The 57671-nt window shown below is 55.8% G+C and carries 37 protein-coding genes and 2 pseudogenes (1 of these 39 running past the window's edge); 9 read left to right on the top strand and 30 right to left on the bottom strand.

What is annotated here, in order from left to right; all coding sequences use genetic code 11:
- The 11 genes from BLO51_RS09590 to BLO51_RS09540 all read right to left on the bottom strand — a co-directional run.
- Positions 1-2113, bottom strand: the 5' portion of a protein-coding gene (locus BLO51_RS09590; protein WP_090670324.1) for an AraC family transcriptional regulator. 209 nt of this gene lie to the left of the window's left edge; 2113 of the gene's 2322 nt are visible here — the first part of the coding sequence; it begins with the start codon at positions 2111-2113; its stop codon lies off the left edge, out of view.
- Between the two features lie 131 nt (positions 2114-2244).
- Entirely contained in the window at positions 2245-7314 is a 5070-nt protein-coding gene (locus BLO51_RS09585) for a polysaccharide lyase family 8 super-sandwich domain-containing protein (protein WP_167670152.1), read from the bottom strand.
- Positions 7315-7644: 330 nt separating this feature from the next.
- A complete protein-coding gene (locus tag BLO51_RS09580; RefSeq protein WP_167670151.1) occupies positions 7645-8166 on the bottom strand; it encodes an RNA polymerase sigma factor in 522 nt (173 codons plus the stop codon).
- 165 nt (positions 8167-8331) lie between these two features.
- Positions 8332-11067 carry an alpha-mannosidase gene (locus BLO51_RS09575; protein ID WP_090670317.1) on the bottom strand — a complete coding sequence of 912 codons (2736 nt, stop codon included), beginning with the start codon at positions 11065-11067 and terminating at the stop codon, positions 8332-8334.
- A 24-nt stretch (positions 11068-11091) separates the two neighbouring features.
- Complete coding sequence (locus BLO51_RS09570; protein WP_090670316.1) at positions 11092-14205, bottom strand: alpha-amylase family protein; 3114 nt, start codon at positions 14203-14205, stop codon at positions 11092-11094.
- A complete protein-coding gene (locus tag BLO51_RS09565; RefSeq protein ID WP_090670314.1) occupies positions 14202-15521 on the bottom strand; it encodes a glycoside hydrolase family 125 protein in 1320 nt (439 codons plus the stop codon). Before BLO51_RS09565 ends, BLO51_RS09570 begins: the two co-directional genes overlap by 4 nt.
- A gap of 243 nt (positions 15522-15764) precedes the next feature.
- Entirely contained in the window at positions 15765-16691 is a 927-nt protein-coding gene (locus BLO51_RS09560; RefSeq protein ID WP_174551220.1) for a carbohydrate ABC transporter permease, read from the bottom strand.
- Positions 16692-16713: 22 nt separating this feature from the next.
- The gene (locus tag BLO51_RS09555; RefSeq protein ID WP_090670310.1) at positions 16714-17649 is read right to left on the bottom strand and encodes an ABC transporter permease; all 936 of its coding nucleotides are present in this window, start codon (positions 17647-17649) and stop codon (positions 16714-16716) included.
- Positions 17650-17765: 116 nt separating this feature from the next.
- Entirely contained in the window at positions 17766-19244 is a 1479-nt protein-coding gene (locus BLO51_RS09550; RefSeq protein ID WP_090670308.1) for an ABC transporter substrate-binding protein, read from the bottom strand.
- Between the two features lie 149 nt (positions 19245-19393).
- Positions 19394-20917 (bottom strand): response regulator transcription factor, encoded by a 1524-nt coding sequence (locus tag BLO51_RS09545; protein WP_090670306.1) that lies wholly within the window; start codon positions 20915-20917, stop codon positions 19394-19396.
- The gene (locus BLO51_RS09540; RefSeq protein WP_090670304.1) at positions 20910-22718 is read right to left on the bottom strand and encodes a sensor histidine kinase; all 1809 of its coding nucleotides are present in this window, start codon (positions 22716-22718) and stop codon (positions 20910-20912) included. The genes BLO51_RS09545 and BLO51_RS09540 overlap by 8 nt, the downstream gene beginning before the upstream one ends.
- Positions 22719-22973: 255 nt before the next feature.
- Here BLO51_RS09540 and BLO51_RS09535 point away from each other — a divergent pair, with 255 nt between their 5' ends.
- The 4 genes from BLO51_RS09535 to cydC are packed head-to-tail and all read left to right on the top strand — an operon-like array spanning position 22974 to position 28917.
- Positions 22974-24383: a cytochrome ubiquinol oxidase subunit I gene (locus BLO51_RS09535; RefSeq protein ID WP_090670302.1), complete on the top strand. Its 1410-nt coding sequence runs from the start codon at positions 22974-22976 to the stop codon at positions 24381-24383.
- The gene (gene cydB / locus BLO51_RS09530) at positions 24367-25383 is read left to right on the top strand and encodes a cytochrome d ubiquinol oxidase subunit II (RefSeq protein WP_090670300.1); all 1017 of its coding nucleotides are present in this window, start codon (positions 24367-24369) and stop codon (positions 25381-25383) included. The genes BLO51_RS09535 and cydB overlap by 17 nt, the downstream gene beginning before the upstream one ends.
- A 1-nt stretch (position 25384) precedes the next feature.
- A complete protein-coding gene (gene cydD / locus BLO51_RS09525; protein ID WP_090670298.1) occupies positions 25385-27112 on the top strand; it encodes a thiol reductant ABC exporter subunit CydD in 1728 nt (575 codons plus the stop codon).
- Positions 27109-28917: a thiol reductant ABC exporter subunit CydC gene (gene cydC / locus BLO51_RS09520; protein ID WP_090670296.1), complete on the top strand. Its 1809-nt coding sequence runs from the start codon at positions 27109-27111 to the stop codon at positions 28915-28917. Before cydD ends, cydC begins: the two co-directional genes overlap by 4 nt.
- Positions 28918-29163: 246 nt before the next feature.
- On the opposite strand, the gene BLO51_RS09515 is transcribed toward cydC, so the two are convergent.
- Positions 29164-29394: a cold-shock protein gene (locus tag BLO51_RS09515; protein WP_090670294.1), complete on the bottom strand. Its 231-nt coding sequence runs from the start codon at positions 29392-29394 to the stop codon at positions 29164-29166.
- A gap of 88 nt (positions 29395-29482) precedes the next feature.
- A complete protein-coding gene (locus tag BLO51_RS09510) occupies positions 29483-29683 on the bottom strand; it encodes a cold-shock protein (protein WP_090670293.1) in 201 nt (66 codons plus the stop codon).
- 418 nt (positions 29684-30101) lie between these two features.
- Here BLO51_RS09510 and BLO51_RS09505 point away from each other — a divergent pair, with 418 nt between their 5' ends.
- Complete coding sequence (locus tag BLO51_RS09505; RefSeq protein WP_090670291.1) at positions 30102-31052, top strand: sugar-binding transcriptional regulator; 951 nt, start codon at positions 30102-30104, stop codon at positions 31050-31052.
- A gap of 143 nt (positions 31053-31195) precedes the next feature.
- Here the strand turns inward: BLO51_RS09505 and BLO51_RS09500 are convergent, their stop codons facing one another.
- From BLO51_RS09500 to BLO51_RS09470, 8 genes and pseudogenes are all read right to left on the bottom strand, one after another.
- Positions 31196-31957 (bottom strand): Cof-type HAD-IIB family hydrolase, encoded by a 762-nt coding sequence (locus tag BLO51_RS09500; RefSeq protein ID WP_090670289.1) that lies wholly within the window; start codon positions 31955-31957, stop codon positions 31196-31198.
- Between the two features lie 43 nt (positions 31958-32000).
- The gene (locus tag BLO51_RS09495) at positions 32001-33047 is read right to left on the bottom strand and encodes an ABC transporter ATP-binding protein (RefSeq protein WP_090670287.1); all 1047 of its coding nucleotides are present in this window, start codon (positions 33045-33047) and stop codon (positions 32001-32003) included.
- Positions 33044-34801 carry an ABC transporter permease gene (locus tag BLO51_RS09490; RefSeq protein ID WP_090670285.1) on the bottom strand — a complete coding sequence of 586 codons (1758 nt, stop codon included), beginning with the start codon at positions 34799-34801 and terminating at the stop codon, positions 33044-33046. The genes BLO51_RS09495 and BLO51_RS09490 overlap by 4 nt, the downstream gene beginning before the upstream one ends.
- Positions 34802-34820: 19 nt before the next feature.
- A pseudogene (locus BLO51_RS09485) lies at positions 34821-35886 on the bottom strand (ABC transporter substrate-binding protein).
- 117 nt (positions 35887-36003) lie between these two features.
- Positions 36004-36861 carry a Cof-type HAD-IIB family hydrolase gene (locus BLO51_RS09480; RefSeq protein ID WP_090670283.1) on the bottom strand — a complete coding sequence of 286 codons (858 nt, stop codon included), beginning with the start codon at positions 36859-36861 and terminating at the stop codon, positions 36004-36006.
- 27 nt (positions 36862-36888) lie between these two features.
- Positions 36889-37143 (bottom strand): MBL fold metallo-hydrolase, encoded by a 255-nt coding sequence (locus tag BLO51_RS30775; RefSeq protein WP_281180337.1) that lies wholly within the window; start codon positions 37141-37143, stop codon positions 36889-36891.
- On the bottom strand, positions 37140-37631 hold the full coding sequence (locus BLO51_RS30770) for an MBL fold metallo-hydrolase (RefSeq protein ID WP_281180336.1): 492 nt from the start codon (positions 37629-37631) through the stop codon (positions 37140-37142). Before BLO51_RS30770 ends, BLO51_RS30775 begins: the two co-directional genes overlap by 4 nt.
- A 217-nt stretch (positions 37632-37848) precedes the next feature.
- Positions 37849-38328 (bottom strand): NUDIX domain-containing protein, encoded by a 480-nt coding sequence (locus BLO51_RS09470; RefSeq protein WP_167670150.1) that lies wholly within the window; start codon positions 38326-38328, stop codon positions 37849-37851.
- Between the two features lie 187 nt (positions 38329-38515).
- On the opposite strand from BLO51_RS09470, the pseudogene BLO51_RS09465 reads away from it, so the two are divergent.
- From BLO51_RS09465 to BLO51_RS09455, 3 genes and pseudogenes are all read left to right on the top strand, one after another.
- A pseudogene (locus BLO51_RS09465) lies at positions 38516-38797 on the top strand (PD-(D/E)XK nuclease family transposase); the annotation flags it as partial.
- Between the two features lie 227 nt (positions 38798-39024).
- Positions 39025-41586: a YhgE/Pip domain-containing protein gene (locus tag BLO51_RS09460; protein WP_217266710.1), complete on the top strand. Its 2562-nt coding sequence runs from the start codon at positions 39025-39027 to the stop codon at positions 41584-41586.
- Between the two features lie 75 nt (positions 41587-41661).
- Complete coding sequence (locus BLO51_RS09455) at positions 41662-43197, top strand: hypothetical protein (protein WP_174551224.1); 1536 nt, start codon at positions 41662-41664, stop codon at positions 43195-43197.
- Between the two features lie 78 nt (positions 43198-43275).
- Here BLO51_RS09455 and BLO51_RS09450 read toward each other — a convergent pair whose 3' ends face one another.
- From BLO51_RS09450 to BLO51_RS09420, 7 genes are all read right to left on the bottom strand, one after another.
- A complete protein-coding gene (locus BLO51_RS09450; RefSeq protein ID WP_090670277.1) occupies positions 43276-45186 on the bottom strand; it encodes a beta-N-acetylhexosaminidase in 1911 nt (636 codons plus the stop codon).
- 73 nt (positions 45187-45259) lie between these two features.
- Entirely contained in the window at positions 45260-46120 is an 861-nt protein-coding gene (locus BLO51_RS09445; RefSeq protein WP_090670275.1) for a 3-hydroxybutyryl-CoA dehydrogenase, read from the bottom strand.
- 68 nt (positions 46121-46188) lie between these two features.
- Positions 46189-49446 (bottom strand): fused isobutyryl-CoA mutase/GTPase IcmF, encoded by a 3258-nt coding sequence (gene icmF / locus BLO51_RS09440; RefSeq protein WP_090670273.1) that lies wholly within the window; start codon positions 49444-49446, stop codon positions 46189-46191.
- 54 nt (positions 49447-49500) lie between these two features.
- Complete coding sequence (locus tag BLO51_RS09435) at positions 49501-50631, bottom strand: acyl-CoA dehydrogenase family protein (protein WP_090670271.1); 1131 nt, start codon at positions 50629-50631, stop codon at positions 49501-49503.
- A gap of 17 nt (positions 50632-50648) precedes the next feature.
- Positions 50649-51827 (bottom strand): acetyl-CoA C-acetyltransferase, encoded by a 1179-nt coding sequence (locus tag BLO51_RS09430; protein WP_090670269.1) that lies wholly within the window; start codon positions 51825-51827, stop codon positions 50649-50651.
- Positions 51828-51900: 73 nt separating this feature from the next.
- Positions 51901-53016: an acyl-CoA dehydrogenase family protein gene (locus BLO51_RS09425; protein ID WP_167670149.1), complete on the bottom strand. Its 1116-nt coding sequence runs from the start codon at positions 53014-53016 to the stop codon at positions 51901-51903.
- 634 nt (positions 53017-53650) lie between these two features.
- Positions 53651-54544 carry an AraC family transcriptional regulator gene (locus tag BLO51_RS09420; RefSeq protein ID WP_167670148.1) on the bottom strand — a complete coding sequence of 298 codons (894 nt, stop codon included), beginning with the start codon at positions 54542-54544 and terminating at the stop codon, positions 53651-53653.
- Positions 54545-54677: 133 nt separating this feature from the next.
- On the opposite strand from BLO51_RS09420, the gene BLO51_RS09415 reads away from it, so the two are divergent.
- Positions 54678-55442 carry a phytanoyl-CoA dioxygenase family protein gene (locus tag BLO51_RS09415; RefSeq protein WP_090670263.1) on the top strand — a complete coding sequence of 255 codons (765 nt, stop codon included), beginning with the start codon at positions 54678-54680 and terminating at the stop codon, positions 55440-55442.
- 684 nt (positions 55443-56126) lie between these two features.
- On the opposite strand, the gene BLO51_RS09400 is transcribed toward BLO51_RS09415, so the two are convergent.
- Both BLO51_RS09400 and BLO51_RS09395 read right to left on the bottom strand, forming a co-directional pair.
- Positions 56127-57149, bottom strand: coding sequence for a hypothetical protein (locus tag BLO51_RS09400; RefSeq protein ID WP_090670259.1), 1023 nt, complete (start codon positions 57147-57149; stop codon positions 56127-56129).
- 202 nt (positions 57150-57351) lie between these two features.
- Positions 57352-57671: RNA-guided endonuclease InsQ/TnpB family protein (locus BLO51_RS09395; protein WP_143006852.1), on the bottom strand; the 320-nt coding region annotated here is incomplete at its 5' end.

Below are 57671 nucleotides of genomic sequence, written 5' to 3'. Positions count from 1 at the left end.
TGCTGAAATAAGGCGGGCTGAGTCCGCAGCGCTCGGCGACTTGATCCAGCGACAAATCGATATGATGATTCGCCTCGATGTAAGCGACGGCGGTCTCAAACGTCCGCTCGTATTCCTGATGATGCCTTTGCTGCACCTTCCGGGCAATCGGACGGATCAGCCGCTCCCGGAACCAGTCGTTCAGCTCTTGGATCGAATGCACATTCTTGATCTGCACGTACAGGTCGGTTTCGTAGCCGGTCCCGTCACTGCCTTCCTTAAGCGACAGGTTGAGCAGGAAGACGACCCGCAGCGCGGCCGTGAGAAGCTGGTAATAGGCCGTCCGAATGCGTTCCGTCTCCCGCAGCGTCTCCTGCGCATAGGCGGCGAACTGCTCAAGCTGCAGCTCCGCTTCCGCGGCATCGCCGTTGCGCAGCGCCTGCTCCAGCCCCGCTTCGAGCTCGAACGGGTACGGGTAGGACTTCGCTTCGCTGGCGTCTCCGTCCCCGCTGCGGATCACTTGACCGGTCCCGGCCCAGAACCGGGAGCGGATTGCCATCGCCGCCTGCGCGAACAGCCTTGGCAAGCCTCCCGGCTGCCCCGGCCCGTCCCCAAGCCCTGCCGTAACCGGCAGCTTCAAGTAGTCGGCCAGCACGGCGCGCAGTCCCGTGGCCAATTCCTGCACCTGCATGAACCATGCCGCAGGGTCCTCCGTATCTTCCCAGAGCCAGACGGCAATCTGATCGTTCAGCAGGTTCACGACCATGCCGCTTGCGCGCTGCTGCGCGAGTACGTCCTGCGCGATATTTTTCATCGTAAATACGATCAATTCCTTGTCACTTTCCCGGAACCGGCTGCTGCCGTCCAGCGACTGATCGTAAGCGAGCGCGAAGACGGCATGCATGTGTTGATAAGGCACGTCGTAGCGTTCGAACAGAACCGGGAGCTGCTCCGACGTATAATGCGCGTAATGTCCCTGCAGCCACTGCAGCGCGAACGCCTCGCGAATGGCCGGAAGCTGCCGGTTCAGCTGCGTCTGGAGACGCGTTGTCGCCTGGTTCAGCTCCGCCCACCGGTTTTGAACGTAGCCGATCTCGTCGGCCTGAAGCTCCTCGTCCCGGTTCCCGCGCACCTGCGAAACCAGATGCTCGATTGGCCGGTACAGCCGCTTCGTGCTCCAAGCCGTCGCCGCTGCGCCCAGCAGCAGAAACACCAGTACGATGGCAACGGTGATGACGGCGATGCCGCGGGATTTGGCGTTCAGCTCCTGCAAGGGCACCATATCGAGATACGTCCAGCCGTTGAACGAAGAATGAAGGGCGGTGACCAAATAATCCCGCCCTTCCCACGCGAAGGAGAAGGCGCGTCCGGGATGCTCTCCCACCTGCTCATACAATCCTTGAGGAGCAGGCTGCCCGGCCGACGAGACGACCTCCCGGCCCTCCTCGTTCAATACGAACGAGAGCTCGCCCGGATAAGCGGAAAATCGCGTCATATTTTCCTGAAGGAACGATGGATTCAGCTGCAGAAGCAGCAGCCCGATCGGCTCCGAGGCTTGGAACGGCACCTGGCACACGAGGGTCACGCCCGCCTCTCCCCCGGGGGCGTCCCCCATAAACCGGAACGTATCGTTGCTCCAGTACATCGCTTCACGGGAAGCAAGCAGGCCTTGCAGCTGCCGGCGGTCCTCCTCTCCGGCTACCTTATGACCGCCTTGATCCGGCGATACCAGATAATCGTCTTCGGCAATATACATGACAATGCGGCTAATCTCGGCGTTGCTATTTTGAAGCGAGGATAGATTTTTGAATAAATTGGAGTAAAAGCCGGCGTAGTTCGTCCATTTCTGCTCCGTCAGGTTGCCGTTGAAAAACGAACCGAGCAGCATCTGGAGCGCATTGCTGCGGACCCGCTGGAGCGCCGTATCGATGGAGTACGAAGCGTGCTTCAAGACGCGGGCATTGGCTTGGTCCACTTCCTTACGGATGGCGGACGACGAAAACCAATAGCTGGAGATCCCGACAAAAATGACGGGGAAGATCGAGGCAAAAAGCGATACGGCGAGCATGCGCCGCAGCATCGACTTGCGAAACAAAGCAAACGGGTTCCGTATGCGGAAATAGGTGCGTTTCATGGTGTGTGACTCCCCCTCGCTTTCTCCACTTTAGTCTACTGCGTCGTCCGGCCGTTTGGCAAGACCGCAGGCGCACCGGTCAAAGGACGGCGCGCCCGCGTAGATGCTTTCTATGGTTTGTCTGGCTAGCGCTACTTCCCCTGCGGGTCGGCTGCCGTGATCATGTGCAGCAGCACTTGAGCGACTTCGGCGCGTACCGCGTGGACCTGCGGAGCAAGCCGGTCTTCCGCCTGCCCCTGCAGGAAGCCGAGCTCAACCGCCTGCCGCACCGCATCCACCGCCCAAGCGGAGATTTGTCCGGCGTCACGGTAGGCCGCAAGCCGCTGCGCATCCGGCGCTGCCGCCTTGCCGCCCTGGAAAGCGTAAGCCCGCATCAGCATGACAGCCATTTGCTCCCGGGTGATCGGTTCGCCCGGGGCAAACGACGTGCCCGTCACCCCGTCGACTACCCCCGCTTTATGGACAGCCGCAATCGCGTCCGCATACCACGCCTTCGGATCCACGTCGCGGAAAGGCGTCTCCGACGGGCTTGCTTTCAGTCCAAGGACGCGAACAAGCATAGCGGCAAATTCCGCACGCGTCGTAGCTCCTTGGGGGTTGAATTCGCGTTCCGTCACGCCGCTGACGATATGCTTGGATGCCATCACCTTCAGCGTGCGGTGCGCCCAATGATCCTCTGGCACGTCCGCGAACGATTTGTCGTAATCCAGTACGGCGAACGTGCAGCAGGCCGTAACGGCCGCCGACATTGTACCCGCCGCTTTATCGATCTTCGCCCCGACAAAATCCCATGTCTTCGACGTTTCGTTATATGCGTAAATGCCCAGCCTGTCCGGGTCGGCGGTCCGGACGGCATCATAAGGCAGCTTCAGCACGACCGGCGCGGAGAACTTCTCCGGGCGGAAAACCGGTTTGTTTGGCGCGACGGCGCTGATTCCGAGCTCATACACCGTCCCCGCCAACCGCAGCTCGGACGACGGGTCCGGCTTGGCCGCATTCGGCGCGACCGCCTGTTCTGCCGCCGGGCGCAGGCGTACAACGATCCGCGCGTCCGCCGTATCCGAAGGCAGGCGGCCGCTCACTTGTTCCAGCACCGCGGCCGGAATCGTGAGCGCTGCCTTGCCGATTTCCACTTCCAGCGGATTATTCCGCAGCAAGGAGGCGGCTTGCGCAGGGAGTGCCAGTTCGGCTGCCGCTTCGTCCATGCGCAGCGTCACTTTACCATCCGCTACCCGCCGAAGCTCCTCTTCCTTGACGACGACCGTCCCGGACTTCTTCGACGGATCGTTCGATCCTGCCGCTGCAGAACCGGATGCTCCGGGCTGCGGAGCGGGACCCGGCGAAGCTCCGGATGTAGAGGAGCCCGAGTCCGAGCCGGAATCCGAATCGGAGCTCGAATCAGGCTTAGGCAAGGGGCTAGGACTTGGTCCAGGCTTCGGACCCGGGTCCGGGCCGGGACTCGGCTTCTCGGGCTCCATACCCGTCGTGGTCACCGTCACGCTCGGCCCCCCGGCGCTCCAATTGCCCGCGCCGTCCACCGCCTCGACGCGGAACGTATACGCCATGCTCGGGGCCAAGCCCCGGATCACGGTCGAATACACGCTGCCGGGCACAATAGCCGATTGACCGGCACCCCAGACGACGCGGTATCCGGCTACGCCGTTGTCATCAGCGGCTGGCGTCCAAGTGAGCGTGACTTCGCCGCGGTTCACTTCCGCCGCGGTTAGCGTACTGCCGGGCGGCCACGTAGGAGCGGCCGTATCCGGTCGCTCCGTACGCAAAGTCGTTACCGTGACGCTCGGACCGTCTGCGCTGACGCGTCCGCCCGCATCCGCCACCTGTACGGCGAACGTATAAGTCGTGCCCGGCGCCAATTGACGCACGTCATGCCCGTAGGTACTGCCGCTGACGCTGGCGATCGGGGCTCCATTCTGATAGATTCGGTACGTCGCATCGGTTACCGTGCTCGTCACCGCCCCGGACCAGGCGAGAGATACGCCGGTTTCCGAGACGCCAGCGGCCTGCAGCGCGCCGCTCTCCCAATGGGGTACGAGCGGATCGCGCAGCTTGATCGTGTGTGTCGCCCCTGCCGAACCGGCCACGTTGACCTGCACGACCAGCTTGGGCGACGTCTGAAGGATCTGCACCGTGCTATCCTGGCTTACCGGCGCCAGCGAGCCGCGGTTCAGCTCGACGGTCACCGACGATTGCTTCTGCGTCGGATCGGAGACGGAGAGCGTAATTACTCCATTCTGTTCCTTCGCCACCACGGATACCGGATTTCGCGCCGTCAGCCCATCGACCGTCCCCGCCTGCCAGAAATTCGCCGCCGTGATTCCGAGCGACGGCTTTCGCACCGCCTGCACCTGAGCATTGTTCGCGAGAATCGACACCGGCGGCTGCGCGCTGTAGCTTTGGATTGCCGCCGCATTCCGGTTCGGCAGCAGAACGTAAGCGTAATCCGCGTTCACCGGCTTGACGCCGTGAGCGAAAGCCAGACTTAAGTAATTGCGGGTGATCGGCGTCGCGCTGAACCCCGTATTGATGTCCTTCCATGCCCCGGTGCGCGCTTCCCGCTTCATGGCCACATTCGCGCCGTTCGGGAAATAATACCCGATATCCGTCCCCGGAACGTTCCCGGTCAGATGCGCCCATTGGACCGTCCGATTGAGATCCGTGGTCTCCTCCGGTACGACGGCGCCGTCGATTGTCAGAAGGTTGTCGTTCCCGTCCGTGAGCTTCCGGTTCTCGGCGATGGTCTCCACGGGATTGCTGCCCGTAGAGGTAATGCCGGCGCCGAGCGCGACGATTTCGTCATCGAGCAGGAACCAAGATTTTTTGCCCTGCAGGTCGCTGCCGGTGAGCTTCTTGAACGTAAAGTCCATGCCGACCGCGCTGTACAGGCCGTCCAGCGTAGAACCTCCCACCCACGTTTGGGTGTTGGGATAGCTCGCCCAATCGGTCGCCGTCAGCGTTTTGCCGGAGCCGTCCGTCGTCGTGCCCGGCAGCCGGAACGAATCCACCGTCGGCCAAAAATCGTTGCGGTACTGCGTCTGATCCTCATTGTACAAATACGTCATGCCGACGCCCGTATACCAGCCCTTCAGGTTTTCGCCGTTGCCCTTCTCGAACGAGGAAATCCGGTCGGAGAAGAGGCTGACGCCGAACAGGTAGCCGGGACGGAAATGAAACACTTTGTCCATGCCCGCCATGATCTGGCTCTTCACCAGCTCGCCCCGCGGCTGCACGCCGGGATCGTTCAACAATCCTTTTAACAGCTTGATTTCATAAATCGACGAGGACGCCTGATAATAATTCGTCGTGATTCGATCCTTTGTAATCCATTCCTTGACCATGCTGCGGTAAGCTGCCGCTTTATCCGCCGGTGCGCCGTCGGACATGCGCAGGATGGTCATCATCAGTCCCCGTGCGGAGCCAGCGGTTTGCCGGGAAATGCCCCGCCCGTTCGTCATATCGAGCGCAAGCCCGTTATGGATGATCGGTTCGAAGCTTTGCGTCACCCAATCGTATACGTTGTTCGTCCGCGAGTCCGTAATCGGCCAAGGCGAGCCGTTCAGCATGTAGCCCATATCCGCAGCGCCCTTCAGCCACACCCCGCCGTACCCTGCGGTATAAGCAATGTTCGTGTGCTGCACCAGCGAGCCGTCGCGGTACACCCCGTCGCCGTTCGTCGTATAGACGAACTCGCTGCCGATCGCATCGCGGCCCTGTACGATTTTCGCGCCGTTCTTGTCGAGCACGCCGCGAAGCGTGACGACCAGCGCTTTGTCCAGCAGGTTCGCGCCGTTCTGCTTCTTCCCTTTCACCCCGAGAACGGAGGAATAGAGCGGGTCCGGGCAAAACTTGTCGATCGCTCTTATGTACTGCTCCACCTGTGCCGGGCTCAGATCGTCATACAGCAGCACGAGAATATCGTTTACGGTTTGAGCCGCCCCGATCTCCCAATCCCACCAGTTGTCATACGGCGTTTTGTTCTCGTTGTACCGGTTCGCGTACATCCAGTCGAGTGCCTCGACAAGGTCCTTCTTCAGCACCGGATTGTTGTACAAGGCCGAGTAAGGCGTCTTATAAGCGACCGCCATCGTTCTTAAGCGGGAGAAGTTCGATGTCATCTGCGCAGAGACGGTCGTGCTGGCCAGATCGCTCCACAGATACGTGCGGCCCGCCGCCGTGTTCAGCTTGTTCCAAAATCCGGTTTGCTCCGCATTGCTGACGGAGGAAGCCAGATTGTCCAGAAAATAAGCGTAGTCGGCATCCGAGGGGTCATAACCGGTACCACCCGTCAGCTTGTCCAGCCACTTCAGCCGGATCGTATCGTAGGCCTGCATCATTTGGGCGCTTTCCACGCTAACGATCGATTGAGCCGAGAAACGGCCGTCATCGGTCCGGGCGGTAATGGTAGCGGTACCCGCCTGGTTGCCCGTAACCAAGCCCGAAGACGATACGGAAGCGACCGAAGCATCAGACGACGACCAGAGCACCGTCACGTCGGATGCCGCGCTGCTCGGCGTAATGACCGGAGTCAGCTGCGCGGTTTTCCCCACTTCGACGGATACGCCGGTTGGCTCCAAGGCAAGATCCGTCGCCCCGGTCCACTCCGTGAGCGTCACATCGTCCACCCAAGCGGCGCCGGAAGCAAAATCGAAGATCGGCTCCACCACGACTTTATTCACGTTCGACGGAATCGACAGATACAGATCGTACGGCCGCCAATCGTTGGTTCCTTTTAATTTCGGCGTAAGCGGACCGTCGCCGATTTTCGTACTGGAGTTAAGATACTGCGTCCGGACATACATGCCGCCGCTTCCGGCGTTCACATTGTCCGTCTTCATCCACAAAGACAGCTTGTAGCTTTTATTCGGTGTGACGAGCGGCGATTGTGTGACGGAAGCCCGATCCGACGTCGTGCTTCCGGACAGCTTCAGAGCCTTCGTACCGCCATGCGTTTGTACCGAGTCCACAGCGAAGGCGCCGCCGCCAACCTTGAATCCGCCTGTCCAGTTGGACGGCGCTTTCCCTCCCGTCCACTTTCCGGAGCTGTCAGTGACAACGGTTTCAAAATCGCCGTTCAACACCAAACTTCCCGAAGCGGCCATCCCGATCCCTCCTCCTGTCGGGACTAACCAGCCGGGCATCACTAATGCCAGGATCGTCAAAATTTTCACCATGTTCATTTTCATTCCGGTCCCTCCCAGCGGCTTTCGGCCAAACGTCCCCCAGTTCAAGCAGAACGCGCGGGACTCCGGCCGCTTTTGCATCTCTATACTTACAAAAACACCAACCGCTTGGCAAGGCTCAATTCTTGAATATCGGCCCGGGCAAAAAATGTTCCCGCTTTTTTCCCGCCGCAGGCAGCCATTTTCACACGAAAAAACCCGTCTTATGAAGCCCATAAGGACGGGTTAGATATCATTGTCGTTTTCCTTGGCGCCATCAATCCTATGAGGTAGCTTCCGCAAAAAAATAAATCCAAGACCTGTATGGAAGCTTCGCTCTCCCAAGATCTTGGATTAATGCATAACCACCCCAAGGCTCAAAGGGGAACGGGGCTCCTCCATCCATTTGCTTAACCGTTCCCTGCTGCACCAAACGCCTTTTTTTACACGCTCCGGGGACATCTCTAGAATTTCCCCTATCTCTTCATAGGATAGCTGACATTCGTACTTCAGCGATACGATCAGCTTCGCCTCATCCGGCAGCGCATCAACGGCTTCGAGGATGGTACGGGGTCCGAGTTTGACCTTATTCAGCCTGCGTTTGCCCGAAGCTTTAGCCATTTTGTACCGGTGAATAAGCACCCGGTAGGCAACTGTCCTCATAGAACCGGTCATTGACGCAAACCCTTCCTCCGCATGTCTGCGAAACACCTCGACGAACGTACGCTCTACCTCCTGCACCGCAAGCTCGCGGTCTTGGAGCAGCCGGTGCGCAAGCCGGTAGATCGGATCATGCAGCGATTCGATAAAGCTGTGGAATTGTTGAAGCTGTTCTTGGCCGTCTGCAGAAGCCTGCTGATATTGCTGTGGATTCATGCTTTTTGCCTCCGTTCTCATCGTCTATTTCATTATAAGTACCTGATGTGTACTTCAAGTGTCTTTTTGGGAAAAGTAGAAAAGCTTCTGCACTTTTTTTATTAGACACAAAAAAGCAGCCTAACCCCCGATTCTTGAGGTTTAGGCTGCCCTGCAGCAGTTATCTTATTTGTGCTTAATGCCCAGCGTGACAATCTCGTAAGGACCGACCGGCAAAGTCAAGCTCGGGCCCTCCGAAACGAGCGGCCCCGCTTCCTCCAAGACGTTGCTTTTGTAGACCGATTCCGCGCCGCGGGCCGAATGCAGCCCCAGCTCCGTTCCGGCCGCTTCCATGTTGAACCATCTCAGCATGAGATCGCCGGAAGCCTCGCTCACTTTCATGGACGAGAACGCAAGTGCGTCGCCCTCCCAGCGGTACGGAGCATAGCCCGAAGCGATCGAGCCGCCGTGCACGCCGGTTTGGCTAACCGTCCACGGAACCTGGAACAGGTACGCCTCGGCAAAAGCGCCCGAAGCCGAACCGTCGCCGCTATGCGGAATAATCTCCAGCCGAACCGTCTGCTCGCCGAGACATTGCGCCTCCGGCGTCGGGAACAAGCCCCAGTCGCCCAGCTCGCTGACGGACCTAAGCAGCGTGACGGCAATCGTATTCCGTCCGTCCCGCAGCACTTCGTACTCCTGAAGCCCGAGGTTGGCGACCGTGAGGCCCGCCCCTGCTCCGCTTACGTCGACGAACGCTTGCTGATGCTGCGCATTGCTCGGATTTTCCCACTCGGCCGCCGGCTCGTTGTCCCGCGTCGCAATCTCGAAGATCGAATCGGCGCGGTGTACCGCCGTCTCCACGTCGGTCGGGAAGAGCGCGCGCAGCCGGTGATCCTTCGCCTGATTGTTGAAGGACGCCTGCAGCTCGACGCCGCGGCCGCTGCGGCTCAGACTGACCTGCGTGCGGATCGTGAGCGGCACCATGTCCTTGACACGCTGCCCTTTGCGGTGCGGGAAATAGACCAGCTCTCGCTTCTCCTGCTCGAACACGGCATCGCCCGAGGCCGGAACCGACCATTCGTGCACGATTTCCACCGTCGCACGGTATGGCGTATCCTCGACGACGCGGATGTCCGCCTGCAGCCCTTTCGTCGTCAGCGTCGTCTCGCCGTTCGGCTGCTTATACATGTACTCGTTGCCGATATCGCCGGTATTCTCGTACACGCCCAAATCGCGGAACGTGCGGCCCGTTTGCTTGTCCGTCACGGTGAGGGAACCGTCCTCCGCGATCTCGACGCGAAGCAGGCCGTTCTCCATCACACGTTCGCCGTTCAGCAGCGAAGCGGCGTCGGCAGCCGGGGACGAAGCTGGTTGAGCCAACTTGAGCCACGCGTACGAGGCAACGCCAAGCGCAGGCACGTTCTGCGCCTCGAAGGTGAGGCTCACCCTGCGGCACATATACGGCTGACGGAACTTGTCGTCCGGCAGGTCATAGCCGAACTGCAGGCCCAGATCCTGCATCGTGAACGGCACGGCGCGGCCTTCCGCATCGACTAGCGTGCGCCCGGAGACGTCGAACGCCTGCATGCGGCTGCTCATCTCGTCCAGCGGGAAGCCGTCGCGGAAGTATAAGCGCTCGGCGTCCAGCTCCACAGTGACGACTCCGGTCCGATCCCATCCCGTCATATTGAAGACGACGAGCGGGCGCGCCTCCGCGCCCATGCGGGCGAAGACGGACGTATCGACCGCTTCCGCAATGACGCGCTTGCTGTCGTCAACGATCGTCTCGGTCACATGGCGGCTTTTGTCGAAGCGGGCCAACATCTCGCGGTGCACCTCGTCCACGCTGCAGCCGCAGATACTGTCGTGCGGGTGGTTTTGCATCAGCGTTTTCCAAGCGTACGTGAACAAGTGGTGCGGATACTCCTTGCCCAGCAAGTGCGCGAAGGACGCCAGCGGCTCGGCCACTTTCTCCAGCAGCGCTTGCCCCTGCTGGTTCATCTGCTTCAAGTAAATGCGGGCGGACGCGGTATTGACCAGCGTCGACCATCCGTCCGTGCGCTGGCTGCGCAGTTCGCCCTTCACCACGGACAGCTCCCGATCCACAGACCGGTTCACGGCTTGCAAGTAATCCGTCACGTTCGAGTGGACGAAGTCGGTGTCCGGGAACAGCTTCTGCGCCGTGCGGATCGCCTCGGACAAGTCCTGCTGGATCGGTTGGTGGTCGCAGCCGTTCATGAACAGCAGCTCGCCGGTGGAAGCGTATTTCTCGGCATCCGCCAGCTTACGCTCCCAATACTCCTTCGCTTCCTTCTCGTCCGTCGGAACTTCCATCCCGTTGCAATACCAGTTCGCAAACAAAATGCCAACCACCCGCGAGCCGTCCGGGCCTTCCCAGAGCAGCTCGGAGAACGACGATTCATAGTCCGAATCGGACACGGTATTGTTGAAGCCCGTCGGCTTGACGCCGCGGCCGAACATTGCGTTGTCGATGCCGGCCTGGCGCAAAATTTGCGGCGCCTGCCCCATGTTGCCGAACGTGTCGGGGAAATAGCCGACCTTGGTGATCGTCCCGTACCGCGCTGCGTCCTGATGCCCGATCAGCAGGTTGCGCAGGTTCGCTTCGCTGCTCGTCAGGAAAGCGTCCTGCAAAATATACCAAGGTCCGATATGAATGCGGCCTTCCCGGATGAACGCTTCAAGCTGCTCCTTCTTTTCCGGGCGAACCTGGAGATAGTCTTCCAAAATAATCGTCTGGCCGTCCAGATAAAAGCTCTTGAATTCCGGATCGCGCTCAAGCGTATGAAGCAGCGTGTCCATCAGCTGGATCAGCAGCATATGATGCTTTTCGTAGGGCAAATACCATTCCCGGTCCCAGTGCGTATGGGAAATGATATGCGCGGTTCTTTTTTTGCTCATGGCTTGTGACGCCTCCTCCCCGGACTACTCTCCGGTCACTTGGATATGAACTTCCTTCGGCCGGTACACGGACTTCAAGCGGCCTTCCCGGTCGACCGCGAAGAGCACCGAACGCTCTTTCTCCAGCACAAACGAATACCGGCGGCCCGTGGCCGGGTCCTTCACTTCCACATCGGTATCGAAGGCGAATTCGGACACAAAGACGAACAGTGCGCCGTCTTGGAAAGCGAGCTTCCGTCCGTACACGCCCGGGAATCCTCCGCCGCGAAGCCATTCCAGCTCCGCTTGGAAGCCCGCCACCGTCAACGCGTGCTGGTACAGCATCGCGAGCGGCTCGGCACGCTCGTTCAATTCGATCGGCAGCGGGCACCAGAGGAGCCGCCCCGAACCGAGCGGAACGTCGATCAGCTTGTCGGCTTTCGCCTCTGCGACTTCGTCCGTCCGGACTTCCTTCGCCACCTCGGCGATCCGGCGCTGTCCGAACGAAACGGGCAGCAAGCGGCCGTCGAGCTCCAGCATTTCTTCGCGCCGCACGTTGGCCGGACGGTAAGAACCGACCGCCTCCTTGAGACGCTCTGCCGGCTGCCAGTAGGCATCCAGCCCGAGAGGACCGGTGACGAGCAGCGTCGCTCCGGTAGCCTGTACGATGTCGATCAATTTCGCAAATGCTTCGCTATCGATATTATGTGCGCTCGGCAGGATGATCAGCTTCGCCGGCGCTTCTGCGAGTGAATCCAGATGGTATTCCCCGACTCCGCGGAAAGGAACTTTCAGCTCGTAGGACAGCATTCGCGTTAGACGGGTCGTCGCATCGAACGCCAATTTCCGGTTGGAAAAGTCGTTGGAATACGGGAAGACGACGGCGACCTCCTCCAGCTTGCGGCCTTGGAACAAATCCCGGCTCTCTTCCATAAAGCGGCCGAAGTCGTAGGAAACGTCCGCCTCCGGCTTCTCCGTTCCGTCCGCCCGCAGCGCCCCGATGTGCGACTCATTGGCGTTGTCCATATAGAAGTTGGTGTTCCAAATCCAATGAACCGCCCCCGCGCCGCCTGTCGAGAAAGCATAAGCGTATTTGCGCTCCAGGATGCCGCGCAGCTCCGTCTCCGATCGCTTCGCCCGTCCGTCCGGCGTCTCCACGTACATAATGCCGGTCTCCTGCACGAGATTCGGCTTATCCGACGTCTTCGCAAAGATGCCGTCCCAGACCAGATGATCGTTCAACCACCACGAGTGAACGGTCGTGTAATCCGACGCCTCTGCATAGAAGAACGGCGATGGCCGCTGCGCGCCCAAGGCTTCGTCCTGCCCGACGACGACCAGATGGTCCGGGCAGACGTCCTTGATCGTGTCGTAAAGCTGCTTCGCCCACCGGTTGTGCATCTCCATCGAGAACAGCGCGTAGTCGAGCCAGCGGGTGCCTTTTTTCCCTTGGTGCATATCCTGCACGTTGAAGTTGATCTCTTCCGGCTCCGGCGGTACGGCCGCTTCAAAGTCCGGAAGCTGCTCCGGCGACATGTTCCAGCGCTCCTGCAGCAGGCCGATCGATCCATGCCGCTGCTTCAGCCATTCGCGGTAAGCCGCCAGCTCGAACGGATCGCGGCACGACCGCGGGCCGTCGGAGAAAATCTGCGGCGGATCGAACATCGACGGCTCGTTGATCAGATCCCAGTCCACATGCTTCGTATTCCGATGCCGCGAGACGATCGAACGCACGAACCGTTTCTGCGCTTCCACGCTGCGCGGGTCGAGGTAAGGATTGAGACCCTCCCAAGGCTCCGGGGTAAACGAAAAGAACGTGAAGGTGATCTGCAAATCATTCTTTTTCGCCGTGAGCAGGAAGGCGTCGATCGAGCGCAGCACCTCTTCCGAAGCGTGCCCGTCAACCTGCATGATATTGCGGTACGCCGTCCAGATGCCGGTCCGAATCCAGTTGATCCCGGCCTTCCTCATCTGTGCCATGTCGCGGTCCCATACGGCCGCATTCGGCAGGAACAAAAACTTGCGCGCCACATCCGATGTCATGTACGTCATCCCGACAACCGGGAACGGACGTCCGTCCTTGACAAAATAATCCCGACCGCAGCTGATCGGAGCGCCTGCAGCAAGCAGGTTGGCGTCGAAGCCCCAGAAGCCTTGACGCAGGATGCGTGTCTCCCCGTCCGGCGCTTGCGCCTGACAGATGATATGGTAAAAGCCGCTCTGAATATCAAGCGGGACGGAAATGCGGTGAATATTCAGCTCCTCCGTGACATCCGCCTCAAAGCGGTGCTTCCAGGAGACTTGCCCTGCCTCGTGCTCCAGGGAAACCGAGAATTTCCAAGCCCCGTCGCCCGACCCGGTCCCGCGCCCGATCCGCTGCGTTTGCAGCGTAAGCATCGCCCGCTCGCCCGGCTCGTACGAAGCGTAATTCGGCTTGATCCACAGCTCGGTCACGCCTTTGGCGCAAAACGCGACCCACTCCTTCAGCGCTTCGGCCCCGCCCTCGTTCCAGAATGCCGCAGTCAGCGGCAAATGGACGAACAGCCAGCGGCTTCCGGTGAAGGGGCCCTTCGTTTGTTCCCAGAGCACGACCGGCGCGGCCACCTCGCGACCTTCGGCCGAGATGCCTTTCAGCAGCGGATAAATATGTGTGTCCATCGGTCCGGCAGAGCCCATCTGATGCGGCAAATCGCTGCTCTTCGTCACATGCGGCACCAGGTTCCACGTATCCGCTATCGTGAGCAGCGCTTCCTTGCCGGCCAGCAGCGGAATGTCGGCTGTGGCTGCCAGCTTCTCCACCGGAGCCGCATCGACCCGGAGCGCTTCATGAATATGAAGCTGCTGATGGTAGGCGGTTTGCTCGGCTTCCACATGCCAGCTTCCGTTCTCCGCCCGGACCGGGAACTTGAACGGCGCGCCTCCGACGCTAATGAGCCCGCCGCCCTGCCGGAGAAAGCCGAGAATCGCGGACCAAGCGGCTTTCGGAAAATACGGCGCATGCAGGTTGACGAAGCAGCCGCCCTCGGCGGAGCTCAGCGCCTCCGCCAAGCGGTCCGCCGGGACGACCTGCCCTACACCCCGCAGCAGTCCGGCATCGACCTGCATCCCTTCGCCGAGCGGAAAGCCCGGATCGTAGAACATGACGATCGGCTGTGTCATACAATCCCTTCCTTCATCGCTTCGTATACAAGCAGCGAGAACAAGCTGTTGGACCACGCAAACCACTTGCGTGTGAAGACGGTCGGGTCGTCCGCATGAAAGCCTTCATGCATGAAGCCGGTATCCGCGTCCGTCGCCTCCAGCATCGCGAGCATTTCCAGCTTCTCCTCTTTCGTTACCGCCGTCAGTCCTTGCATCGAAAGCGCCATGTGCCAAATATAATCCGGCGGCGTGTGCGGGCTGCCGATCCCTTTGGCGACTTTGCCCTCGTAATAGAACGGATTTTGTTTGCTCAAGGCAAACCGTCTCGTATTTTGATAAATCGGGTCGTCCGGCGTCGTATAGCCGATATACGGAATCGACATCAGTCCCGGCGTTCCGGCATCGTCCATCAGGCAGTAGTTGCCGAAGCCGTCCGTCTCGTAAGCGTAAATCGGGCCGAATTCCGGATGGCGGTAAATGCCGTACAGCTGAATGCCGTGATCGACATCAGCTTCCAGCTTCTTCAACTCGTCGACGAACGCCAGATCGCGGAACACCCATTCGGCCATCTCGCGCATCTGCCGCAGCGTCACGACCGCGAACATGTTCGACGGAATGCTGTAGTGGAAATCGCAGGCGTCGTCGCTCGGACGGAAGCCTGACCAGATCATTCCCGTATAGTTCACCGGCATGCCCAGCCCGTTGTTGCGCAGCGAATCCGTCGGCATGTCGTTATTGCGCGTGAAGCGGTACGGCGACAGCTCGAAGTGGCGCTGCTCCGTTTTCCACAGGTCGACCGTTTTGCGCATCGCGGACTTGAAGTTCGTGTCGAAAATGTCCGTCCGCTCGGTTTCCTTCCAGTACTTGTAAGCTAAGCGCATCGAGAAGCAGATCGAATCGAGCTCGAATTTGCGTTCCCACACCCACGGGGACATTTCGGTCTCGTCCGTCGTATTCCAGTGCCAGTCGTTCGCCGATTCGTTGAAGGCGTTGGCATACGGATCGATATGGATATATTGAATGTGCCGTTTAATCAGTCCGGCGATCAATTGCTGCAGATCCGGGTCGTTCTTCGCCAGCGGCACGTAATGAATCACTTGCTCGACGGAATCACGCAGCCACATCGCCGGAATATCGCCGGTAATCACGAACGTCGTTCCGTCTTCCATCCGTTTTGTCGTCGTCGCCAGCGTGTTCGGGAAGCAATTTTTAAACAATTGCAGCAGCTTGGGACGGTGAGCCAGCTTGACCTCCGCTTCCGCCAGCACGTCCTGCACCGCCCGCGGCAGCTCCATCGCAGGAATCGGAATTTTAGGTAATCTGAATTGTTCCATCTCGTCCGTCAACCTCCATTTTTTCTACTACTCACCGAATTTTTTTGAAAATCGGGGCTCGCGCGACGCAGTAGCACGCGGTGGGGTATCCACTGGAGGAGCGATAGCGTTCGCCTTGGTCCTCGGGAAATCTCCGCTATCCAGCGGCTTCCAATCCAAATTTCCCGAGGACCACAGCGACCGGAAGAGGATACCCTACCGCCACCGCCTCACGTCGCTGAATACCAGATTTTCAACAAACCACTATCCCTTCACCGCACCAACCGTCAACCCTTGAATGAAATACCGTTGGAAGAACGGGTATGCGAACACAATCGGCCCCGTCGCCAGAACGACCATCGCCATCCGCGACGTATCCTGCGGCAGCGATTGCAGCATGGCTACGCCCATCGACGGATTGCTCGTATTTTGCAAAATAAACTGCATGCTCGTCTCGATCCGCATCAGCATGGATTGCAGCGGCACCAAGCTCGGCTTGTCAATATAGAGCAGCGCGTTGAACCAGTCGTTCCAGTACCCGAGGGTGCTGAACAAGCCGATCGTCGCGAGCCCCGGAAGCGATAAGGGCAGAACCAGGCGGAAGAAAATCCCGAATTCGCCCGCACCGTCGATTTTTCCCGATTCGATAATGGCATCCGGTACGCTCGTAGAGAAGAACGTCCGCATAATCATGATGTAGAAGGCGTTCACGGCCAGCGGTAGAATGAGCCCCCAGATGGAGTCCTTCAGCCCAAGCAGCTGTGTGACGACAATATAGGTCGGGACAAGCCCGCCGTTGAACAGCATCGTAAAGAAAGCGAAAAACGAGAAGAAATTGCGGTATTTGAAGCTCTTGCGCGAGACCGCGTACGCGAACAGCGCAATCATAATCATGCTGAGCACCGTACCGATCACGGTAACGGCAATGGTGACACCGTAGGACTGCAGCAGCTGATCCCCGGCTTTAAACACATAGCGGTAAGCTTCCAGACTCCATTTCTCCGGAATGATCCGGTAACCGTTGCGCGCAAGCGTCCCTTCGTCCGTAAACGAAATGATCGTAACGAATACGAAAGGAAACACGCACGCAATAGCCAAAATGCCGGCAATCAGGTTGAAAATCACGTTCCAAGCCGGTGACAAATGATGAAAATCCCGGCTTCGTTTCATCGTTCGTGCAGACACGGTCATCCCCTCCTTTTTTCCATGTGGATTAATACAATGCGTTGTCTTTATTGAATCTGCGAACAATGGCATTGGAGGTAATGACGAGCACGAAACCGACGAACGACTGATACAGACCGGCCGCGCTGGTCATGCCGATTTCCCCGGTAAATTTCAAGCCGCGGTATACGTACGTATCGATGACGTTGGTAACCGAGAACAGCGTACCCGAATTGCGCGGTACTTGATAGAACAGCCCGAAATCCGCATAAAAAATACGTCCGATCGCAAGCAGCGTCAGAATGGTAATCAGAGGCGTCAGCATCGGCACCGTAATGTGGCGGATTTGCTGCCATTTGTTCGCTCCGTCGATCATGGCCGCCTCATACAGCGACTTGTCGATCCCCATGATGGCCGCCAAATAGACGACACTGTTGTAGCCGATCGTTTTCCACAAAAAGACGAGCGTCAAAATAAGCGGCCAATACGTCGGATCGTTATACCACTGCGTGGCGGTGAGCCCGAACGCTTTGGCGATTTGGTTGATCATGCCTTTGTCGAAGCTGAGGAAGCTGAATACGAAATACCCGACAATAACCCAAGACAAGAAATAAGGCAGGAACATCCCCGTCTGATACAGCTTGGCCAGCTTCTTGTTGGCGATCTCCGACAAGATGATCGCCAGCCCGACGGCCAACACCAGGCCGATTACGATGAATACGGTGTTATACAGCAGCGTATTCTTCGTAATGAGAAAAGCGTCCTTCGTGCTGAACAGAAATTCGAAATTTTTGAGCCCGACCCACTTGCTGTTTATAATGCTGGCCAGGAACCCGTCGCGGTGGTACCGGTATTCTTTAAAAGCGATAATCGTCCCAGCCATCGGCAGGTAAGAGAAGAAAAGAAACCAGATTGTGGCGGGAAGCACCATGATGAGCATGGCTTTGTTCCGGCTGATATCTTTAAGCACACCCTTCACATTCATCACCCCTCGCGTTCAAAGAGACGGGGCGAATGAATGCCATTCGCCCTGTGCCCCGTTCTTATCGTTCACCCGAGAAAGCTTCGGTCAAGAAGCTCTGTTGCTTTTAAGAAGCTTTATTATTTTTTGGTTGCTTTCCATGCGTCGATTTGACGCTGCGCTTCTTCCATGATTTTGTCAAGGCCGGCAGCTTTCAGCTTTTGGTTGGCCTGCGGAATAATTTGATCCGGATCGACCGTACCGGTCATCAGAGGCGCCCAGAATTCTTCTTTGACGTTCTGTACTGCTGCGATTTCGCTAGTCACTTTGGACGGGTCGAAGTTGAAGCCGAGCAGCGCGGCAGGTTTACCGGTGCTGTTGAATTTTTTGAAGCCTTCCCATTTGTCCTTCGGATCGGTCGGGTTCAGGTACGTGATCATCAGGTTACCCAGCGAGAACGTCGGCATATCGTAGTTTTTCGATGGTTCCGGCAGGTTCTCCATCACGTTTTCGCCAACTTTTTTGTAGTGCACGTTCTCGATCCCGGAGTCGACCATGTTGCGCAATACCGGATCGGTGTTCAGCAGGTTCAGGAACTCCATCGCTTTTTCCGGATTTTTGGAGTTCGCCGAGATCGCCTGCATCGAGCCCATAACGGACCAGTTGTAAATGTAAGCCGGGCTGGCCGGTGTGGATACGACCGGGTAACCGTAGCTGGCTGACCAAAGGTTGTCCGCGAACGGCTGCGTCGTTGCTTTGTCCGCGAACCATTTGCCGGTTTTTTGCACGTCCGTCGAGGAAACCATCGTTGCCGCTTCCGTAGGAATGTAGCCGGCTTTATAATATTTGTGCATCGTTTGGAGCGTTTGCTTCATCTCCGGCGTTTCCAGAACGTTGACGACCTTGTAGTCTTGGTTGTCTACTTTGACCGCCATCGGCATTTTCTCGATCACGTAGTCGTACGGTACGAATACGCCGTAGTTTTTGTCGACGGAGAATGGAATGACGCCCGGCTCTTTTTCTTTAATCGTTTTCAAGAGCGGCTCCAGGCTTTCCAGCGAGTTCACGTTCTTGATATCGAGGTTGTACTTGTCGAGCAGCTGCTTGTTGAAGCGCCATACCTCTTGCGCCGGCAGCTCTTTGTTGGCCGGAATGCCGTAGTTGTGGCCGTCGACTTTGGAACCGCTTAAGAAGGCGGGATCAAGCAGGTCCTTGATGCCTTTGCCTTGTTTCTCAAGCAGATCGTCGATCTTCATGAACGCGCCTTTTCTTGCGTTCTGAACGTAGTCGAACGCCCAGGAAGACGTGAACATGATGTCCATCGGCGTACCGGAAGCGGTCATGACCTGCAATTTTTGCGAGTAATCGCCAAAGTCGATCATGTTCATTTTGACGGTAACTCCGATTTTTTCTTTCGTATATTTGCTGACCTCTTCCATGACCCGGTCAACGTCCTTTTGAGGTGTGCCGATCGTATACCAAAGCAGCTCAACAGGTTTGCCCGCGGCGCCTCCTGCGTCCTGCGCGCTGTCCTTGCTGCCTCCGCATGCGGTCAAGACGACCGAAGCCGACAGCATGAGCGCGAGTCCGGCAAACAGGCTTCTTTTTTTCATTTTCATGTTCGCAGATACCTCCCTTTTTCTTTCAAGCAGCCGTTGAATCGTTTCAATGGCTACCTTTACATTAACTCAAGAAAGCATTTACAAATAGGCAAGAAACTAAAGGTATGCTGTACAAAATAAAGAAAGGGTCTGCCGGTGTTCACCCTTCACAGCAGCCCTTTGTAATCCGTCGGGGAAATCCCGACATATTTTTTGAATTGTTTGTAAAAATAACTGGTTTCCCAATACCCGACGGTTTTGGCGATTTCCTGAACTTTCAGATGCGTCTCCTTCAACATCGTCTTCGCCTTCTCGATGCGGTACTTGTTGATATATTCCGTAAAGTTCTCGCCCGTTTCCTTATGGAACAGGTGGCCGAGATACACCGGATGAATATTGAACTGCCCGCTGAGCGTCTTCAGCGACAGCTCTTCGGCGTAGCTGTCGTGAATCAGCTTCAGCACCTGCTGGATGACGGGGCTGCGGACGTCCTGGATTAACGAATCGACAGTTAAGCCGGCCACCGTCTTTACAGCGTCGGCCATCCGGTCCACCGTACCCGCATGCAGCAAGGTGCCGAAGGCTTCCTGATACAGTTCCGACGAATCCGTATGTTTGATCGCTTTCAGCTCCATCTTGAACCGGATCATCAGTTCGACGGAGATTTGCTGGAGCCGGGCTGGCGTCATTCCCTCCTGCGTCAGGAGCCATTCGTAATCCTGATCGATGCGGGCGAGCAAGCCATCTTTATCTTTGGCCAAAATAAGCTTGGAATATTCCGTCCATTCCAGAGGAAAATCGAGTCCGGCCGTCTCGCCGGAAACGGCGATTTCCTCGTAATCCAGAATATCGTTGTCGGGATAGAGCAGAAAGAACTCCTGCGCCTTCTTCGCATGGGCATAGCTTTGCGCCGCCTCGTAAGGCAGCCGCTCCACGCTGCCGAGCGATATGCGGCAAGACCGGGAAGCCGCGGCGAAATCGGCCTTCGTCCGGGCCAGCATCTCCAGCGCGGTGCGCTTGCCCTCCGTTGGCTCGTCCAGCGTAAAGACGACGACCAGTTCACCGTCCATATTGTGAAACGGAATGACCGACAAGCCCGGCAGCTTCTGTTCCGCTACATAGTCAGCTTCGCCCGCGTCCCCCTCAGGAAAACGAATGAGCGCCACTAGCACATAAGAACGGTTCAACTGCAATTGCAGCAGCTCGGCTCGTTCGTCGAATTCGTTCGGGGCAATCTGGCCGGTTAGCCACCGGTGCATAATGTGCTCCTTCAGAATGCGCATGTCCTGTTCGCCCAAGACGCGCTCGGCCTGCGCGGCGTTCAGCTTGTCCGTCGTCGTGGTCAGCGTGGAGCGAAGCTCCTGCACGTCGATCGGCTTGAGCAAATAGTTTTCGATCCCAAGCTGCATGCCTTCCTTCAAATAGTCGAACTCGTTGAAGCCGCTCAGGATGATGACCTTTAGACCCGGATTCCATTCACGGACGGCGCGGATAAGCTCCAGTCCCGTCATAACCGGCATCGAAATATCCGTAATCAGAATGTCGGCAGGCGTGCGCTTCAAGGCGTCCAGCGCCTTCTGCCCGTTCCCCGCGTGACCGACGATTTCGAGTCCCAACGCGGCCCAGTCGATAATATCGTACAGCCCTTCAATAATGAAAGGCTCGTCATCCGCCAAAAACACTCTATACATCGGATTCGCCTGCTCCTTCCTTTTCCGGGAACCACACGGTCACGGTCGTACCGACCCCGGGCTTGCTCTTCAGCTCCATCCCAGCCCTGCTTCCGTGCAGCAGCTTGAGCCGCTCGTAGACGACCCGCAGTCCGAACGAACCGCCAACCTCTTCGGGCGCTCCGAGCGCTTCCTTGATCTCCTTGAGCCGCTGCGGCTCGATCCCTCTGCCGTTGTCCTCCACTTGGACGCGAATCGTCCCGTTCTCCCAGGAGAACCGGATGACGGCGCGGTTATCGTCCCGGTCTGCCTCGATGCCGTGAACGATGTAGTTTTCGATGACCGGCTGGAGAAACATTTTGACGACGGGAATCCCATACAGCTCCCGATCACATTCGATGGCGTAAGTAAACCTGTCTTTATACCGAATACGGAACAGCTCCAAATACAGGCGGCAAGCCTCCAGCTCGTCCTTGAGCGTATAGACGGCCTTCTGCTGCACGACGTTGCGGAACAGCGCCGACAGGCTAAAGATCATCTCGCCTACGTCATGCGCGCCTTGGGAGATGGCCCGCATCCGGATCACTTCGAGCGTGTTATACAGAAAATGCGGATTGACCCTCGCCTGAAGCGCGACGAATTCCGTATGCTTTTGCCGAATTTCCGCTTTATACACCCGCTCGATATAGCGGTTCAGCTCGTCCAGCATATCGTTGAAGCTGCGGGAAATTTGGCCCAGCTCGTCTTCCTTCGGCTCGATGATGCGCGAGGTCAAGTCTCCGGTCTCGACCTTTTTCATAAACCGGATAATTTTGTTCGTCCGCTTGGCGAAATTGATTACGACGAGCGACGGAAACAGAATGGCGATCAGAATCCCCAGCACGCTGGCGATGAGGATCGTCCGTTTCCAGCCTTGGGACGCGTCCGCGATCTCTTGCTTCGGAATCGCGCCGACCACGACGTAGCCCGCCTGGTTTTGCGCCAGCGTCGCAATATACGATTCCTGCTCCAGCATGCCCGTCTCCTGTTGAATTTGATTCATGTAGGGATAAGGTTTGCCGTAATACGTCCCCGAGGAATCGAAAATGACCTGCCCGTCCGGGGTCAGCACGAGAATCGTCCCCTTGAGCGTCTCTTTGTAGCTGGCCAGCGACTTCCAAATGCCTTCGGAATCGAAATAAATCAAAAGCTGCCCGATATATTTCAGCGAGTTTTTGTCGTTCATGGCAGCCCGGACGGCAAACAGCCGGGGGTTCCATTGATCGATTTCTTTGCGGATCCACGGATTCGGCACGGAGACGTTCTTGTTGTCCAACGCCATCGCATCCGGAACATACGAGCGGACGGCATTAGTCAAATGAAGCTTCGCCGATTTTTTCCGGTTATACACATACAAGTACTGCTTCTCCGCGCTGTACAGCATCAGATTCCGAATATCCATATCGTCCTCAAGCCGGTTGGCAAAATAGGACAGGCCGTAAGGAGCGACATCTTCTTCATAATATCGGTTCAAACCATGCTCAATATAATCCCGAAAATCATGCTGCAGGAAATACGAGATGTCGGCAGCCAGCCTCGGTTCGCGATAGACACCCAGCACCATCGATTGCACCGACTCGTATTTTTCGCTCAAAAACGCGTTTACGCTCTCCATCGCCTTCTTCTGGTTGTCCATCTCCCGCTGTACGACAGATTGCGACATCACGTGAACCATCAGGTACGAGAGCGCGATGATGGTCAGAATGATGAAAAGGGCAAACGAAAGCAGCAGCTTCATAAATAAGTTGTTTTTGATATATCTCCGGTATACGCTTCCAATCATTTCGTCCCCCCCCTGCTGCCGTTCCTGCGCTTCGATCTCTAAATTATAGCATGCCAGAAAATGAATCGGGAAATGTTCCAAAATAGTTCAAAAGTTCGGATTTTCACAAACGAAATCCCGGGATTGCTGTGATCTAAGTCATATTTTCCGGGACAAGCTTTCCTCACAATAGAAATAGACCATGACAATCCTCACAACAATCCGTGACGGTTTGCCAAAACAACAGGTTCAGGAGAAAGGTGGAATAGGAATCCCATGGATGTAGTGATGCTCTCGCGCATACAGTTTTCCGCAACGACGATTTTTCACTTTATTTTCGTGCCCATCTCGATCGGATTAGCGCTGATGATTGCGATCATGGAGACGATGTACGTAGTCAAAGGCCAGGAAGAATATAAACGGATGGCCAAGTTCTGGGGCAAATTGTTTCTGATCAATTTCGCCGTCGGCGTGGTCACCGGGATTTTGCAGGAATTTCAGTTCGGTATGAACTGGTCGAGTTATTCGCGGTTTGTCGGGGACGTCTTCGGCGCTCCGCTGGCCATCGAGGCTTTGCTGGCGTTCTTCATGGAATCGACGTTCATCGGCTTATGGATCTTCGGATGGGAGCGGCTGTCGAAGAAGGTTCACCTGGCCTGTATCTGGCTGGTGTCCATCGGCACGATCTTGTCGGCGTTCTGGATTCTCGCGGCCAATTCCTTCATGCAGCGTCCGGTAGGCTTCACGCTCAATAACGGCAGAGCGGAAATGAACGACTTCCTCGCTCTGATCACGAACGGCCAGCTGTGGTGGGAATTCCCGCATACGGTGTTCGCCGCTTTTATGACCGGAGCCTTCTTGGTGGCCGGGATCAGCGCCTGGAAGCTGCTAAAGCGCCAAGACGTGCCATTCTTCAAACAATCGTTTCAACTCGCGATCGTGATCGGACTGATCTCGTCCGTCGCCGTCGCGCTGTTCGGCCACCAGCAGGCGCAGTATCTTGTCGCCACCCAGCCGATGAAAATGGCGGCCAGCGAAGGTCTCTGGGAAACGAGCAGCGATCCCGCGCCTTGGACGGTCACGGCGTTCATCGATCCGGTGAAACAGCAAAATACAATGGAAATCAAAGTGCCGTATCTGCTCAGCTATTTGTCGTACAGCAAATTTTCCGGCAGCGTGCCGGGGATGAAAGACCTTCAAGCGGAATACGAGCAAAAGTACGGTCCGGGCAACTACATTCCGCCGGTGCGCACGACGTTCTGGAGCTTCCGCATTATGGTAGCCGCCGGCTCGGTCATGATTTTGCTGGGCCTGTACGGATGCTATCTCGCGGCCCGCAACAAGCTGGAGCAAGCGGGCAAGTGGTTCCTGCACGCGATGGTGTGGGGCATCTCCATGCCGTTCATCGCCAACACCTCGGGCTGGATTATGACGGAGATCGGCCGTCAGCCATGGGCCGTATTCGGGCTTATGCGCACCGAGGACGGAGTATCCCCGAGCGTCAGCGCCGGGCAGGTGCTGTTCTCGCTGATCTCGTTCACCGGCGCCTATACGGTGCTCGCCATCGTCATGGCCTACTTATTCATCCGAGTGATCAAAAAAGGACCGAATGCCGTCGAGCATGCCGAAAACGCACATGCGGACGATCCATTCGACAGGGAGGGACAACATGCTTTCTCTAAATGAGCTTTGGTTTATTCTTGTGGCGGTTTTGTTCGTCGGCTTCTTCTTTCTGGAGGGCTTCGATTTCGGCGTGGGCATGTCAGCGTCGCTGCTGGGTAAAACCGACGGACAGCGCCGGGTACTTATTAATTCGATCGGTCCGTTCTGGGATGCGAACGAGGTCTGGCTGCTGACGGCGGGCGGCGCGATGTTCGCGGCTTTCCCCAACTGGTACGCCACGCTGTTCAGCGGCTTCAACACGCCGCTTGTCGTTCTTCTGCTAGCCTTGATCGGCCGGGGCGTCGCCTTCGAGTTTCGCGGTAAGGTCGACAGCCGGCGCTGGAAGCAGACCTGGGACGGCGTTATCTTCATGGGCAGTCTGCTGCCTCCGTTCCTGTTCGGGGTCGTCTTCGCCTGCCTGCTGAAAGGCTTGCCGATCGACGGGCAGATGGAAATGCGCGCCGGATTGTTCGACATCGTGAACGTCTACAGCGTCATCGGCGGAGTGACGGTCACGGTGCTGTGCCTCGTGCACGGCCTGATGTTTACGACGCTGCGGACGACGGGAGACTTGCAAGAGCGGGCGCGGGCGCTGGGCGGCCGGCTGCTGATCCCGCTCGCGGGGCTGCTGGCGGTATTCGGAGCGATGACTTACGCAATGACGGACGTATTCCAGGTTCGCGGCGGCATTTTGACGGTCATGGCCGTTGCCGGAGTAGCCGCCTTCATCCTCGCCGGAGCCTTTAACGCCAAGAAGAAGGACGGCTGGGCGTTCGGCATGACGGGAGCCGTGATCGCTCTGGCGATCGTATCCGTGTTCATCGGACTGTTTCCGAGGGTGATGATCAGCTCCATCGACAGCGCGTTCAACCTGACGATCCACAATGCCGCTTCCGGTCCTTATTCGCTTAAAGTGATGACCTATGCGGCTTTAAGCCTGCTTCCTTTCGTGCTCGGCTATCAAATCTGGAGCTACTTCGTCTTCCACAAACGCGTGCACGAAAAGCAGCACTTGGAGTACTAACATGGGAAAGGCGCTGCTCGGTTATCAAGGCATCAAACCGGTTCTCGTCATCATAACCTTGCTGACCTTGGTGCAGAGCGCCGCCATCTTAGGTCAGGCGGCATGGCTGGCGGAGGCCGTCTCCGCCCTGTTTGCCGGTAAGCCGCTGCAGGAGCTGACAGGGACCGCGCTGCGGTTTCTGCTCGCATTTCTGCTCCGTCAGGCGGCGGGACTCGTTCAACAAAAGATCGCCTATCGCTATGCCGAGAAGACGGGCGCGAGCTTGCGCAAGCAACTGATGGAGAAGCTGTTCGAGTTCGGGCCAAGGTTCGCCAAAACGGAGGGCACGGGCAATCTGGTTACGCTGGTGCTGGACGGCATCTCACGGTTCCGTACTTTTCTGGAGCTGACGATTCCCCGTATGCCTTCCGCAGGGGTTATCCCTGCGGTTGTGCTGGTGTACGTGTTCTGGCTCGATATCGTGTCGGGCGTCATTCTACTCGTAACGATGCCGATTCTCATCGCGTTCATGATCTTGATCGGACTCGCCGCGCGCAAGCAAATGCAGCAGCAGTGGCAGTCCTACCGCGTCTTGTCGAATCATTTTGTCGATTCGCTTCGCGGGCTGGAGACGCTGAAGGTGCTCGGCCGCAGCCGCTCGCACAGCGAGACGATCGGGCGGGTGAGCGACAAATACCGCTCGGCGACGATGCGTACCCTGCGCGTGGCGTTCTTGTCGTCGTTTGCGCTCGATTTCTTCACCATGCTGTCCGTCGCCTCGGTGGCTGTCAGCTTGGGGCTGCGGCTGGTGAGCGGCGACCTCATGTTGGTGACGGGGCTTACCGTACTCATTTTGGCGCCAGAGTATTTCCTCCCCATCCGCTTGGCGGGGGCCGATTACCATGCCACCTTGAACGGCAAAGAAGCCGGCGAGGCGATCCGGGCCATTCTGGATCGGCCATCCGGGACAAAAGCCGCGCCCGCACTTCCGGCCTCGTTCGTCTGGGGCAGCGACAGCGAGCTGACGCTTTCCCGGATTCAGGTGCGGCATGAGCCGGAAGGACCGCCATCGCTGCAGAACGTGTCCGTGCGAATCCAGGGCTTGCGCAAAATCGGCATCGTCGGCGAGAGCGGCGCAGGGAAGTCAACGCTGATCGACGTGCTGGGCGGGTTTCTGCATCCGACGTCCGGGAATATCGAGCTTGACGGGTTCAAGGCTAGCTCCATGCATGCGGAGGCCTGGCTTAGCCAAACGACGTATATTCCGCAGCATCCGTATTTGTTCCACGGCTCCTTGGCGGACAATGTCCGCTTCTACGCTCCGGAAGCGCCGCAGGAAGAAGTCGACCGCGCGATCGCCGCGGCCGGACTTGCCGGACTCGTCGCCGACCTGCCGGGCGGCAGCGGGGAAATCGTGGGCAATGGCGGGCGGCCGCTGAGCGGCGGTCAAGAGCAGCGCGTCGCCCTGGCTCGCGCTTTTCTAAGCCGTCGACCGGTCATGCTGCTCGATGAGCCGACCGCTCATCTGGACATCGAGACGGAGTACGAACTGAAAGAGACGATGCTTTCCTTGTTCGAGAATAAGCTGGTGTTTCTGGCGACGCACCGCTTGCATTGGATGCCGGATATGGACTGGATCATCGTTCTGGATCAAGGGCGTGTCGCGGAAACCGGCACGCACGAGGAGTTGCTGGCAAACAAAGGAATCTACTACGAATTGATCACATCACAGCGGGAGGGGATATCATGAAGCGGGAAGCTTGGCTGCGCCCGGAGTCGCGGGCATTTTACTGGCGGTTCGCGGCGATTGTGGTATTAGGGGCGTTAACGGCCGGGTGTGCCGCTTCCCTGATGTTCACTTCCGGTTATCTTATCTCCAAATCGGCGCTGCGGCCGGAAAACATCTTGATGGTCTATGTCCCGATCGTCTTGGTCCGAACCTTCGGAACGAGCCGGGCGGTCGTGCACTATGTCGAACGTCTCGTCGGACACGATACGATCCTGCGCATGATCTCGCACCTGCGCGTCCGGCTGTACCGGCTCCTCGAACCGCAGGCGCTGTTCATCCGCTCCCGCTTCCGCACGGGCGACATGCTCGGCGTGCTGGCCGATGATATCGAGCATCTGCAGAACGTTTATCTGCGCATCGTGTTTCCAGGCATGGCTGCTTTCATCGTGTTCGTGTTGTCGGTTGTGGCGCTGGGCTGCTTTGACGGAAGGTTCGCGCTGCTGACGGCCGTTTATTTGTTGATTCTCGGTCTCGTGCTGCCCGCCGTTTCCTTAGCGGTCACGCGGAAGAACCATACGCTGATCAAGCGCCAGCGCAGTGGCCTGTACCAGAAGCTGACCGATGCGGTGCTCGGAATGAACGACTGGGTCGTCAGCGGGAGAGCGTCGAGCTTTATTGAAAGCTACGAAACGGACGAAGCAGAGATGGCTAGACTGGAACGGCGAACGAGCAATTGGACCCGACGCAGAAACGCGATCGCCCAAGGGGTGGTCGGCCTCATGGTTGTCTCTATGATTTATTGGGCGGGCCAGCAAGCGGCCGACCAGCGAATCGCCGTGACCTTGATCGCCGCCTTCGTGCTCGTCGTGTTCCCGGTGGCGGATGTGTTTCTGCCCCTTTCGGAGGCTGCAGAGAAGCTGCCGCAGTACCGGGAATCGCTGAGCCGACTGACGGCCATTGGCGGGCAGGCCGACTCGCGCGTGGCAGCCCAAGGCGATGGCGACGGAGCTGCCCGTCGGGAGCTGTCCAACGGCAGCACCCCTGCCCCGGTGCGGGACGAGCGTGTGGCTGCGGCGGTCTGGACGACGGCGCATATTCAAGTCGATAATGCGTGCTATCAGTACGAGCCCGGAAGCCGCTGGGAGGTTGATCGCGTATCGCTGGATCTTCCACAGGGGAAGAAGATCGCGGTCATCGGCCGCAGCGGCGCAGGCAAATCGACGTTGCTGAAGCTCATTCAGGGGGCGCTCGTCCCCACGCAAGGCCACGTGGCCATGAACGGCATGGCAGCACATTCGCTTGGCGACGGCATCTCTGGAGTCATCTCGGTCTTGAACCAGAGCCCGCACCTGTTCGATACTTCGGTGGCGAACAATATCCGGCTCGGGAAGCCCGAAGCCTCGGACGAGGCCATCCGCCAGGCCACCAAGCTCGTCAAGCTGGACGCCCTGATCGAATCGCTGCCCGCAGGCTATCGGACGCCCATGCACGAAACGGGACAGCGCTTTTCGGGCGGCGAGCGTCAGCGGATTGCACTTGCGCGCATCCTGCTGCAGGACACCCCAGTCGTGCTGCTGGACGAGCCGACGGTCGGACTCGATCCCCGGACCGAACAGGAGCTGCTGGCCACGATGTTCGATACGCTGCGGGACAAATCCTTGATATGGGTTACGCACCATCTGGTCGGGGCCGAGCAGATGGACGAAATTATATTTATGGAAAACGGGCGCGTCGAGATGAGAGGCACGCACGCCGAATTAATGGAGCGCTATCCGCGCTATCGGAATTTGTACCGTCTGGACCGGCCAAACGAACCGGTTCTATAATTTCAGCTGGCCTTAAAGGGCGGTGAGTACCGCTGCTGACAGCCATTGTCAGCAGCTTTTTTGCATGCTGTCAACTTTCGGTTATACCGCTGTTCGTTCTTCCCAAAACAACCGCTAAAAGATGAGTGCAAAGGAAACAAGGACCACCTAAAAAAGGTCGTCCTTGCTCTTAAAACGATGGGAAGGGAACCGTGAGTGACCGTTCAGATCTTGAGGAACGCTTGTGCATGGATATACGGGCACGGGCTACGAGATTTGTATGCCTTTCTTGAGCGACTTCAGGTCGCCATTCGGATTGACCAGCAAGGGCAGCATCTTCACACTACGAACCATTGGGGAATGGCACTGCCGGCATACCGGCACATCCTCGAACGCAAAGTTGTCCCGCATCCACCCCTTACATCCTTCCTTGCTGCAAGACCAGATCGTCGTGTTTTCCTCAGGGATATCCTCTAACGATTTCTTTTGAAAATTCACAGTTAACCCCTCCCTTGATTTAAAAAACCCTTGATCCTAAAAAAAACTGCCCTCAACACAAGTTAAGGGCAGTTTGCTTGGACTTACATTACAGCTTTACAACATTTTCGGCTTGCGGTCCGCGGTTGCCTTGTACCACATTGAACTGGACACGCTGGCCTTCATCCAACGATTTGAAGCCGTCACCTGTGATCGCGCTGAAATGCACGAATACGTCGCCGCCGCCTTCCATTTCGATAAAGCCAAAACCCTTGTCAGCATTAAACCATTTTACTGTACCTGTTTGCATTGTATTACCTCCAAGATTTGATTTAACATGTCTTTTTTATCCATTAAAGAAATAAAAAATTCACATATTGGAAAAGGCTCCATCACACAAATGATAACCCTTTACAATATGTGAATTAACAGGTCAAATTTATGATTAACTTTAGTTTAGCATAATTAGATCCAAAAGACAAGTTTGTTACCGGAAATAAAGTTAGAAAAATAATAAAGGCCCAATAACGAAAAGCCAGTAGGATTCATCTCCACTGAATTTCCTCTTCGCATTCGCGTAGGGCAGTATCCTAAACAGTTCTTTTCAGACCTCGGGGCAGCCGAGTTGAGGGACGAAGTTTTACGGATTCTTAACTTGACCCTGCACGGTAATAACCTTATAGTTACTACAAATGTATGACGTGAGAACAAATGTTAGGCGGTCGTTCATGTTAAATTCCGAGGAAAAAAAGCTAATCGTGAAAATCGCGAAGCTATATTATTTTGAAGCTTGGACTCAGGAAAAAATTGCGGTGAAATTCGGCATTTCACGGCCCGCCGTCTCCAAGCTGCTCCAGAAGGGACGCGACGAAGGCGTCGTAGAAATTCTTATTCATGACGATACGCTGGAAACCGGCGAGCTGGAGAAGGAAATCGAAGCGGCCTTCGACCTCAAGCAAACGATCGTTGTGCCTACCCGCGACTTGAAGCAGGAACTGGTTTACAGCACGGTCGGCAAAGCGGCGGCCGGTTTTGTGCTTAAGGCTATGAAGCAGGCCGAGCGCATCGGCGTATCGTGGGGAACGACGCTGTACCACGTCGTGAAAGAGTTTCCTTTTGAAAAGAAAGAGAACCTCAAGATCGTCCCGCTTGTCGGCGGGATGGGCAATGACAAGGTCGAAATTCATTCCAACCAGATCGCGTACGAGCTGTCCAAAAAAATGGGCGTAAAATGCGAATCGCTGTATGCTCCTGCGGTGGTGGAAACCGAAGAGCTGCGGGATAAGATCGTCGAGCTGCCGAACATTTCTTCCGTTCTGGAGGAAGGCAAGCAAATCGATCTGGCACTGGTTGGCATCGGGAATCCGTTTGCCATGTCGACCATGGAACAAATCGGCTACTTGAACCAAGAAGTGCTGCAGCAATTGAAGGCCTTGAACGCGGTGGCCGATATCAATTCCCGCTTTATCGATCAGGATGGAGCCCTTTGCAACCACCCTATCAACAATAAAGTGATCGGCATGGAGCTGGAGCATCTGAAAGCCGTAAAGCTGGTAATCGCCATCGCAGTCGGACTGCACAAGGTGGATAGCATCCTTGCTGCGCTGAAAGGCAAGTACGTGCATGTGTTGATCACCGACGAGCCAACCGCATCCAGTCTCGCCGCGAAGTTAAAATAGAGCCTTGATCGCAGCCGAATGAACCGGCAACGGAGGGAGCATGAAAGAAACCCGGCTTGACACTTTTCTGTACTGCAACGATTGCAAGAAAGAACCTTCAACCCACGAAAGCGGATTGAAGGTTTCTTCTATATATATATTGCCTACAACAAGCCCACAAGCTCAAGCCCATACGCAATGCCGTCATGACCGACATCCTTTGTAATATAACGCGCCACTTTTTTCACGGATTCCGGTGAGTTCCCCATCGCCACGCTATGGCCGACATATTGGAGCATCTCCAGATCATTCAGGTTGTCCCCAAAGGCGTACACCTGCTCTCGCCGAAAGCCGAGCTTATCGATGAACCGCTCGATGCCCTGCGCTTTGGAGCCGCCGAAAGGAAGGACGTCCATGGACAGCCGGTGCCAACGGACAAAGTCCAGCTTCCGGAACCGCTCGATGTAGCCGGATTCGTCCTGTTCGGTGCAGAACAGCATCGTTTGGTAAATGTCCTGGTCTATGTAAAAATGCGGATCGTATTCGGGATGCGGATATTGCAGCGTTCCGATGCTTTCCTCGACGTAAGGATGACGCCTGCTGCTGCTTCTCATCCCCTCGTCGTCCAAATAAACGAGCGGATGACCTTGATGCAGCGCGTATTCGGATAACGAACGGATGACCTCCGTCGGAATCGGGTTGGTATAAATCAGCTTGCCGTGCAGCATCACATATTGGCCGTTGAAGCCGACGAAGGAGTCGATACTGAGCTCGCGCCGCAAAGGCTCAAGCATGAACGGAGAGCGGCCTGTCGCAAAAGCGATCTCATGCCCCGCCTCCTTCAGCGCCAGGATGGCTTCCTTCGCGGAAGCAGGCAGCCGCTTGTCATGATCCAGTAAGGTCCCGTCGATATCAAAAAAAATCATGCTTCGCGTTCGCGTCACATCAACACCTCGGTGTAGTAAAATTCTATAGCTGTTCTTCCGCCGGCAAGTGGAGAGAGACCTTATCGTGTAGTTGAAATGGCAGCGGCGAGCTGATCTCCCATTGACCGTCCTCGGACCGGACATGGTAATGGAATTCCTTTCCCTGAAACTGCACGTTCGTCACTTCCCCCGAAATCCCGGCTTGCTCCGGAGTACCGAGCTTGAACTGGTCGGGCCTGACCGGATACATGCCGCACGACTTGAAATGATCGGCGACGCGGCCGCCCTGCCATTGAACGGTACCGTCCGTGCCTATCGGCACAAAGCTGTCGCGGTTCCAGCGTCCGCGGATCAGGTTGGCCTTCGACACGAACTTCGCGACAAACTCGGTTTCCGGGCGAAGGTAAATGTCCTGCGGCGTCCCGATCTGCTCGATGCGCCCGTCCTTCATCACGACGATCCGGTCGGCCATGGCGAGCGCTTCGCCTTGATCATGCGTCACGTACACGATGGCCGTTCCGGTCTGGCGGTGAATCGCTTGAATCTCGCGGCGCATATCCATGCGCAGCATCGCATCCAAGCTGCTGAGCGGCTCGTCCATCAGCAGCAGCGACGGCTCCGCCGCAATCGCGCGGGCAATCGCCACCCGCTGCTTCTGCCCGCCGGACAGCTCATGCGGCATGCGGGTGCCGTGCTGCTCCAAGCCGACCATCTGGAGCACGCTCGCAATCCGCTCCTGCTCCCTCTCGCGAATATACGACGGAGTTTCCTTATGATGGCGGATCGGAAACCGGATGTGTTCCGTCACATTCATATGCGGCCAGAGGGCAAAAGCCTGAAACACCATGCCGATTCTCCGCTTCTCCGGCGGCAGGCTGAAGCCCGGCTTCGTTACCGTCGTCCGGTTCATGCGGATTTCCCCGGCGGTCGGCTGCTCGAAGCCCGCAAGCATGCGCAGCAGCGTCGTTTTGCCGCAGCCGGAAGGACCGAGAATAGCGACGAACTCGCCCTTCTCGATCGTTAAATTCAAAGGCTTCAGCGCCTGAAAGGCTCCGAACGTTTTGCTGACTTCCACTAATTGAATGCTCATGAAGACTGGACTCCTTTTTGGGCTGAGAACTTTCGAATCAAGTGCAGAAGCCCCATCCCCACCATAATCAAGAGAACGATCAGGCTGGACAATGCGGTAGAATACAGCGTATTGCCGGCTTGCTCGAAGCCGAATATCGTCACGCCGATCGTTTGCGATCCGGTCGACCATAATAACGCGGACACCGTAAGCTCCGTGAACGCCGTCAGGAAGACGAGGAATGCGCCGCTCAGCAGCCCCGGCAGCAGCAATGGAAGCAGGACGAAGGCCCACTTTTTCCAAAATCCCGCGCCGAAAATATGCGCCGCCTCCTCCATCGAAGGATCGATTTGCGTGAAAGCCGTAATGCCCGCCCGCACCTGCAAAATCATGAATCGGCATACATACGCGATAAACAAAATGCGGATTGAGCCGTAAATGCCGGGATTCCAACCGGGAATCGGCTGCATCCACGCGAAGATCATGGTCAGGCCGAACACGATCCCGGGCAGCGTGTAAGGCAGGGCCACCGCAAGCTCCGACGATTTGGTCAGCCACGACGGCTTGCGTACCCGCACATAGGCGAGCAAGGAGCCGAACACGAGACAAATAACCAGCGTCGTCGCCGATAGCGTCAGACTGTTTTGGATCGACTGCCACACTTTTTCATTTTCGAGCAAAATGTATTTATAGTTCGAAAGCGTCAAGTTTGCAGGTTGGAAAGGAAGCCCGTACGCCTTTTTCAAAGAAAGGGCAATCATGGACACGAGCGGCACGACCGTGATGACCGCGAGAAACGCCCATATGGCTGCGGTGACCCAAGTCCGATGCTTCCCCAGCGCAAAGCGCGGGCTGTTATCGACGATGACGGTATCGGCCGCTTTGATTTTGCGGACCGCGAGCCATTGCAGAAGCGTGCCGATGATGGCGATCACGCCCAGCATGACGGATAAAGCGGCGCCGCGGGAGAAGGCGGACGGGCCGAAGCCGATAATCTCTTCGTAAATGAGTGTGCTAAGCACGGAAATCTGCTTCGGTATGCCCAGGAACGCAGGGATTCCAAAGTTGTCGAGCGAGGCGAGGAACGCCAGCAGACCGCCGGCCGTCAAGCCGGGCAAAGCCAGAGGAAGGGTGACCAAACGGAACGTTTTCCATCTTCCAGCCCCGCTGGCCCTTGTCGCCCACTCCAGATCCCGCGGGATTTTTCTCAGCACATCCACGGTCAGCAAATACACCAGCGGAAAATGATGAATCCCCATGACGAAAATAATGCCGCCGTAGCTGTACATGCTCCACGGCTTGGCGTCCGGGTTCACCAGATGCAGCAGACCGGCCGCAAGCCCTTGGCTGCCCATAAAGGAAGACCAGGACAGCGTCAAGACATAAGACGGCAGTATAAAAGAAAGCAGCATCGCCATATGCAGCGTTTTCTTGTGCTTGATGTCGCTGTAGGCCATCAGCCAAGCGGCCAGCACGCCGAGCGCAATCGAGACGAGAGAGGAGCCGGCCACGATCACGAACGTATCGTTTAACGTCTTCCACAGGCGGCTCTGCTGCAGCATTTCCGAGTAGTGCGTAAGCGTCGGACCGGCGGTGTCCTGCATGCTTAAAACGATCAGCTTGCCGATCGGCAGGACGAAGAAGATGAGCAGAAGAATAAGGGCAACGCCTACAAGCACTCGTTTCAATAGAAAGGAAGGAAAGGACAAGGGGACAGGCTTGTCCCCTTTCCCCTCATGGGTCCGTTCAAGCCGAATCTGTTTGGAATCGATCATAGACTATTCGCTCCGCTTCTTATTGCCCGAAGACGGAGGTAAACTGTTTCTTGTCCGCTTCGCGCGCTTCCGCTAATTTGGAAATCTCCGAAGAAATGACTTTAAATTGATTGATGCTTTTCAGTCCTTTCGGGGCTTCTACACCTTCGCGGATCGGCGTGTACCCGATGCTGGAAGCGAGCTTTTGGCCGTCCTCGGATAGGACGAAGTCCACGAACGCTTGGGCCGCTTTTTCGTTGGCCGCATTTTTCAAAATGCCGATCGGCTCGGTAATGACCGGCACGCCCTCCGACGGATACACCAATTCAACCGGGGAGCCCTTCGCCTTCTCGCGGGCGACGAGATAATCGACGACCATGCCGTACGATTTCTCCCCGCTTGCGACAGCGTTCAGCACCGCGCCGTTTCCTTTGACGACCGCGACGTTGTTCGCTTTCAGGCTCTTGAAGAAGTCCCAGCCGAAGCCATCCGTACGGGAGAGAACGCCGACGTTATACGCCGCTGCACCGGAGTAAAGCGGGCTTGGCATGATGGCGGCATCCTTGCTCTCGGCCGTGGCGAGCGCCTTCCAGGAAGTCGGCGGCGTTTTTACCTTTTGGGTGTTGACCGCGAGCACGGTAGCCATCACTTTCGTACCGGAATAAGCGCCGTCCGGATCGACGAGATCTTTCGGGACTTTTGCCAGCTCAGGCGATTTATTAGGAAGCGAGCAGATTTTGCTTTTTCAAGCCTTCGAACGTCACGGCGTCGGCCAGCAGGAGAACGTCGGCTTGCACTTTCCCGGCTTGATTCTCCGCTTGCAGCTTCGCGGTGACTTCTTCGGTGCCGGAACGGAAGCTTTCCACCTTCACATCCGGGTATTTCTTATTGAAAGCCGAGACGAGCTTCGAGACATCGTCTTCCGGCTGGGACGTATAGAACGTAAGCTTGCCCGAGGGGGTGTTCGTTTCTTGCTTGGCAGGCTCCTGCTTCGAACCGGGCTGCGCTCCTTGGTTGGCCGCCGGTTGTCCGCTTGTGCCGCAACCGCTGAATACGAGTAATGCCGTCAAGCTCATCAGTAAAGAACCTTTTTTCAACAACCTCATTCTCTCCCTACGCGATGTATTTTGGTATGTGATATGTTCAGTATATAGAACATTTGTCAAACGGCTGTTAATTTGAATGTCAACCTTTATAAACATCTTATATATAGATCCGATAACTCAGGATAAAAAGTAGCGCCGCACCGCTGAGGCAACGCCGTCTTCCTCGTTGCTGTCCGTTACTGCGTCGGCGGTCTGCTTCACACGGTCGCTGCTATTCGCCATCGCAATACCGAGCCCTGCCCACCCAATCATGTCCACATCGTTGTCGTAATCGCCGATCGCGGCGACTTCGGCCGCATGCATCCCGTACATCCGGCACAGCGCTTCGAGCGCCGTCCGCTTGCTGACGCCGGCCGCATTGATATCGAAGCGCCGCTGGCCCGTTTTCGTCAAAGCCAATTCGTTCCACGACCGCAGCTCATCGTACAGCCTAACCAGCAATTCGGAGTCTTCGCTAATGACCGTCGCTTTGTATAGCGGCTCGGACGCCGCTTCGGCGAAGGCGGCCAGAGGCCCCGCCTGCTTCACTTGAATGCGGTCGGCTTGCTCCCGATAGTTCTCGTAGGTCAACGGCAGGTCCGGGTCGATGACGACGTTAGCCAGCGGCCAACTCGCGTTCATCTCATTCACTTGCTCTACAAACAGCGTCCGGTAGCCGTAAAAATGTACATATGCGCCTGCTTCAGCCGCCAGTTCCGCAATACGCTTGGCCGGATCGGGCCGGATCGGAAAGCCTTGCACCCGTTCGCCGCTTACCGCGTCCAGGATGACGGCGCCATTGAAGGCAATCAAGCAGCCGTCCATCCCAACATGACGGGCGTGGAGCCAGACCGATGCGGGGAAGCGCCCCGAAGCGATGGTGACGTTCACCCCCTTTCGAATCGCGGCTTGCAAAGTGTCGCGAACGGCAGGCGTGATGATTTTGCTGCGGTTCAGCAGCGTGCCGTCCATATCCAAGGCGAGTAGTCGATACATGGCTTCGCTCCGTTTCAAGAGTGTAGGTCAAACCGTGTACATGCTGGCCGAGTCGGGCAGAAACACCTGGCCGCCGAAGACGGCGCTTGCCGTTCGCTTCATCAGCTCGAAATTCCCGTCGCTGGGCAAATGCACGAGCACCAGCTTCTTCACGCGTGCTTTCTCGGCAATCGCGGCCGCTTGACCGGCATCCATATGTCCTTGTCCCGTCGTGTGGTAGCTGCCTTCGCAGATCGTCGCTTCACAGAGGAATATATCCGCGTCCCTGGCCAGCTCAATCAACGATTCGCAATACGAGGTATCGCCCGAATAGACGAGGACCTTGCCTTTGTACGTGATTTGACCGCAAAACAGGAAATCGTATGCTCGACAGGGACGAATTCGATGTCCGCGCCCGCGAGCCGGACTTTCAAATCCGGGCGGATCGGCGTGATGTCCGAATGCGGACCGTGCAGCTTGACGAGCATGTCCGACGGCTCCTCCGGCGCGAAGAGCTTGAGCCTCTCGCTCATCCGGTTCGTGCGGAGAGCTCCGACGGCGGCATACTGCAGTATCCCGATATCCGCCATATGATCGTGATGCAAGTGGGACAAAATGACGCCGGACAGCCGTTCGACACTCGTATGGTAAGGAAGCCGGCTCATTACCCCGCTTCCGCAATCCAGCAAAATCTGCCCCTCGTCCGTTGTGACCAAATATCCCGCAGTTGCTCCGCCGGCAGAGGGATACCCTCCCCAGTAGCCTAGAATCGTTACCTGCAACGTCCTCACCTCAAGTTGTCGTTTTCCATCGCTTTTAACTTTAACATTTGTTCTTGGCTTGTACATTTGTCATAAATATAGGTCTAAAGGGGTATAGGGTCAAGTTAAGATACTGTAAATGACCCGGACAAGCCTTGCGCAGGCAGGAGCGTTGAAGGAAGCGTATCTAAGGTTTGAAGCATGCAAAGAGCTCCATCATGAAGCTATGACGGAGCTTTTTTCGCCGCTACATATCTGTTTCGGACAATCGATAAACGGCCCTATTGGCCGTATTCAACTCAGACTTGACTTGCTGTTTCCGCAAGAGGACCTCCCCTTGATTGCGGGCGGCATCTTGTATCCTTTGCGCGGTAAACTTGGAGATGGGCGCAGGGAGCTTATCCACCAAGAAAAATCCGACTTCCGCGATTTCTTTCCCGTCTGGTACGGGCGTCCCCTCCCATTCCGTTACTTTAAAATCAAAAACATAGGCGTTGCGCCCGGATAAATAATAGATGCCCGACAACGTAAAATCGGCGGGATGCATCACCACCTGGATTTCTTCCTGGCATTCCCGGATGGCGGTTTCCCATGCCGCCTCTCCTTCCCTTTGCCGGCCTCCCGGCAGCCCCCACTTCCTTTTCCCATCCGCATGACGAACCAGAAGAACCTTGCCGGCATCGTCGAAAATGACAAGGCCTGCCCGAATGATCGTTTTTGCCGGCATACCCGCTCCACCTCCCATAGGAGTAGTGTATGCTGCCAAGGTCCAAAAAGAGCGAGGCCGACTTTTCCGTTCTCCTAAATCCTGTGTCTAACGAAATCGCAGCGTGGTATAATGTTAGTGATTGGAGATGATCAGGATGACGGAACTGCTGGACCCGCGGAACGACTTTGTGTTCAAACGAATTTTCGGCAGCGAGGAGAATAAAGATGTGCTGCTGGCCATGAACGAACCGACATTGAAGAAGGCGATGACGACGCTCGAATTCCTGAGTCAGGACGCCGAGGCCCGCAGGCTGTACGAAGCGAGGCAAAAATATTTGCACGACGAAGCTTCGATGATTGAAGGAGCGAAGACGGAAGGAAAAATTGAAGTCGCCAAAAACATGCTGTCGATGGGCCTCGATATTCAATTGATCGTTAAAGCAACCGGATTAACGGAAGAAGAGATTCACGCCTTGAAACCGATGTAATCCATCTTTGGATACGAACGCCAGCCTTTCGAGGTTGTCGTTTTTTTGCTTGAAGGACATAGTGGACTGGCACGGAGATTCTCCTTGAATTATATCGCTTCAAACGCGCCTGGAATGTTGTATAATACAATACTATACGTACCTATACGTAAAATCTAAGGAGCCTTGTTCTCCCGGCACAATGAAAGGTACTGAACGCGATGCGAAAAGTTTCTCTACGAACAGTTTTGCGCATATATACTCACGATATCCGGCGTATTGTTACGAATTGGGTCACCCTGACGGTGGTCTGCGGGCTTATTATGCTGCCATCGCTTTACGCTTGGATTAACATTTATGCATCCTGGGACCCCTACGCCAATACGAAGGGCATCAAGGTCGGGGTCGTCAATAACGACACCGGCGGCACGCTCAAAGGGATCACCTTTAACATCGGGGACGAAATCGTCCACTCGCTGAAGCAGAACGAGAAGCTCGGCTGGACCTTCTATAATACGAAAGACGAGGGCATAGCCAAGGCGGAAAATGGCGAGGTGTACGCCACCATTGTAATTCCCGACGATTTTTCGCTGAAAATGAGCACGATGCTTAGCGACCAGCCGGTCAAGCCCGATCTGGAATATTACGTTAATGAAAAAGAGAATGCCATCGCCTCGAAAATGACGGATGCTGGCGCCTCGACGATCCAGAGGGAGATCAGCACCACCTTTATCAAGACGGTGACGGAAAAAGTGTTCGAAACACTGAATCAAGCCGGCGCCGAGCTGGATCAGCGGTACCCGCAAATCGAAAAATACAAAAATTTGCTCTACGTCCTGAATGAAAATATGCCGAAGCTGAATCAAAATCTGGATGAGATGCTGAACCGGGCGGAGAACGGTTTTACCCAGCTGAATAAGACGGCGGATCATGTTCCTGCGGTTCAGGATACGCTCGGCAAACTCATTGAGCTGAACGATGGACTAAGCAAGGATATGTACACGGCCAGCGGCAACATTAAAGAAATCGCGCCGGATGTGAAAGAGAACCTGTATCTGCTCCAGACGATTTTCAACAAGTTAGCCGAGACGACCGAGGACCTGAACGAACAGCTGACGCTGTACAAACCGGAGGTGCTTACTCAGCTTGATAATGCCGTCACAGATCTCGATCAGTTGCAGCAGCGGGTGAAGGATTCTTCGGAACAGCTGGAAAAAGCGGGCGTAACCGTGCCCAACGAAACCCTCGAATTAGCGTCTGATATCGCAATGGAGCTGAACTTGTTCCGGGGGCTTCTGACGGATTTAAAAGCGAATATCAAGGATGTTGGTGCGGCTGAGAAGATTTTAAATAAGCTGCAGCCGGTCAATGATCGGATCTTGGATAAGATCACCAAATTTCAGACCGCCGTCAATGAGCTACTTGCTCCGATTGATGAAGCCTTGAATATCCGGACGTTTGCCCGTCTTCGCGACAATCTGGAAAACATACGGCAGCTGTCTTCCGGGATTAGCTCGTTTACGAGAAACTTAAGTACGACGCTGGCCTATAAAAAAGCCAATGTGGACGGCAAGCTGTCCAAAAGCATCGACTCGATTAGCAACATGATAAACCGACTTCTTAAAAATGCAAATTCGTTGGCTCAATCCTCCGCAAAAGGCTCGTTTCAGCTTAGCAAGGACTTGAAAAGCCTGGCTCAAAGGCTGGAGGAGTGGAAGGGCAAGACGGCCGATCTCCGGAAAAATATCGCGCAGAATCAAAACCTGGAAAAATTACTGCCGGATCTGGCCCGGATGAACTTTGCGATTGCGGGAAGTATCGGCAAACTGTCACTTGAGCTCGACCAAACCCTGTTTCCGAAAACGGAATCCTATCTGCAAAAAGGCTCGAATCTTCTCGCCGATGTGAACGTAATACTTGGCAACACGCAGGAGGATTTGGCTGCGGCGAAGGACTTGATGGCAGGCATGGCATCCGGGGGCAAAATAGCGGTGGACGATATCCGGAATTTCAAAGAGCGCGTGCCGGACCTTCAGCAGCGCCTGAGCGATCTGACGGCAGTCTTCCAAAAAATCGACAGCACGGTTGATGTCAAGGACATGATCCAGCTGCTGAAAAACCGGGGCATCGCAGACAACAACTTCCTTGCTCTTCCGGTGACGATGAGCACGCACCCGTTATTCCCGATCTCGAACTATGGAGCGGGTATGACTCCTTTCTATACGACGCTGAGCTTGTGGGTCGGTTGTCTGCTGCTCACGTCTCTGCTCACCGCCAAGTTCCAACCGGCGGATTTCAGCTTTACCTCGCATGAAGAGTACCTGGGCAAATATCTTTTGTTTGCTACCTTGTCCGTGCTGCAAGGGCTTATCGTAGCGCTTGGAGATATCTTTTTGCTGAAAATCGGCATTCAAGAGGCCGGATTGTTCATCGGGCTCACGGTGCTTTACTGTGTTGTATTTTCCATGATCATATACACGCTGGTCACGCTCTTTAACAATATCGGCAAATCGATCGGCGTTGTTCTGCTGGTGCTCCAGCTCGCCGGCTCGGGGGGTACGTTCCCGATTCAGGTGACACCGGCTTTCTTTCAAACGATTCATTCGATGCTGCCGTTTACCTATGCGATCAGCGGGCTGCGCGAAGCGCTCGCCGGGGTAAGCTACCCGACGCTGATGAGGGACGTCTGGACGTTGGTCGGATTTTTCGTCTCTTTTTTGGTCATAGGTTATATGTTCAAACCAGCACTCACATCGTTTCTGAGCAAGTACTCCAAGCAGTTGCATCATTCAGGAGTAATAGGGCACTGAGGAAAATACGCCAGCCTCCGGAGGTTGGCGATTTTTTCTTGTGCGCCGGAATGGCCGAACCCACAAATGGAAAGGATGATCGGATTGAAGCCGAATATCGGAGATATATATTGCGTATACGTCGAGCAGTTGCAGCGCTATGCCGCGTGTCAGGTCACCGGAATCAAGGAAAAGTGGGGTAAGCCGCTGGCCGCCGTGCTGGAGCTTGACTGGACCGGGGACAAGCTGCCTACGGAAGAAGAGCTCGATAAGATGAAACCGCTGTACTGCGACCACTTTTCGAACGACCAGCTTGAACATTCGTATGTCAACCCGCAGGTCCCCAAACATTACATTTTGGCAGGAAACCGGCCTCCGCTCGTCACCGAAGATACAAGCAGATACAGCGGTTGGCATACAGGCAGCAGTATGGTCTACCAATTGAAGTGGCGGGGCATTCCCGAAGACCGACGCCGTTCGTTCAAGGAAGCGGCAATGGACAATACGCCGGTTGTCGTGGGTGGCGTGCAGATGGCCCGCTCGACCAGCGAAATCCGTGACGCCACGCTCCAGCAGTTCTCCGACTTGTCCGAACTGAAACAGCTGCCCTGCCTGACGCGCATCGCCGCCGACCGTCCCTATGAGTCGCTGCTGTCGTATGTTAACGACAATCCGTTTATATACGAGCTTCGGTTGGAGAACCACGGCTATACGTCGATCGACCTCCGAAGCAGCAGCTTGGCGCGCCTGATCCTTCAGGCGGACGGATTGGAAGAGCTGTTTTTAAATAAAGGGTTAACCTTTCTATCGTTAACGGGTACCCCCTCGCCCAAGCTGAAAATCCATGCCGAAGACGGCGGACAATGTCTGACGGCCGCCTTTACGAATAACGTACCGCCGGTATGCGGTCTCGAACGTTTGTCGGGGCTGCACGTGAAACAGGTGAAAGACCTGGATCTTGGGCCGATCGTCCGAAGCTACCCTCAGTTGAAGGAGCTGGACCTAGAGGGCAAACCCGGCAACATCGTTAATCTTCAACAACTCGAACAATTAACGAACCTTAGATTATTCAGCACCTACGATATATTCGGCTTCTCCGGCGAAGCATTCCCCGGTCCGGATCGGCTGCCGAACCTTACTTGGCTGTGGATGGAAAGCCTGCCCGCCGACGCCGCCAAAGCGATTAAGGACAAGTACAAGAAAGAAGTTCCCAAAGGTCTGGACCTGTCGATCACCAAGCCGCGCAAGCCCGAATGGCTGGCCGAAAATTTCAATAATCCTTTCCGCGACTGGGACGGACGGGACAACATCACGGAGGCTCGGGCCAAGAAAGCAATGAATCTGTACAAAAAGACACTTGCGGCCATAACGACGTTAGCGGAACAAATTCGGGGCGGCGGCATGACGGCAGCCGAGGCGGAGTCTGCGCTGGACACATTAGTGTCCGATTACACCGAAGCGTTCAATAAAATGGACCGTAGAAGCGGCTTTATCGAAACGGTGGAGCGCGAGGAAATTTATACGGTGCTGGAGGATCTGCTCAACGGGGCACGGCAGCAGTTGTCTGCTGCGGGCGTCGAAGTGGACGTGGATAAGCTGTTCGACACGTTCGATAAGCTGCGCGATTTTTAACGCCGGTAACCTTTAACGCAATAAGTAAAAAAGGGAAGCCCCGCTATAGCAGCGAGCGCTTCCCTTGCTTCGTTCTGTTTAAAAAGGGTTCATCACATGGAAAAAGACGTTGGGCGACGCCATCCGGTAATAGTAGCTGCACCAGCCGACGCCGCGGTTGTTGAACCGATTGGACGAGCTGTACACGAGCCGCTCCTGCTCCAGCTCTTCGATCTGCCCGATCCGGCCCTCCACATAATCGAGCAGCCTTAACGAAGCCGTATCCAGCCGGTTGACGACTCCGCCGTAGCGGATATCGATGACCTCCCAGCCGAACGGCTTGAACATCCGCAGCCACTGGGCGCGATGGGCGGCCCGCAGCTCCCGGACCGCTTCCGCAATCTCCGGCAGCACTTCCGTCGCGATGCGCCGCAGCGTCCCCGTATCCTTATCGTCGTATGCCCGCTTGAGCTCGATGCCGATCTCGCTCTTCCGCTTCAGCACGCCGCACAGCCTCTCCGGCACCTCGAACAAGTAATCCAGCTCAGCCTCCTTGACGCGACGGCTGCGGATATCCTGCTCCACCTTCGTATAATGCGCGGACAAGTCCAGTCCTTCGATCTGCTTGTCGAACAGTCCGAGCAGCACGTCCTGGTACAGCAAAAACTTGGAAGGATTGCTCTGCATCCGGTTGTTCGGCTCGGAGCCGGGCACCTCGTCCAAATCCTTGAATGTCAGGAAGGCGTCGGCCTCGATACCGGTGCAGAACTTGACCCGCTCCGCCAGCTTCGCCTGATCCGGCTTCGCTTCCGAATACGCATGCTCCGCGTAGAGCTGCAGACCGAGCAACGCCGCAAAAGGATTGCTCTCCATGCCGTCGTCGCCCCACATCGTCGCATAAACCTCGCGGATGCCTTCTCTTTTGCACACCTGCAGAGCGGCATCGGAGGCATTCAACGACAAGCCGTAATTGACCCCGAACGTGTTAAACACCCAGACGGCGCCGGCAAACACCAAGTTGCAGCCGAGGGGACGGTGCTTGGCAATGAGGTTCTCGTAGTCCTCCTGCTCCATGTGGTTATAATCCCAGTACACCATGTCCACATCTTTCGGAATGCGGCGCGCCATCTCCTCCGGAATCTGCGTATCCATGTCATAGTAATCGCTGCCGTTCTGCGAAGCGAGCTTCAGGAACATATCGCTCCACATCATCGCTTTCAAACCGCGGCGGCGCGTCATGTCCAGCACTTTGTCCAGATGCGCAATCATAATCTCGAACCGGCTCGTGTAGCCGTTGCGGTCCAAATATTTGCCGCGGCCGACCTCTTCCGCCTCGTCCATGCCGATGTGGATTTTACGGCTGCGGAACGGAGCGCTAGCGGCCTCGATCATCTGTTCGACCAATCGGTCCGTCCGCTCGTCACCGACCAGCAGCGCGCCTTTCGTATCCTTGTAATGCTTCACCGGCTCCCACTTCAAGAACTCTTCCAGATGCGCCAGGGCCTGGATGCTCGGGAACGCCTCGATGCCGAATTGGTCGGCGTAATCGTCAATCTCTTTCAGCTCCGCTTGCGTGTACCGGCCGCGCATATAGCCGAAATAAGGTTCTTCGCTAATTTCGTACGTATCTTCCAAATACAGCATAACGCTGTTTAATCCCATTAAAGCCATCTTGCGAAGCATAAATTTGAAGCTGTCGAGCGTCAACACCGCATTGCGGGACAAATCAAACATCGGTCCGATCGTATCGAACTGCTGCTTCTCCCGAAGGTGAAACGGCTCCCCATGAAGGCCGTGCTGTACGAGAAACCCAAGCCCGCGAAAGAACTGATGCTTTTGACCGTAGCGAATATAGGCCTTCCCCTGCTCCATGCCGACTTCCAGCTCGCCGGACGACGGCTCGACCCGGACGACGATGCCGTCTTCCGCCTCAACAATCTGAAGCTCCTGTGACAATGCGCGAATTCCCGGCCATAAAACGTTTAAATTTCCTTCAAACCGCAGCTTCATCTGTGCTTCCTCTCCTTGTTCAAGTATCCTATCTTCTTCTATTATAAGAGAAAGCTGCGGTTTAGGAAATGTTTTACAAGGATGAATCGTAAGTATAAAAACCTTTGCCCGTTTTGCGGCCAAGCCGGCCGGCTTTGACGTATTTGCGCAGCAAGGGGCAGGGACGGTATTTGCTGTCTCCGAAGCCGTGGTGAAGGATCTCCATAATGGACAGGCACGTGTCCAGCCCGATGAAATCGGCCAGCTCCAACGGCCCCATCGGATGGTTCATTCCCAGCTTCATTACCTTGTCCACCGCTTCCGGAGCCGCAACGCCTTCGTAGACGGTATAAATCGCCTCGTTGATCATCGGCATCAGGACGCGGTTCGATACGAAGCCAGGAAAATCGTTCACCTCAACGGGCGTCTTCCCCATGCGCTCGGCCAAATCGCGGATTTGCCCGAATACCTCGTCGGAGGTTTCCAGGCCGCGGATGATTTCAACCAGCGGCATCACCGGAACCGGATTCATGAAATGCATGCCGATTACCTGCGAAGGCCGCCCGGTCACGGCGGCGATCTCCGTAATCGGGAGCGAGGACGTATTCGTAGCAAGGATCGTATGCGGCGGGCAATGGTCGTCCAATCGCTTGAACAGCGTCGTTTTATGGTCCATACTTTCAATAATCGCTTCGATGACCAAATCGGCCTGAGCCGCTTGATCCAACTGGGCACAAGGGAGAATCCGCGCCAGAATGCTTGTTTTCTCTTCTTCGGCAAGCTTTCCCTTCTCCACGCTCCGGGCAAGACTTTTCGTCAGACTGTTGATGCCCTGATGAAGGGACGCTTCGGCAATATCGTGCAGCAGGACGTTCAATCCTGCCGCTGCGGCGACCTGGGCAATGCCCCTGCCCATTTGCCCTGCGCCAATCACCATAACCGTCTGTATCGCCATGCTCCACGCCTCCCATTTTTCATTTTAATATGTTATTTATTAACGGTCCCTGCCGCTCCCCGCAGCGATCACATATTTCGGCGGTACTGCCCGCCCACTTGATAAAGCGCATGCGTAATTTGCCCCAAGCTGGCGGCCTTGACGGTTTCCATCAGCTCGGCAAACATGTTGCCCCCGTTCAAAGCGGTCTGCTGGAGCCTCGCCAAAGCGGCCGCAGCCTCGTCTTGATGCTTCGCTTGAAACGCGCGCAGATTGGCGATCTGCTGCTCCTTCTCCCCAGTGGTGGCGCGGGCCATCGGAATCGGCAGATCGTCTACCGGCGGGTTCGGATTCCGGAAGGTATTCACGCCGATGATCGGGAGCTCGCCGTTGTGCTTTTTCGTTTCGTACAGCAGCGATTCATCCTGGATTTTCCCGCGCTGGTACTGCGATTCCATCGCCCCGAGCACGCCGCCCCGATCGCTGATTCGCTCCAGCTCAAGCAGGACGGCCTCCTCCACCAGATCCGTCATCTCTTCGATCACGAAGGAACCTTGGAGCATATTTTCGCTTTTGGCGAGTCCGAGTTCTTTCGTGATGATCAGCTGAATCGCCATCGCCCGGCGCACCGATTCCTCTGTCGGCGTCGTGATCGCCTCGTCGTAGGAGTTCGTATGCAGCGAATTGCAGTTGTCTATGATCGCGAGCAGCGCCTGCAGGGTCGTGCGGATATCATTAAAATCGATTTCCTGCGCATGCAGCGACCGGCCCGAGGTTTGGATGTGATACTTCAGCTTCTGGCTGCGCTCGTTCGCCTTGTATTTCTCTCGCATCACCGTAGCCCAGATCCGTCGCGCCACCCGGCCGATCACGGTGTATTCGGGATCGAGCCCGTTGCTGAAAAAGAACGACAGGTTCGGCGCAAAATCGTCGATGTGCATGCCCCGGGACAAGTAGTATTCAACGTACGTAAGGCCGTTCGCCAAGGTGAAGGCGAGCTGCGAAATCGGATTCGCCCCGGCCTCCGCAATGTGGTAGCCGGAGATCGACACGGAGTAGTAGTTCCGCACCTCGTGATCAATAAAATATTGCTGAATATCGCCCATCATCCGCAGCGCGAATTCCGTGGAAAAGATGCACGTATTTTGCCCCTGGTCCTCCTTCAATATATCCGCCTGCACGGTTCCGCGAACCTGCTTCAGTGCTTCCTTGGCGAGCTGCCGCCTTTCCTCGTCGGACGGTTCCCTCCCCTGCTCCTGACGGAATTGGTCCACCTGGCCGTCGATCGCCGTATTCATGAACATCGCCAGAATGATGGCCGCAGGGCCGTTGATCGTCATCGAGACCGAGGTCAGCGGATGACACAAATCGAACCCGGCGTACAGCTTCTTCATATCGTCCAAGGTGCAGATGCTGACGCCGCTCTCCCCGATCTTGCCGTAGATGTCCGGCCGGTAGTCGGGGTCCTCGCCGTACAGTGTCACCGAATCGAACGCAGTGCTGAGCCGCTTGGCCGAATCGTTCTTCGACAAGTAATGAAACCGGAGGTTCGTCCGCTCCGGGGTTCCCTCGCCCGCGAATTGACGCTTCGGGTCCTCCTCCGTCCGTTTGAAAGGAAATACGCCAGCCGTGTAAGGAAACGTTCCCGGGACATTTTCGCGGTACAGCCAACTCACCAGATCGCCCCAGTCATAGAAGCCGGGCAGGGATACCTTGGGAATCTTGAGCCCGGACAAGCTGGTGGTCACAAGCTCGGTGACGATCTCTTTGTCCCGGACCTTGGTGACCAGTTGCGCGCCCGCATACCGGCTGCGCAGCTCCGGCCAGCGGGCTAAGAGCGTCCGGGTCCCCGGGTGCAGGCGCTGCTCGTACTTTTCTTTCAGCTCCTGCAGCATGGTGATGCTGTCCTCCGTCGCGTGCTCCAGCTTCATCGCTTGCATCGTTCCTTCGATTTGGTAGCAGGCGCGCGCAAATTCCGCTTCCTTGTCGACGAAAGCTTTGTAGCTGCGAACGGTCTGCACGATCTCTCCCAAGTACCGAATCCGTTCGCCGGGAATGATGACCTGCTTCTTGAAGCTTTTCTCCGTTGAGAAATCCGGAACAGGCCAGTCGCCGCCGCATTTGCGGTTCATCTCGGAGATGAGCGCGGTAAACAGCCTGTTGACTCCGGCGTCGTTAAACTGGCTTGCGATCGTCCCGTACACCGGCATCACTTCGTAGGGCTGCTCGAACCATCCGCGGCTTCGCTGCACCTGCTTTTTCACCTCGCGCAGCGCATCCTCCGAGCCTCTTCGTTCAAATTTGTTGATCGCGATCAGATCGGCGTAGTCGAGCATCTCGATTTTCTCCAGCTGCGAAGGCGCGCCGAATTCGCTGGTCATGACATACAGCGTCAGATCAGAAATTTCCGTAATCTGGTGATCTCCCTGCCCGATTCCACTCGTTTCCACCAAAATCCAATCGAAGCCCGCTGCCTTGACCACCGCTAACGCTTCGCGGATCGCCTGCGACAGCTCCTTGCCCGAATTGCGCGTCGCCAGGCTTCGCATATAGACGCGGTCCGAATGCACCGCATTCATGCGGATACGGTCTCCCAGCAAAGCGCCACCCGTCCGCTGCTTGGTCGGATCGATGGACAGGATGGCGACGCTCTTGTCGGGATAATGCCGCAGGAAACGGCGGACCAATTCGTCCGTGAGCGAGCTTTTTCCCGCGCCGCCCGTACCGGTGATCCCGACGACCGGGGCGTCGGACGGCCAGCCCTTCATCTGCTCGAACACGGCATGCAGCTCGGGGCTGGAAGGAACAGACGCGACGCTCAAGCTCTCGGCGGCCGTGATGCTTTGTGCGATGGCGTGGTGATTTCCCTGCCTCAGTTCCTCCAGATCGGGCACGTAGCCCGCAACCGTTGAAAAGTCACATTCCTCCAGCATGACATCGATCATGCCTTGCAGCCCCAGCTTTCTTCCGTCCTCCGGCGAGAAAATACGGACGACGCCATAGTCGTGCAGCCGCTTCATTTCCGAAGGAATAATGACGCCGCCCCCGCCTCCGTATACGCGGATATGGCTTGTGCCCCTCTCCTTCAATAGATCGATTACGTATTGGAAGTATTCAACATGCCCGCCTTGGTAGCTGGAAATGGCGATGCCCTGCACGTCCTCTTGGATCGCCGCTTGCACAACCTCGTCCACGGACCGGTTGTGCCCCAGATGAATGACCTCCGCGCCGCTAGCCTGCAATATCCGGCGCATCACATTAATCGAGACGTCATGACCGTCAAACAAAGCGGAAGCGGTAACAAACCTGGCCTTGTGCTTTGTTCGATACACTCGCGCAGTTTCCAAACAAATCTCTCCTCATAGCGAAAAATCGAAGTACTGTCGCAGGACTTCCGCCGCTTACGACTTCAACAGTTCGTTGGAAATAACGATCCGGTGAATCTGGTTGGTCCCCTCGTAAATTTGCGTCACTTTCGCATCGCGGAACAATCGCTCCAACGGATGCTCGTTCGTCCATCCGCTGCCGCCGAGCAGTTGCAGCGCATCCGTCGTGACCGCCATGGCGGTATCGCTGGCGAACATTTTGGCCATGGAAGCTTCCTTCGCACAAGGCTTGTCATTCTGCCGCAGCCAGGCAGCCCGGTACACAAGCAGGCCTGCGGCATCAACCCGGGCACCCAGCCCCGTCAGAACGGGCTCCACCGCATGCTGCCGCTCTGTCGGATACCGCGCCTTCACGAAGCGCTCGGTATACTCCAAGGCGGCTCTGGCAATGCCGAGCGCCTGTGCGCCGATGCCGATCCTCCCCCCGTCCAGAATCGACTTGGCCATGACGAATCCGTGTCCTTCCTGCCCCAGCCGCTGTTCGGCGGGAAGACGGACCTGGTCAAAGGTCAGCTCGCATGTATTGGAGCCGCGCAGACCCATCTTCTTTTCCTTCTTCTCCACCCGGAAGCCGGGCGCAGCTTTCTCGACCATAAAAGCGCTGACCCCGGAAGCCCCTTGTCCCGGATCGGTCGCGGCAAAAACGATATACACGTCCGCTTCGCCCGCGTTCGTAATGAACACTTTCGATCCGTTCAGGATGTAGTCTTCGCCGTCCCGAAGGGCGGACGTCCTGATCTTGGCCGCATCGGAGCCGGCATGGGACTCCGTCAGAGCAAACGCCCCAAGCCATTCTCCCGAGGCCAATTTTGGAAGGTATTTCTTTTTTTGCTCCTCCGTCCCGTAATACAGAATAGGCAAGGTCGCAACCGAGGTGTGGACGGACAAAATAACGCCAACCGTGGCGCTTGCTTTGGATATTTCCTCGATGGCGATCATATACGAAATCATATCCGCGCCGCTTCCGCCCCATTCCCGGGGAACCGGCAGCCCCAGAAGGCCGCAGCCGCCCATTTCGTTGACGAGCGCACGCGGAAAAGCATCGGACTCCTCCATAGCCGGGACGGTTGGAGCGATCCGGCTAGCGGCGTATTCGCGCACTTTGCTCCGGAAGCGCTCCTGTTCGTCCGTGAAACAGAGCTCCATCAGACGTCAACTCCCCCTTATTCATCCACCCGAAGCAAAATCGCATCCCCTTGTCCGCCCCCGCTGCAAATGGCCGCAATTCCAAGCCCGCCTCCGCGACGTCTCAGCGCATGAATCAAGGTCAGAACGATCCTGGCCCCGCTGGCCCCGATCGGATGCCCGAGCGCGATCGCGCCGCCGTTGACATTGACCTTATCCTCGTCCCAGCCGACGAGACTGCCGCTGGCAAGAATGACTGCAGCGAACGCTTCGTTGACTTCGAACAAGTCAATCTCCTGCAAGGACTTGCCGGTTTGTTGCAGCAGCTTCTGAATGGCGAGTCCAGGCGTTATCGTATAATATGGCGCTTCGACGGCAACGGTCGTATGACCGATGATCGAGGCGAGCGGCGAGCAGCGCTCGCGGACCGCTTTTTCCTCGGACATGACTACCAGCGCGGCCGCCCCGTCGCTAATGGCTGAAGCATTGCCTGCGGTCACGGTGCCTCCCTGCACAAAAGCGGACGGCAGCTTGGTGAGCTTCTCCGCATTCGTATCGGCGCGGGGGATTTCATCCGTATCGACATCCGCGTAAGATCCCGCCCCGCAAGCGACGGGCACGATTTCGTCCTTGAACAGCCCTTGCCGTATCGCCTCCACGGCTCGCCTATGGCTCCGCAGCGCCCATTCGTCCTGAAGCTGGCGGCTGATGCCTTTCTCGGCGCCGATTCTTTCGGCGTACTCTCCCATGTGGACATGCTGAAATGCGCAGTGCAGCCCGTCTCGTATCATCAGGTCCGTCACCTTCTTGTCTCCGAGGCGGTAGCCCCAGCGTGCATCGGCCGTCACGTACGGCGCGTTGCTCATGCTTTCCATCCCTCCGGCTACGATCGTCTCCGCATCGCCGGCCCGAATGATTTGATCGGCCAGCGTAATGCTGCGCATGCTGGAGGCGCACACCTTGTTGATCGTCTCCGTCTGCACGCGCCAGTCCAATCCGGCCAGCCGCGCCGCCTGACGCGACGGAATTTGTCCCGCCCCGCCCTGCAGCACCATGCCCATAATGACCTCATCGACTTCGGAGGGAGCCACCTTTGCTTTGTCCAAAGCTCCTTCAATGGCGATGCCGCCGAGCTCGACGGCTTGCTTGCTTTTCAATGCGCCGCCGAATTTCCCTAATGCCGTGCGGGCTCCCCCAACAATCACAGATTTTCTCATGGCTTCTCCTTCCGGGCTTTCCGTAAGAAAGCCGCGTAATCCTAAAAAATTTCCCGCCTTCCAGCTTCGAAAGTCATCCTCTTCCGGCCCATACGTCCATGCCCTTGAGCATGTGCAGCGCTTTGGCATCGCGCATGTACCGTTCGACGCGGTACTCCTTCATATAGCCGTAGCCCCCGAGGATTTGCACCGCATTCGTCGTCGAACCCATGGCGGCATCGGCCGCAAAAGCAAGCGCCCGAGCGGACGGTTCGGCATAAGCCAGCCCCTTGTCCTCATTCCACGCGGCCTGACGGACAAGGAGGCTCGAAGCCTCGGCAGCCGCGCACATCTCGGCCAGCATGAACGCCACCGCCTGATGCCGCGCAATCGGCTTGCCGAACTGCGTCCGCTCCTTGGCGTAAGTCAGCGATGCCTTCAAAGCTCCATGCGCAATCCCGGCCGCCAGCGCAGCCAAGCCGTATCGGGCGCTGGCCCACGTCTCCCCGGCGATGGCGGCCCCTTGTCCGACACTGCCGATCAGCTGTCCTCCGGATAGGCGGCACCGGTCGAAGGTCAGATGAGCCATACCAGAGGAACGGAGGCCAAGAGCTTGGGTAACGGGCCGTACCTGCAAACCGGGCATTCCCCGTTCTACGAGAATTGCGGCGGTTCGTTCGGGTTCCCCCTCGCCTTCCACATTCGCATATACCAGGAACAGGTCGGCTTCCGTGCCATTGATAACGAACTCCTGCGTCCCGTCGAGAACGTACCCGTCCCCATCCGGCTTCGCCGCCAGCGTGAAGGCAAGCGGAGGAAGCCCTCCGGGCCTTGGGGGAAGCGCTCCGGCCCCAAGCTTCCGGCCCTCGATCAGCGCTCGCAACTGCTTCGCTCCGCCATGTTGCCCGAACCTGTACACCGGCCACGTCACAAGCTGAACATGCGTCCACAGCGCCGCCCCTAGCGAAGCGCATCCTCCAGACAGCTGCTCCAGCAGCAGGACGTAGCTTGCGAAGCCTCCCCCGGCCCCGCCGTCCGATTCGGGCCAAGGCAAGCCGGCAAAGCCCAGCGCCGCCATCTGGTCGAACATTCCGCGGTCGAACGCTTCCGCTTCGTCCAGCTGTTCGGCCTTCGTTTCCACTTCCTTGGCGACAAAGTCACGCACCATGTCACAGATCATTTCCTGCTCTTCCGTAAACTCGAACCTCATGAAATCTCTCCTTTGAACTGCAAAGGGACTTACGATGAAACGGCATTCTACCCCCATGTTATGTACTATTTAGGATAAATATGATGTCATAATGGAACCTGAATCCGTGAAGTGAGCTTTTTGAAAAAATTGAGATATTGATAATATAGAAGGGAATACAGTCTGAGGTGGGAGACGCATGATGAAGATCCAATTTGTTCGCTCCAGAGAGCTCATTTTTTTACACATGCTGGACTTGCAAGCGCTTGCAAATCATTTTCTCATACAGGATTTAAAAAGCGCTTTAACCATACCAAAAAGCCGCATCCAATGAACGTCAGTCAACACTGAAAAATGGGGTTTCAATCAAACACCGTTTACCGTTGTTTCTTAATTTGAAGGTTGAATGCTGGCCAGCATATCAATTAACAACAAAGAACGACATGTAAAATATATCATATGAGGTAAAAAAATAGAAGTAGTTCTTTTGTATTAATTAAACATTGGTTGGCAAATTATGAGCGAATTCCCGCCCATAAAGACTGGCGCGATTTTTACGTTTAATACAATTTTTGGAACGGTTTCGTAGTAGATTCGGAAAAATTCGACGGTTGCACGACATTTGGTGTAACGAAGATGGAAAGGCCCCGTGCCATTATTCCGAAGCCTTCTTTTCATGCATGGCCTCCCGGTATTTGCCTGGGGGCATGCTCATTTTCCGGGAAAACGACCTCGTGAAGTAATGAATGCTGGAAAATCCGGATTTCTCAGCAATTTCGATCAACGATAAATCGGTGTGCTTCAATAAATACACGGCTCGGCGAATTTTTTCTTGTTGAACGAAGTCGATATAGCTCATTCCGAGTTCCTGTTGAAACAATCGGGACAAATGGCGGCTGGAAAGATGAAGATAAGCGGCCACTTCCGCCAACGTCATCGAATGCGAAAGGTTATCTTTCACGAACCGGATCGCCCGACTCAACGCATAGGCGGCTGGCTTATAACCGGAAGCGCCAAGGCCCGAAGATGGAGTTTCAGCTTGAAAGGTGGAACAGAAAGAGAATAATAGCGACAGAGCAGCGCTCTTCACGTAGTGCTCCGTTATGGGGACCGGTTCTTGCACATGCTTAAGAAGCGCGGTCCAGATTAGTGTCGTGGGATTCGTGTATGTATCGTAGATCACAATGCGATCGGCAACCGCAAGCTGCCGAAACTGCCGGACAATGGCAGGGTCCGTGTTCTCTTCGTCGACTTCGAAAGCGACATACAGGAGAAACATGCCTTGCTTACTGCGGATTTGGTGGCGGATGCCAGGTCGCGATAAAAATAACGTTTCCTTACGCAGGGGAAAGAGCTTGTCACCGTCCATATATATCCCCTCTCCTTCCCGGGCATAGCAGATTTCAAAAAAGGAATGCTGATGAACGGGGTTGTCAAAATGAGCGGGTTCGATTCCCCAATAATGAATGGTGAAGGAGGCGGATTGATTCCGGAGACGCGGGACGATTTCGTTTAAATAGGCTTGAATTTTATGCGGATGATCGAACATGATCCGGCTCCCCCTTGGCATGAATGTCCGAAATGTGCAACGACTTGACTGATTTGATCAAATACAACCAGCCGGTTTCTCTCTACAATAACATCATGGATAGCGATCCATCAATTTGGGGGAGGCTGACAGGATGATTACCCAGGAGCAAGTTGATTTTTATCATGAAAACGGATATTTGTTGGTGAAAGGCGTATTCAGCAGCGAGGAAGTAGAAGAGATGCGAACCGCAACAGATGCGATTATCGACCGCGCGGCCAAATCGAAGTTCGATCGAAGCGACACGTGGCAAGGCGATTATTTGCCGCCGGAGCAGTTGAAGAAGCTCGTATTAAAGGGCTTCCACGATGTACATTATCATGACGCGGTTTTTACCCGGGCGCTATGCCATCCTAACATGTCGGCCGTGCTATCCAGGTTAATTGGCCCAAATGTGCAAGTCCACCATTCCAAGATGCTGGTCAAGCCCCCGGAAAAAGGCGCGGCGTTCCCGATGCATCAGGATTATCCGTATTTCCCGCATGCGAATCATTCGATGATCGCGGCAAGTATCCACTTGGACGATTCCGACATGGAAAACGGCTGTCTGTGCGTCATTCCTGGAACGCATAAAAATGGCCCGATGCCGCACGTAGGAGCCCACTATCTGAACCATAAAGAGTATCCGATCTCGTCGGGTACGCCTTGCCCGGCAAGTGCGGGAGATGTCCTGTTCTTCAATTACTTAACGATTCACGGCTCCGACGTCAATCGAAGCACACGGCCGAGAAGAAACGTGCTGGTCCAATACCGCGATCCTGAGGATTTGCCGACGGAAGAAGTTCACGTGAACTGGGGGCAGGGGCTTATGGTTTGTGGCCATAATCCGATATTCAAGGAACACAAAGGGGCTCACTAGGTTTTTGCAAGCAAAACGGATTAGTTGGATAGCCGACCTTCCACACCACCGTACGTACCGTTCGGTATACGGCGATTCCTCAGTTCACGCAGGGACTTGTCGATAGTAATCTAAAAAGAAGAGGAAGCCTAAACCTTTGAGGGTGTTATTGCCTAGGGATTTCGAGAGGATCGGGCTATTGGAGATTCTCCAGTAGCCCTTTCTTGTGTTTGCGTACTCCCATATCCTCTCAGGAATGTGCGCTCCCGCATATTCTCCATGTACCCGCACCATTTACACCAGCATGTCCGGATAGTGTATTGGACTTCGCTTTGTGCGGCAAGCTCGTCTTCTTGCTTTGTGCCTGATGATGTTCGTGTTCCTCGGGTCGGAAGTTTGCCTCCGACTTCCTTCAGATTCCACCTCGCGGTGGACACCCTTGCCCTTGGCTAGTGGTTGACCACTACCAGCCCCCACAGCGGACTTTCACCGCCTAGGTAATCGCCATGCGTGGCGCACGGCAACGAGCCTTGAGGATTGGATCCTCAAGGCTCGTTTATTTATTTAATCATATCAATCAGTAGGCATCTCAAGCGGATAAGTTCATTAGGATAATTCATTTCATTTATGACCAATAGATTTATTAATGATTATTATTGCTGATCTCAAAATTACAAAAATTTCATTCATTAACAGTAATGCACTTTATATAGCCAAATCTCGAATCTGTACATCAATTTGACTTAATCTCATTTCTAAGTGTTTGGCATCGACTATATTCTCTGGGAAATATAAGCCGGCTTTAGCTGTATTCCCATCAACTAACCCCAAAACTTGCTCAAGAATGATAGCGGCACCAAGCCCCACCATAGTAGCTTGGCCATTTGAACTGATGATTTCGCGACTTAGCGTAGATGGTATGCCTTCAAAATTCTTGCCCTGTACTTCAATCGTTATATTATGTGAAGCCCTCTTTCCATATTTGGACCCAAAAGATTCACTCATGGATACAGCAAATCGAAATGATTTAGTTTTAGTAGAGGCTCCGATACTAAGAACGTCTGCGAATGAGTGGGCTGTAGATTCTTTATTCATACCATCCACTTGAATATTGGAGTGAGTAATATTGTTCTCATCGCGTTCCCATGTCCAGACTGAGTCTTTAATAACAAGTGGGTTGGAATCATTCGGGAAAAGATATTGATTCTCGTCAGCGCCACCATCGCCATATTCGTCATTCGGATCAAAATTTGCTACAATCTCCATATGATCTATGCTATGGAAATCTTGAGCGTAATGGATAGCGAGAGTAGAAGGGATGCCTGCCATCCAATGACTAGCAATGATTACCGGTGAGGACTGTGCGCCATGTATATAGGTTGCGATATCCTCTCCAATAACTGGTACACTTCCTGAAATGGTGACGAATGGAATCGATCTATTTTGAGCAAATTTTTGAGCATTGAATGTTCTATCTCTAAAAAATATACCTACTGCACTGAATTGGTTTTCTTCAGTAAGACCAAGATCAAGGCGATTAAGGTCAACAGCTATAGCTGTTGCATTTCCAATCTCATCAGCAACTGCCTTTGATTTGCTTAGATTACGACCACCTACAACAATGGGCAGGTCTGGTTGAAATCTACGAAGGTGTTTAGCCCCCCATTTCCCTACGACCCCAGTCGCACCAATCAGCAAAACAGGTAAGGATGACTTATGTTTGACCATGTTTTTTTCACATCCTAATTTAGATTTTAAAAAAACCTTTTAAAAAAAGTTTCTCTAATGCTCTCTTTCTTTAATCCAGCACAATCTGCGGTGAACTACCCGCCACCTACGCTTTGCTTAGAGGTGGGGGCTTCTAAGGTAATCGTACCCAACGGTACGAAATTGACTTAGCTATCGAGCCTGTTCCATGCTCTATATATGATTATGCTAACAATCGCAATCCTTCACGCTTGATATTGATCGAAGCATTCCAGTCTCGATCTGCTACAAAACCACAATCGCAGTGGAATGTACGTTCAGAAAGTGATAGAGACTCCTTCACTTGACCGCAACTTGAACATGTTTTGGATGAGGGAAACCACTTATCTATTTTGATAAGCCTTTTTCCTTGTTCCTCCAACTTGTATTGGAGAAATGTCGTGAACATGCCCCATGCATTATCGGCAACGCTTTTGCCGAAATGAAGGGCTTGTGACATTCCCTTCATGTTGAGATCTTCGATAACTACGCAATCATACCGTT

It is taken from the genome of Paenibacillus tianmuensis (assembly GCF_900100345.1).
Lineage (GTDB): Bacteria > Bacillota > Bacilli > Paenibacillales > NBRC-103111 > Paenibacillus_G > Paenibacillus_G tianmuensis.
This window is presented reverse-complemented; position numbering and strand designations above follow the sequence as displayed.

Coding starts and splice junctions, on each gene's coding strand:
- BLO51_RS09585 (WP_167670152.1), bottom strand. CDS start 7,314: ATGAAAATGAACATGGTGAAAATTTTGACGATCCTGGCATTAGTGATG.
- BLO51_RS09580 (WP_167670151.1), bottom strand. CDS start 8,166: ATGAATCCACAGCAATATCAGCAGGCTTCTGCAGACGGCCAAGAACAG.
- BLO51_RS09575 (WP_090670317.1), bottom strand. CDS start 11,067: ATGAGCAAAAAAAGAACCGCGCATATCATTTCCCATACGCACTGGGAC.
- BLO51_RS09570 (WP_090670316.1), bottom strand. CDS start 14,205: ATGACACAGCCGATCGTCATGTTCTACGATCCGGGCTTTCCGCTCGGC.
- BLO51_RS09565 (WP_090670314.1), bottom strand. CDS start 15,521: ATGGAACAATTCAGATTACCTAAAATTCCGATTCCTGCGATGGAGCTG.
- BLO51_RS09560 (WP_174551220.1), bottom strand. CDS start 16,691: ATGACCGTGTCTGCACGAACGATGAAACGAAGCCGGGATTTTCATCAT.
- BLO51_RS09555 (WP_090670310.1), bottom strand. CDS start 17,649: ATGAATGTGAAGGGTGTGCTTAAAGATATCAGCCGGAACAAAGCCATG.
- BLO51_RS09550 (WP_090670308.1), bottom strand. CDS start 19,244: ATGAAAATGAAAAAAAGAAGCCTGTTTGCCGGACTCGCGCTCATGCTG.
- BLO51_RS09545 (WP_090670306.1), bottom strand. CDS start 20,917: ATGTATAGAGTGTTTTTGGCGGATGACGAGCCTTTCATTATTGAAGGG.
- BLO51_RS09540 (WP_090670304.1), bottom strand. CDS start 22,718: ATGATTGGAAGCGTATACCGGAGATATATCAAAAACAACTTATTTATG.
- BLO51_RS09535 (WP_090670302.1), top strand. CDS start 22,974: ATGGATGTAGTGATGCTCTCGCGCATACAGTTTTCCGCAACGACGATT.
- cydB (WP_090670300.1), top strand. CDS start 24,367: ATGCTTTCTCTAAATGAGCTTTGGTTTATTCTTGTGGCGGTTTTGTTC.
- cydD (WP_090670298.1), top strand. CDS start 25,385: ATGGGAAAGGCGCTGCTCGGTTATCAAGGCATCAAACCGGTTCTCGTC.
- cydC (WP_090670296.1), top strand. CDS start 27,109: ATGAAGCGGGAAGCTTGGCTGCGCCCGGAGTCGCGGGCATTTTACTGG.
- BLO51_RS09510 (WP_090670293.1), bottom strand. CDS start 29,683: ATGCAAACAGGTACAGTAAAATGGTTTAATGCTGACAAGGGTTTTGGC.
- BLO51_RS09505 (WP_090670291.1), top strand. CDS start 30,102: ATGTTAAATTCCGAGGAAAAAAAGCTAATCGTGAAAATCGCGAAGCTA.
- BLO51_RS09500 (WP_090670289.1), bottom strand. CDS start 31,957: ATGATTTTTTTTGATATCGACGGGACCTTACTGGATCATGACAAGCGG.
- BLO51_RS09495 (WP_090670287.1), bottom strand. CDS start 33,047: ATGAGCATTCAATTAGTGGAAGTCAGCAAAACGTTCGGAGCCTTTCAG.
- BLO51_RS09490 (WP_090670285.1), bottom strand. CDS start 34,801: ATGATCGATTCCAAACAGATTCGGCTTGAACGGACCCATGAGGGGAAA.
- BLO51_RS09480 (WP_090670283.1), bottom strand. CDS start 36,861: ATGTATCGACTACTCGCCTTGGATATGGACGGCACGCTGCTGAACCGC.
- BLO51_RS09470 (WP_167670150.1), bottom strand. CDS start 38,328: ATGCCGGCAAAAACGATCATTCGGGCAGGCCTTGTCATTTTCGACGAT.
- BLO51_RS09455 (WP_174551224.1), top strand. CDS start 41,662: ATGATCGGATTGAAGCCGAATATCGGAGATATATATTGCGTATACGTC.
- BLO51_RS09450 (WP_090670277.1), bottom strand. CDS start 45,186: ATGAAGCTGCGGTTTGAAGGAAATTTAAACGTTTTATGGCCGGGAATT.
- BLO51_RS09445 (WP_090670275.1), bottom strand. CDS start 46,120: ATGGCGATACAGACGGTTATGGTGATTGGCGCAGGGCAAATGGGCAGG.
- BLO51_RS09435 (WP_090670271.1), bottom strand. CDS start 50,631: ATGGAGCTCTGTTTCACGGACGAACAGGAGCGCTTCCGGAGCAAAGTG.
- BLO51_RS09430 (WP_090670269.1), bottom strand. CDS start 51,827: ATGAGAAAATCTGTGATTGTTGGGGGAGCCCGCACGGCATTAGGGAAA.
- BLO51_RS09425 (WP_167670149.1), bottom strand. CDS start 53,016: ATGAGGTTCGAGTTTACGGAAGAGCAGGAAATGATCTGTGACATGGTG.
- BLO51_RS09420 (WP_167670148.1), bottom strand. CDS start 54,544: ATGTTCGATCATCCGCATAAAATTCAAGCCTATTTAAACGAAATCGTC.
- BLO51_RS09415 (WP_090670263.1), top strand. CDS start 54,678: ATGATTACCCAGGAGCAAGTTGATTTTTATCATGAAAACGGATATTTG.
- BLO51_RS09400 (WP_090670259.1), bottom strand. CDS start 57,149: ATGGTCAAACATAAGTCATCCTTACCTGTTTTGCTGATTGGTGCGACT.